This is a genomic window from Azospirillum sp. TSO35-2, assembly GCF_003116095.1.
Taxonomy (GTDB): Bacteria; Pseudomonadota; Alphaproteobacteria; order Azospirillales; family Azospirillaceae; genus Azospirillum.
The window spans coordinates 503,379-546,795 of the sequence record NZ_LGRA01000022.1; the positions used below are offsets into that span (position 1 = coordinate 503,379).

The 43,417-nt window shown below is 69.1% G+C and carries 48 protein-coding genes and 1 tRNA gene; 32 read left to right on the forward strand and 17 right to left on the reverse strand.

Annotated elements, in window-relative coordinates; translation table 11 throughout:
• Window positions 1–148 precede the first annotated feature (148 nt).
• Window positions 149–2,083, reverse strand: a complete 1,935-nt coding sequence (locus TSO352_RS32135) for a nucleoside-diphosphate sugar epimerase/dehydratase (RefSeq protein WP_109111326.1) — start codon at window positions 2,081–2,083, stop codon at window positions 149–151.
• A 65-nt stretch (window positions 2,084–2,148) separates the two neighbouring features.
• Window positions 2,149–3,108 (reverse strand): SDR family oxidoreductase, encoded by a 960-nt coding sequence (locus TSO352_RS32140; protein WP_109111327.1) that lies wholly within the window; start codon window positions 3,106–3,108, stop codon window positions 2,149–2,151.
• A 186-nt stretch (window positions 3,109–3,294) separates the two neighbouring features.
• Here TSO352_RS32140 and TSO352_RS32145 point away from each other — a divergent pair, with 186 nt between their 5' ends.
• Window positions 3,295–4,332 carry a glycosyltransferase family 2 protein gene (locus TSO352_RS32145; protein ID WP_247872589.1) on the forward strand — a complete coding sequence of 346 codons (1,038 nt, stop codon included), beginning with the start codon at window positions 3,295–3,297 and terminating at the stop codon, window positions 4,330–4,332.
• Here the strand turns inward: TSO352_RS32145 and TSO352_RS32150 are convergent.
• The 3 genes from TSO352_RS32150 to TSO352_RS32160 are packed head-to-tail and all read right to left on the reverse strand — an operon-like array spanning window position 4,294 to window position 7,152.
• On the reverse strand, window positions 4,294–5,130 hold the full coding sequence (locus TSO352_RS32150) for a glycosyltransferase family 2 protein (RefSeq protein WP_109111329.1): 837 nt from the start codon (window positions 5,128–5,130) through the stop codon (window positions 4,294–4,296). The two genes, TSO352_RS32145 and TSO352_RS32150, sit on opposite strands and share 39 nt — an antisense overlap.
• Before the next feature lies 1 nt (window position 5,131).
• Window positions 5,132–6,136: a glycosyltransferase family 4 protein gene (locus tag TSO352_RS32155; RefSeq protein WP_109111330.1), complete on the reverse strand. Its 1,005-nt coding sequence runs from the start codon at window positions 6,134–6,136 to the stop codon at window positions 5,132–5,134.
• A gap of 32 nt (window positions 6,137–6,168) precedes the next feature.
• The gene (locus TSO352_RS32160; RefSeq protein WP_109111331.1) at window positions 6,169–7,152 is read right to left on the reverse strand and encodes an NAD-dependent epimerase/dehydratase family protein; all 984 of its coding nucleotides are present in this window, start codon (window positions 7,150–7,152) and stop codon (window positions 6,169–6,171) included.
• Between the two features lie 181 nt (window positions 7,153–7,333).
• Between TSO352_RS32160 and TSO352_RS32165 the strand changes: the two genes are divergently transcribed.
• The gene (locus TSO352_RS32165; RefSeq protein ID WP_109111332.1) at window positions 7,334–7,669 is read left to right on the forward strand and encodes a hypothetical protein; all 336 of its coding nucleotides are present in this window, start codon (window positions 7,334–7,336) and stop codon (window positions 7,667–7,669) included.
• 23 nt (window positions 7,670–7,692) lie between these two features.
• The gene (locus TSO352_RS33705) at window positions 7,693–7,854 is read left to right on the forward strand and encodes a hypothetical protein (protein ID WP_199231808.1); all 162 of its coding nucleotides are present in this window, start codon (window positions 7,693–7,695) and stop codon (window positions 7,852–7,854) included.
• 31 nt (window positions 7,855–7,885) lie between these two features.
• On the opposite strand, the gene TSO352_RS32170 is transcribed toward TSO352_RS33705, so the two are convergent.
• Complete coding sequence (locus TSO352_RS32170; protein ID WP_109111333.1) at window positions 7,886–8,317, reverse strand: GNAT family N-acetyltransferase; 432 nt, start codon at window positions 8,315–8,317, stop codon at window positions 7,886–7,888.
• 164 nt (window positions 8,318–8,481) lie between these two features.
• On the opposite strand from TSO352_RS32170, the gene dcd reads away from it, so the two are divergent.
• From dcd to TSO352_RS32185, 3 genes are all read left to right on the forward strand, one after another.
• Window positions 8,482–9,036, forward strand: coding sequence for a dCTP deaminase (gene dcd / locus TSO352_RS32175; protein WP_109111334.1), 555 nt, complete (start codon window positions 8,482–8,484; stop codon window positions 9,034–9,036).
• A gap of 73 nt (window positions 9,037–9,109) precedes the next feature.
• Window positions 9,110–10,402 (forward strand): UDP-N-acetylglucosamine 1-carboxyvinyltransferase, encoded by a 1,293-nt coding sequence (gene murA / locus TSO352_RS32180; protein ID WP_109111335.1) that lies wholly within the window; start codon window positions 9,110–9,112, stop codon window positions 10,400–10,402.
• 41 nt (window positions 10,403–10,443) lie between these two features.
• Window positions 10,444–10,932, forward strand: a complete 489-nt coding sequence (locus TSO352_RS32185) for a DUF2948 family protein (protein ID WP_109111336.1) — start codon at window positions 10,444–10,446, stop codon at window positions 10,930–10,932.
• Here TSO352_RS32185 and TSO352_RS32190 read toward each other — a convergent pair.
• On the reverse strand, window positions 10,929–11,300 hold the full coding sequence (locus TSO352_RS32190; RefSeq protein WP_109111337.1) for a hypothetical protein: 372 nt from the start codon (window positions 11,298–11,300) through the stop codon (window positions 10,929–10,931). The genes TSO352_RS32185 and TSO352_RS32190 overlap by 4 nt on opposite strands.
• 135 nt (window positions 11,301–11,435) lie before the next feature.
• Between TSO352_RS32190 and TSO352_RS32195 the strand changes: the two genes are divergently transcribed.
• Window positions 11,436–12,008, forward strand: a complete 573-nt coding sequence (locus tag TSO352_RS32195; protein ID WP_109111338.1) for a type 1 glutamine amidotransferase domain-containing protein — start codon at window positions 11,436–11,438, stop codon at window positions 12,006–12,008.
• Between the two features lie 56 nt (window positions 12,009–12,064).
• Here the strand turns inward: TSO352_RS32195 and TSO352_RS32200 are convergent, their stop codons facing one another.
• Complete coding sequence (locus TSO352_RS32200; protein ID WP_109111339.1) at window positions 12,065–12,727, reverse strand: response regulator transcription factor; 663 nt, start codon at window positions 12,725–12,727, stop codon at window positions 12,065–12,067.
• Between the two features lie 441 nt (window positions 12,728–13,168).
• Here TSO352_RS32200 and TSO352_RS32205 point away from each other — a divergent pair, with 441 nt between their 5' ends.
• The gene (locus tag TSO352_RS32205; RefSeq protein WP_247872590.1) at window positions 13,169–13,834 is read left to right on the forward strand and encodes a response regulator transcription factor; all 666 of its coding nucleotides are present in this window, start codon (window positions 13,169–13,171) and stop codon (window positions 13,832–13,834) included.
• 17 nt (window positions 13,835–13,851) lie between these two features.
• Here the strand turns inward: TSO352_RS32205 and TSO352_RS32210 are convergent, their stop codons facing one another.
• Window positions 13,852–14,511 carry a TetR family transcriptional regulator gene (locus tag TSO352_RS32210; protein WP_109111341.1) on the reverse strand — a complete coding sequence of 220 codons (660 nt, stop codon included), beginning with the start codon at window positions 14,509–14,511 and terminating at the stop codon, window positions 13,852–13,854.
• Window positions 14,512–14,608: 97 nt separating this feature from the next.
• On the opposite strand from TSO352_RS32210, the gene TSO352_RS32215 reads away from it, so the two are divergent.
• The 13 genes from TSO352_RS32215 to TSO352_RS32275 all read left to right on the forward strand — a co-directional run bounded on the left by TSO352_RS32215 (window position 14,609) and on the right by TSO352_RS32275 (window position 24,968).
• Window positions 14,609–15,274: a class I SAM-dependent methyltransferase gene (locus tag TSO352_RS32215; RefSeq protein WP_109111342.1), complete on the forward strand. Its 666-nt coding sequence runs from the start codon at window positions 14,609–14,611 to the stop codon at window positions 15,272–15,274.
• A 95-nt stretch (window positions 15,275–15,369) separates the two neighbouring features.
• Window positions 15,370–16,263, forward strand: a complete 894-nt coding sequence (locus tag TSO352_RS32220; RefSeq protein ID WP_247872591.1) for an urease accessory protein UreD — start codon at window positions 15,370–15,372, stop codon at window positions 16,261–16,263.
• A gap of 145 nt (window positions 16,264–16,408) precedes the next feature.
• Window positions 16,409–16,711: an urease subunit gamma gene (locus TSO352_RS32225; protein ID WP_109111343.1), complete on the forward strand. Its 303-nt coding sequence runs from the start codon at window positions 16,409–16,411 to the stop codon at window positions 16,709–16,711.
• A gap of 15 nt (window positions 16,712–16,726) precedes the next feature.
• Window positions 16,727–17,032, forward strand: coding sequence for an urease subunit beta (locus TSO352_RS32230; RefSeq protein ID WP_109111344.1), 306 nt, complete (start codon window positions 16,727–16,729; stop codon window positions 17,030–17,032).
• Between the two features lie 26 nt (window positions 17,033–17,058).
• Complete coding sequence (ureC, locus tag TSO352_RS32235; RefSeq protein ID WP_109111345.1) at window positions 17,059–18,768, forward strand: urease subunit alpha; 1,710 nt, start codon at window positions 17,059–17,061, stop codon at window positions 18,766–18,768.
• 223 nt (window positions 18,769–18,991) lie between these two features.
• Window positions 18,992–19,804 (forward strand): aspartate/glutamate racemase family protein, encoded by an 813-nt coding sequence (locus tag TSO352_RS32240; protein WP_247872603.1) that lies wholly within the window; start codon window positions 18,992–18,994, stop codon window positions 19,802–19,804.
• Window positions 19,805–19,807: 3 nt separating this feature from the next.
• The gene (locus tag TSO352_RS32245; protein WP_109111347.1) at window positions 19,808–20,290 is read left to right on the forward strand and encodes an urease accessory protein UreE; all 483 of its coding nucleotides are present in this window, start codon (window positions 19,808–19,810) and stop codon (window positions 20,288–20,290) included.
• Between the two features lie 166 nt (window positions 20,291–20,456).
• Window positions 20,457–21,146: an urease accessory protein UreF gene (locus TSO352_RS32250; protein ID WP_109111348.1), complete on the forward strand. Its 690-nt coding sequence runs from the start codon at window positions 20,457–20,459 to the stop codon at window positions 21,144–21,146.
• Window positions 21,143–21,787, forward strand: a complete 645-nt coding sequence (ureG, locus tag TSO352_RS32255; protein ID WP_109111349.1) for an urease accessory protein UreG — start codon at window positions 21,143–21,145, stop codon at window positions 21,785–21,787. The genes TSO352_RS32250 and ureG overlap by 4 nt, the downstream gene beginning before the upstream one ends.
• A gap of 89 nt (window positions 21,788–21,876) precedes the next feature.
• Window positions 21,877–22,806: a PRC-barrel domain-containing protein gene (locus TSO352_RS32260; protein ID WP_109111350.1), complete on the forward strand. Its 930-nt coding sequence runs from the start codon at window positions 21,877–21,879 to the stop codon at window positions 22,804–22,806.
• 20 nt (window positions 22,807–22,826) lie between these two features.
• Complete coding sequence (locus TSO352_RS32265; RefSeq protein ID WP_109111351.1) at window positions 22,827–23,264, forward strand: DUF2892 domain-containing protein; 438 nt, start codon at window positions 22,827–22,829, stop codon at window positions 23,262–23,264.
• 284 nt (window positions 23,265–23,548) lie between these two features.
• Entirely contained in the window at window positions 23,549–24,334 is a 786-nt protein-coding gene (fabI, locus tag TSO352_RS32270; RefSeq protein WP_109111352.1) for an enoyl-ACP reductase FabI, read from the forward strand.
• A 223-nt stretch (window positions 24,335–24,557) separates the two neighbouring features.
• Complete coding sequence (locus TSO352_RS32275; protein WP_109111353.1) at window positions 24,558–24,968, forward strand: bacteriohemerythrin; 411 nt, start codon at window positions 24,558–24,560, stop codon at window positions 24,966–24,968.
• Window positions 24,969–24,978: 10 nt separating this feature from the next.
• On the opposite strand, the gene serB is transcribed toward TSO352_RS32275, so the two are convergent.
• Window positions 24,979–25,872 (reverse strand): phosphoserine phosphatase SerB, encoded by an 894-nt coding sequence (gene serB / locus TSO352_RS32280; RefSeq protein ID WP_109111354.1) that lies wholly within the window; start codon window positions 25,870–25,872, stop codon window positions 24,979–24,981.
• Window positions 25,873–26,031: 159 nt separating this feature from the next.
• Between serB and miaA the strand changes: the two genes are divergently transcribed.
• From miaA to ilvC, 7 genes are all read left to right on the forward strand, one after another.
• Window positions 26,032–27,036 carry a tRNA (adenosine(37)-N6)-dimethylallyltransferase MiaA gene (miaA, locus tag TSO352_RS32285; protein WP_247872592.1) on the forward strand — a complete coding sequence of 335 codons (1,005 nt, stop codon included), beginning with the start codon at window positions 26,032–26,034 and terminating at the stop codon, window positions 27,034–27,036.
• Window positions 27,037–27,098: 62 nt separating this feature from the next.
• Window positions 27,099–28,265 (forward strand): PLP-dependent aminotransferase family protein, encoded by a 1,167-nt coding sequence (locus tag TSO352_RS32290; protein ID WP_247872593.1) that lies wholly within the window; start codon window positions 27,099–27,101, stop codon window positions 28,263–28,265.
• Between the two features lie 336 nt (window positions 28,266–28,601).
• Window positions 28,602–30,365, forward strand: coding sequence for an acetolactate synthase 3 large subunit (locus TSO352_RS32295; RefSeq protein ID WP_109111357.1), 1,764 nt, complete (start codon window positions 28,602–28,604; stop codon window positions 30,363–30,365).
• A gap of 40 nt (window positions 30,366–30,405) precedes the next feature.
• Window positions 30,406–30,915, forward strand: coding sequence for an acetolactate synthase small subunit (ilvN, locus tag TSO352_RS32300; protein WP_109111358.1), 510 nt, complete (start codon window positions 30,406–30,408; stop codon window positions 30,913–30,915).
• A 101-nt stretch (window positions 30,916–31,016) separates the two neighbouring features.
• Entirely contained in the window at window positions 31,017–31,271 is a 255-nt protein-coding gene (locus TSO352_RS32305) for a type II toxin-antitoxin system prevent-host-death family antitoxin (protein ID WP_109111359.1), read from the forward strand.
• Complete coding sequence (locus tag TSO352_RS32310; protein WP_109111360.1) at window positions 31,268–31,735, forward strand: PIN domain-containing protein; 468 nt, start codon at window positions 31,268–31,270, stop codon at window positions 31,733–31,735. The genes TSO352_RS32305 and TSO352_RS32310 overlap by 4 nt, the downstream gene beginning before the upstream one ends.
• 63 nt (window positions 31,736–31,798) lie before the next feature.
• The gene (ilvC, locus tag TSO352_RS32315) at window positions 31,799–32,818 is read left to right on the forward strand and encodes a ketol-acid reductoisomerase (RefSeq protein WP_109111361.1); all 1,020 of its coding nucleotides are present in this window, start codon (window positions 31,799–31,801) and stop codon (window positions 32,816–32,818) included.
• A 109-nt stretch (window positions 32,819–32,927) separates the two neighbouring features.
• Here the strand turns inward: ilvC and TSO352_RS32320 are convergent, their stop codons facing one another.
• Window positions 32,928–33,641 (reverse strand): helix-turn-helix transcriptional regulator, encoded by a 714-nt coding sequence (locus TSO352_RS32320; protein WP_109111362.1) that lies wholly within the window; start codon window positions 33,639–33,641, stop codon window positions 32,928–32,930.
• Between the two features lie 129 nt (window positions 33,642–33,770).
• Here TSO352_RS32320 and TSO352_RS32325 point away from each other — a divergent pair, with 129 nt between their 5' ends.
• A complete protein-coding gene (locus TSO352_RS32325) occupies window positions 33,771–34,673 on the forward strand; it encodes an EamA family transporter (RefSeq protein WP_109111363.1) in 903 nt (300 codons plus the stop codon).
• A gap of 11 nt (window positions 34,674–34,684) precedes the next feature.
• On the opposite strand, the gene mrdA is transcribed toward TSO352_RS32325, so the two are convergent.
• From mrdA to TSO352_RS32350, 5 genes are all read right to left on the reverse strand, one after another.
• Window positions 34,685–36,571: a penicillin-binding protein 2 gene (gene mrdA, locus TSO352_RS32330; protein ID WP_109111364.1), complete on the reverse strand. Its 1,887-nt coding sequence runs from the start codon at window positions 36,569–36,571 to the stop codon at window positions 34,685–34,687.
• An 18-nt stretch (window positions 36,572–36,589) separates the two neighbouring features.
• On the reverse strand, window positions 36,590–37,102 hold the full coding sequence (gene mreD / locus TSO352_RS32335) for a rod shape-determining protein MreD (protein ID WP_109111365.1): 513 nt from the start codon (window positions 37,100–37,102) through the stop codon (window positions 36,590–36,592).
• Window positions 37,103–37,160: 58 nt separating this feature from the next.
• A complete protein-coding gene (mreC, locus tag TSO352_RS32340) occupies window positions 37,161–38,030 on the reverse strand; it encodes a rod shape-determining protein MreC (protein WP_109111366.1) in 870 nt (289 codons plus the stop codon).
• A gap of 107 nt (window positions 38,031–38,137) precedes the next feature.
• Window positions 38,138–39,178, reverse strand: a complete 1,041-nt coding sequence (locus TSO352_RS32345) for a rod shape-determining protein (RefSeq protein WP_012974729.1) — start codon at window positions 39,176–39,178, stop codon at window positions 38,138–38,140.
• A gap of 329 nt (window positions 39,179–39,507) precedes the next feature.
• A complete protein-coding gene (locus TSO352_RS32350) occupies window positions 39,508–40,050 on the reverse strand; it encodes a TIGR00645 family protein (RefSeq protein WP_109111367.1) in 543 nt (180 codons plus the stop codon).
• 198 nt (window positions 40,051–40,248) lie between these two features.
• Here TSO352_RS32350 and phoU point away from each other — a divergent pair, with 198 nt between their 5' ends.
• Window positions 40,249–40,959, forward strand: coding sequence for a phosphate signaling complex protein PhoU (gene phoU / locus TSO352_RS32355; protein ID WP_109111368.1), 711 nt, complete (start codon window positions 40,249–40,251; stop codon window positions 40,957–40,959).
• A gap of 177 nt (window positions 40,960–41,136) precedes the next feature.
• Entirely contained in the window at window positions 41,137–41,466 is a 330-nt protein-coding gene (gene hisE / locus TSO352_RS32360) for a phosphoribosyl-ATP diphosphatase (protein WP_109111369.1), read from the forward strand.
• Window positions 41,467–41,487: 21 nt separating this feature from the next.
• Here the strand turns inward: hisE and TSO352_RS32365 are convergent, their stop codons facing one another.
• Complete coding sequence (locus TSO352_RS32365) at window positions 41,488–43,026, reverse strand: class I SAM-dependent methyltransferase (RefSeq protein WP_109111370.1); 1,539 nt, start codon at window positions 43,024–43,026, stop codon at window positions 41,488–41,490.
• A 222-nt stretch (window positions 43,027–43,248) separates the two neighbouring features.
• Here TSO352_RS32365 and TSO352_RS32370 point away from each other — a divergent pair.
• A tRNA-Lys gene (locus TSO352_RS32370) sits at window positions 43,249–43,324 on the forward strand.
• Window positions 43,325–43,417 lie beyond the last annotated feature (93 nt).

Below are 43,417 nucleotides of genomic sequence, written 5' to 3' on the forward strand. Positions count from 1 at the left end.
CCCGATAACCGATCATCGCCGGGGCGATGCGTCCGGGTGAGGCGTCCAGGCTTGGCCGCCCCCCGAAGTGGCGCGGGTTATGCCACAGGCTTTTGGGGGATGCAACGCTTAAACTTACCCCTCGCGCCTCTTTTTTCCGGCCCCGTCCTTACGCCTGGACTCCGGTGGACGGCAGCACCGCTTCGGCGCGGAAGTCGGGCACGATGGTGCCGAGGATGCCGAGCACCCGCTCGCCGTCGCCGGCCCGCGCCGCAGCCTCCAGCTCGGCCACCGCGCGGTTGATCAGCGCGTAGTCGATCAGCCGGGGCGACGCCAGGAAGACGCCGTCGGCCTCGGTGCGCGACGGGGCTTCCGCCGCCGTCAGGATTTCCTCGAACAGCTTCTCGCCGGGGCGCAGGCCGGTGAAGGCGATCTGGATGTCGACGCCGGGGCGGTAGCCGGCCAGCCGGATCATCTGGCGGGCGAGGTCGGCGATCTTCACCGGCTCGCCCATGTCCAGCACCAGGATCTTGCCGCGGTCCTCGGCGCGGGTGGCGCCGTGGGCCGACGCCTGCAGCACCAGCTCCACCGCCTCGCGCACCGTCATGAAATAGCGGCGCATGTCGGGGTGGGTGACGGTCAGCGGCCCGCCCTGCGCCAGCTGCCGCGTGAACAGCGGCACCACCGAGCCCGAGGAGCCCAGCACGTTGCCGAAGCGCACCGTCATGTAGCGGGTCGCCGTCTCGGCGCCGTCGCGCGGCGGCAGCACGTCCAGCGCTTGGCAATAGGTCTCGGCGAAGCGCTTGGCGGCGCCCATCACGCTGGTCGGCCGGATCGCCTTGTCGGTGGAGATCAGCACCATGGCGAGGCAGCCGGCGGCGCGCGCGGCGTCCGCCACGTTGCGGGTGCCGACGACGTTGGTCAGCGCCCCCTCGCACGGGTTGGCCTCGACCAGCGGCACATGCTTCAGCGCCGCGGCGTGGAAGACCAGGGCGGGGCGCTCGTCCTGGAACAGCCGCATGACGCGGTCGCGGTCGCGCACGTCGGCGATCACCGCCCGGGTGTCGAGCGCGGGGAAGCGCTCCCGCACCTCCATCTCGATGCTGTAGAGGTTGAACTCCCCGGCATCGAGCAGGATCAGCCGTGCCGGCCCCAGGGCGGCGATCTGGCGGACCAGCTCGCTGCCGATGGTGCCGCCGGCGCCGGTGACGATGACGCGCCGGCCGCCGACCAGCCCGGCGATGGCGCCGCGGTCCAGCACCGCCTGCGGCCGGCCCAGCAGATCCTCCAGCGCGATCGGCCGCACCTCGATGCCCTTGCCCTCGCCCAGCGCCGACTTGAACTCGGTCAGGCTGGGCAGGCGGGACAGCACCAGCCCCAGCGCCTCCGCCCGGTCGAGCAGGGCGCGCAGGGTCGATCCCTTGATCTCGCTGTCACCCTTGGTGACGATCAGCCGTTGCGGCCGCTCGCCCTTGCGCTCCAGCGCCGCCACCACCGTTTCCAGATCGTCGGGGCCGCCCAGGACCGGCACGCCGCGCACGGCGTGGCCGACGCGGCGGCCCTTGTCGTCCAGGATGCCGACAACGCGGTAGGCCGACTGGCCCGGCTGGTCGACCGAGCGGATGAACAGCTCCGCCGCGTCGCCGACGCCCAGCAGCAGCACCGGGATGCGTGGCACGCCCTCCACCGCCTCGGTCCAGCTGAAGCGGCGGTCCTTGTAGAAGCGGTAGGCGAAGCGCGGGCCGCCCAGCAGCAGCATCTGCACCAGCCACAAGATCGGCGGCAGCGAGCGCGGCAGCAGTTCGGCGCGCGTCAGCAGGAACATCGCCAGCACGAAGCACAGCACCGCCACGGTGACCGCGCGCACCACCTGCATCAGGTCGGGGATCGACGCGTAGCGCCAGATGCCGCGGTACAGCCCGAACAGCACGAACACCGCGGCCGACAGGCCGACCAGCACCGGCAGCGCGATGGTCAGCGCGTCGAAATAGAAACCGAAGGCGGAACCGCCCACCCGCAGGTACAGGGCGACCACCAGGGCAATCCCGGTCATCACCAGATCATGCAGGAACACCAAGGACGCCCGTGCGGACGGGATACGCATGCCGCTCAACCCTGTCGTCGTTCGGCCGCCCGCACGAACGGCGGCGGGCTCAGCCCAGTGTGGCGTTAGCCGCGTGAAGCTTTGAACCATTCCGCCGTGGCACGCAACCCGGACGCAAGGTCATGGGGCGGCTGCCAGCCCAGCCTGCTGCGGATCGGCCGGTCGTCCACCGTCAGCGTTCCGGCGATGCGGTCGAACACCGCGCGCGTGCCGGTCAGCGCCGCGCCCAGCGCCATCAGCCGGCGCGGCACCGGGATCAGCCGGGCCGGCCGGCCCAGCGCCGCGGCGATCGCCCGCACCAGGTCGGCGGTCGACAGCGGCTCGCCATCCTGGACCAGGAAGGTCTGGCCGGCGGCGGCGGGGTGTTCCAGCGCCGTCGCCACCGCGTCGGCGAGGTTGCCGACGTAGATCAGGCTGCGGCGGTTGTCCAGCCCGCCCAGCGGCAGCGGCAGGCCGGTCGCCACCAGCTTCAGCAGGGCGCGCATGTTGCCGGCGGCGCCGGGGCCGTAGACCAGCGGCGGGCGGATCACCACCAGCTCCATCCCGCTGCGGGCGGCGATCGCGGCCAGCGCGCGCTCCGCCTCGAGCTTCGACACGCCGTAGGGGCTGTGCGGGTCGGGCACCGTCGCCGCGTCCAGCGGGGTGGGCCGGCTTTCGTCGACCATCGCCTTGATGCTGCTGAGATAAACGAAGCGCCGCACACCGCTGGCCGCCGCCTGTTCGGCCAGCCGGACGGTGCCGGCGGTGTTGACGCGGCGGAAGGCGGCCAGCGGGTCGGCGGCGCGGTCGCGCATGACGTGGACGCGGGCCGCCATGTGGATCACCGCCTCCATCCCCGCCAGCGCGGCGGTCCAGTCGGTGTCGGGGCCGATGTCGCCGACGATTGCCGGTTCGATGGCTGCCTGCTCCCACGGGCCGTCGATCGGGCGGCGCAGGGCGGCGCGCACCGTATGGCCACGGGCGGCGAGCAGCGGGGCGGTGTGGCGGCCGACGAAGCCGGTGGCGCCGGTCAGAAGAACACGCATGGTGCAGGACCGTCCGAGGCGGTTGGACACGCAGAGGGAACCGGCGGATTTACTATCCCGTTTGACCGGTCTGCGCCATGGCGCAAAGTCCAAGGACCTATTTCCAGCTTTCGGTCGGAAGTGGGAATGGCTATAAGCTCGACAGGGACGCGTGGATAAGGACGCTACCAGGACATGTCTCAAATCATGGGCGACGGAAATGATCGGCACAGCCGTATCATCATCGTCAGCTTTCACTGTGCCGACTTCGTCAACCGCGTCATTGGTTGTCTGCTCGACCAGACCGATCCGGCTTTCGAGGTGGTCATCGTCGACAACGCGTCGAAGGATGTCGACGCCATCGCGCTGCCCGACGACCTGCGATTCCGCATGATCCGGCTCGACAGCAACGTCGGGTTCGCCAAGGCCAACAACATCGGCGCGGCCGGCGCCACCGTTCCCTGGATCGTCACGCTGAACCCCGACGCCTTTCCGCGCCGCGACTGGATGGAGCGGCTGCAGGCCGCCGCCCGTGCGCAGCCGGACGTGGCGATGTTCGGCTCGACCCAGCTCTTTTCCCACGACCCTGCCATGATCGACGGCGAGGGCGACCAGTATTCCATCTTCGGCTTCGCGTGGCGGGTCAACTACCGCCGGGTGATGAAGCCGCCTTATTATTCCGGCCAGGTCTTCTCGCCCTGCGCGGCGGCGGCGATGTACCGGCGCGATTATTACGAGGCGGTCGGCGGCTTCGACGAGGATTTCTTCTGCTACTGCGAGGACGTCGACCTCGGCTTCCGCATCCGTCTCGGCGGCGGCCCGGCGGTGCAGGTCGGCGACGCGGTGGTGGAGCATGTCAGCAGCGGCGTGTCCAAGCAGTACGGCACCTTCGCCCAGTACCATGGCGTGCGCAACCTGGTCTGGACCATGGTGAAGAACATGCCGCTGCCGCTGCTGCCGCTGGCCTTCGCCGGCCATTCGCTGCTGGTCATCTATCTGGTGTTCCGCAGCCTGGGCAGCGGGCGCACCGGCGCCATCGGCCGCGGCATCCGCGACGCCCTGTGCGGGCTGCCGCGGATGATCGCCAAGCGGCACGTCATCCAGCGCGACCGCAAGGTGACGCTGGGGCAGGTGGCGCGCATGATCGCCTGGAACCCGCTGTTGCTGAAGACGCGCGGCCGTCCGGGCTGCCGCCTGTCGCGGTCGTCAGACCAGCCGCCAGCCGTGGGTGTTGAAAAAGCGTAGGGCGGAGCGGGCGAACATCCGGATGTGGCTGCCGCCCTTGCGCGCCGCCTTGCCGCCGAAATGCACCATGCGCACGTCCGGCACATAGGCGATCTCGCCCAGCGCCATCGCCCGGCGTGACAGGTCGAAATCCTCGAAATACAGGAAATAGCCGTCGTCGAAGCCGCCCAGCCGGACCAGCGCGTCGCGGCGGAACAGCATGAAGGCGCCGCTGACCTGCTCCAGCCCGACGACGACGGCGTCGCGGGTGACGTCGCGCATCTCGTAACGGTCGAGACGCTTGGCGAACAGCCGCTTCACCGCGGCGGGGGCGAAGGCGCGCAAGGCGAGGTCCAGCACGGTCGGCCGGCGCTTGCACAGGAACTCCTGCGCGCCCGACGGGCCGAACACCTTGGGTGTCAGCAGCACCGTGCGGGGATGCGCCTCCATATAGCGCCAGCCGGCGAGCAGCGCGTCCGGCTCCAGCAGGATGTCGTAGTTCAGGATCAGGTGGTAGGGGGCGTCGCCCCGGCGGATCGCCAGATTGTGCCCGGCGCCGTAGCCGACGTTGCCATGCCCGGCGATCAGCGTCACCGCCGGCCGGCCGGCGTCGGCGTAGCGGTCGAGCAGCGGGCGGAACGGGTTGGCCCCGGCATCGCTGCCGACCGGCGCGCCGTTGTCGATCACCCACAGGCGGGTCTGCACGCCGGCCGCCGCCGCCAGCCGGTCGGCGGCGGCGCCGATGGTGTCGAGCGAGCGGGCCAGCAACTCCGGATCGGGATGGTAGAGGACGACCGACAGGTCGAGGAAATCGGTCATCTCAAGCCTTCGACATGCGTTTCAGCGTCGCCAGCAGCAGCGCGACCGTCACGGCGCCGGGCGCCAGGGTCCAGGCGCCGAAGCTGGCGGCGGCCAGCGCCGCGGCGACCAGCAGCAGGCTGTAGCCCATGATGGTCAGCACGACGCGGTCGTGCCGCCCGACGCCCTTGGCGGCCTTCTGATAGAAATGCTCGCGGTGGGCCTGCCAGATCTTCTCGCCGCGCAGCAGCCGGCGCAGCAGGGTGATGGTGGCGTCGGTCAGGTAATAGGCGGGCAGGATCAGCGCCGCCGCCCAGTCGCCGCGCGCCGCCAGCGAGGCCAGCAGGAAGGCCAGGATGTGGCCGAGCGGGATGCTGCCGACGTCGCCCATGAACATGCGGGCCGGCCGCCAGTTGTGGGTGAGGAACCCGGCCGCCGCCCCGGCCAGCGCCGCCCCGCCGACCCCGGTCAGCCCGAAATCCCCGATGACGAGCGACACCAGCGCGACGCCGCCGCCGATCAGGATCGTCTCGCTGCCGGCCAGCCCGTCGATCCCGTCCATGAAATTGTAGAGGTTGACGAACCACAGCCACAGGAAGGCGGTCGCGGCGCGGTCGAGCCCCCAGGGCAACCAGCCCTGCCACACCATCTGGTCGGCCGGCAGCGCCAGCAACCCCAGCGCTACCGCCAGCCCCTGGACCGCCAGCCGCAGCAGCGGCGACAGCGTCCGCCGGTCGTCCATCCATGACACCGCCATCAGCGCCACCGTGCCGAGCAGCACCGCCCCGGTCTCCAGCGGCCGGCCGAAGACGATCCCAGCGATCGCGAAGACCGGCACCACCGTCAGCATCACCGCCCAGCCGCCGCCGCGCGGGGTGGGCGCCTGATGGCTCGACCGCTCGTTCGGGATGTCCATGATGCTGCTGGCCAGCAGATAGCGCAGCACCCGCGTCGACAGGTACCAGCCGACGGCCAGACACAGCAGGAAGACGCCGATCAGCGCGGTCGAATAGGCGGTGGGGGTCATGATGGCTCGGCTTGGGAAGGGGGCGGAACGGGCTAGAGCTTGTGGTAGCCCTTGTACCACTCGACGAAGCGCGGGATCCCGACCTCGATCGGGGTCTTCGGTTCGAAGCCCAGCACTTGCCGGCTCAGCTCGATGTCGGCGGCGGTTTCCGGGACGTCGCCGGCCTGCATCGGCTCCATCACCTTGACGGCTTCGCGGCCCAGCGCCTGTTCCAGCACGGCGATGAAGCGCATCAGATCCTCGCAGCGGTTGTTGCCGAGGTTGAACAGGCGGTGCGGCGCGCCGGTCTCCGCATCGACCGGGGCGGGGCGGTCCAGCGCGGCCAGCACCCCGGCGGCGATGTCGTCGACATAGGTGAAGTCGCGCTTCATCCGGCCGCCGTTGAAGACGCGGATCGGCCGGCCGGCGGTGATGGCGTCGGCGAACAGCCAGGTCGCCATGTCGGGGCGGCTCCACGGGCCATAGACGGTGAAGAAGCGCAGGCCCGTCGACGGCATCTGGTAGAGGTGGCTGTAAGTGAAGGCCAGCATCTCCGCCGCCTTCTTGGTGGCGGCGTAGACCGACACCGGGCTGTCCACCCGGTCTTCCACCGAAAACGGCATCTTCCGGTTGGCGCCATAGACCGACGAGGTCGAGGCGTAGACGAAATGCCGCAGGTTCGGCATGCGCCGCGCCGCCTCCAGCAGCGTCACCTGCCCGGTGACGTTGGCGTCGACATAGGCATAGGGGTTCTCGATGGAATAGCGCACGCCCGGCTGCGCGGCCAGATGGACCACGCCGGTCACGTCGGCGAACTGCGGCCACAGCCCCTCGACGGTGGCGCGGTCGGCGATGTCGGCCTTGACGAAGCGGAAGCCGGGCTTGTCCACCAACCGGGCCAGCCGCGCCTCCTTCAACGCCACCGCGTAGTAGTCGTTGAGGTTGTCGAGGCCGAGCACGCTCTCCCCCCGGTCCAGCAGCACCGCGGCGACGTGCGATCCGATGAAGCCGGCGGCGCCGGTGACGAGGATGGTCATGGTCTGGGCCTCTGCTGCTCCACTCCGCCGGTCTTATGCCCCAGCGCCGGCCGGTGCGCCAGACTCCTTCCACGCGGACTCCGTCCACGCGGGTTCCATACGGTTCGCGCGCTTGACAGGCGCTCGGCCGTCCCGGTCTACTGCCCGACCGCGACATTACAGGACTGATGGGACCGTCCCGATGCCCCCGAAGAAGAACCCGCTGAACCTGAACCCGCTGCAACTGCGCACCCTGACCCTGCTTCAGGAGCTCGCCCGGCTGGAGAACAAGCCGGCCGCGGAGGAGGGCGCCTTCCAGATCACCGCGCTGCCGGACCCGCACGGCAACCACTTCCACCTCGGCCACGCGGTCGTCGCCGCCAAGGACGCCACCGGCCTGCGCAACGACGCGGTCTGGACCATCCTGGAGCGCAAGGGCATCGTGAAGCGCGAACCCGGCGCCGCCGTCCTGACCGCCGCCGGCGTCGCCTACGACACCGGCCTGCGCGACCAGATCCTGCACCAGTCCAATCACTGAGGATCGGGGCGGAGTCTCAAGCGATGGATGACACCGCCGACAGCCCCGCCTCTGACAGCCCGGAGGTTCCGCCGGCTCCGGCAACGCCGAAGCCGGCGGCGAAGGGCCGCGACGAGCGGCTCGCCGCCCGCCTGCGCGAGAACCTGCGCAAGCGCAAGGAGCAGGCGCGGCAGCGGGGGGAATAGCCCCTCTCCCCGGGCGGGAGAGGGCGTTCCGCTACACCAACGCCTTCCGGAACCAAATCTGCTTGTGTCCCGGCGGATAGCCCTCCATCTCCGCCCACACCTCGTAGCCTTGCTTCGGGTAGAAGCCCGGCGCCTGGAAGTCGTAGGTGTAGAGCCGCGACCAGCGGCAGCCGCGCGCCCGCGCCTCGTCCTCCGCCGCGCTCAGCAGTTGCCCGCCGAGCCCGGTGCCGCGCGTGGAATCGTCCACCCACAGCAGATCGACGTACAGCCACTCCCAGTTGGTGTAGCCGACCAGCCCGCCCTTCAGCGTGCCGTCCGGCGCGCGGGCGGTCGCCACCAGGTCGCGGCGGTCGTAGGGGCGGCCGAGCGACGCCTCGTTGTAGGCGCGCAGGCCCTCGAAAACTCCGGCCAGGTCGGCCGGGGCGGCGGTGTCCGTCACGGACAGGGTGATGTTCTGGATCATGACGGCAAGCTTAGCCGCGGCGGCGGCAAAGACCAGCGCCGTGATAAAGAACCGTCCATGCGTGCCGAACGGCCTTCGTTTCCTTGAGCCCGGCCGCGTGCTCGGCTACAAACCAGCGTCAACCGACCCTCCACCCAATCGATACGCCAAGGAGTACCCCCGCGATGGGCATCATGCCGGACAGCTGGATCCGCGAGATGGCCGAGACCAAGGGCATGATCGAACCCTTCGTCGAAACCCAGAAGCGCGAAGGCGTGATCTCCTACGGCGTGTCGTCCTACGGCTACGACGCCCGGGTGGCCGACGAGTTCAAGATCTTCACCAACGTCGACAACGCCATCGTCGACCCGAAGCGCTTCGACGACTCGAGCTTCGTCGACCGCAAGACCGACGTCTGCATCATCCCGCCCAACAGCTTCGCGCTGGCGCGCACGGTGGAGTATTTCCGCATCCCGCGCGACGTGCTGGTCATCTGCCTGGGCAAGAGCACCTACGCCCGCTGCGGCCTGATCGTGAACGTCACGCCGCTGGAGCCGGAGTGGGAAGGCCACGTCACCCTGGAAATCTCCAACACCACGCCGCTGCCGGCGAAGGTCTATGCGAACGAGGGCCTGTGCCAGTTCCTGTTCCTGAAGGGGGACAGCGTCTGCGAGGTGTCCTACGCCGACAAGGCCGGCAAATACATGGGGCAGAAGGGCGTCACGCTGCCCCGGCTGTGAGGACCCGGCCCGCCCGGGCCGGCTGTAGAGTAGAGCGCACTCCTTAACGCGTACCCGCGAAAGAAACAGGTCCATGGACAAGATCCGCATCCGCGGCGGTCGCCCGCTGAACGGCGCCATCACCGTTGGTGGTGCCAAGAACGCAGCCCTGCCGCTGATGACGGCGTCGCTCCTCTCCGACGAGACGCTGACGCTGACCAACCTGCCGATCCTGGCCGACATCAACACGCTGTGCAATCTGCTGCTCCAGCATGGTGTCGCCATCCACATGGCGGGGGCGGGCGGCGATTGCGCCGGCCGCGCGGTCGATTTCACCGCGCGCGACATCACCAACACCACCGCCCCCTACGATCTGGTCCGCAAGATGCGCGCCAGCGTGCTGGTGCTGGGCCCGCTGCTGGCCCGCTGCGGCGAGGCCAAGGTGTCGCTGCCCGGCGGCTGCGCCATCGGCGCGCGTCCGGTCGACCTGCACATCAAGGGCCTGGAGGCGATGGGCGCCGACATCCGGATCGAGGGCGGCTACATCATGGCCAAGGCCCCGGCCGGCGGCCTGCGCGGCGCGGAGTACGTCTTCCCCAAGGTGTCGGTCGGCGCGACCGAGAATCTGCTGATGGCGGCGACGCTGGCCCGCGGCACCACCATCCTGGTCAACGCGGCGCGCGAGCCGGAGGTGACCGACCTCGCCGAATGCCTGGTCAAGATGGGGGCGAAGATCACCGGGATCGCTACCGACCGCCTGGTGATCGAGGGCGTCGACCGGTTGCACGGCGCCCGCCACATGGTGGTGGCCGACCGCATCGAGACGGGGACCTACGCCATGGCGGCGGCGATCACCGGCGGCCGTCTTGACATCATGAACACGCGGCTCGATCTGATCAAGGCGGCGGTCAAGGCGCTGGCCCCGGCCGGCGTCGCCTTCGAGGAGATCGAGAACGGAATCCGCGTGTCCCGCGCCAACGGCGAACTGCACGGCGTCGATGTGATGACCGAGCCGTTCCCCGGCTTCCCCACCGACCTTCAGGCCCAGATGATGGCCCTGATGTGCACGGCGACGGGCGCGGCGATGATCACGGAAACCATTTTCGAGAACCGCTTCATGCACGCGCCGGAGCTGACCCGCATGGGCGCCCGGATCACCGTGCATGGGTCGTCGGCGCTGGTGCGCGGCGTGGAACGGCTGACCGGTGCGCCCGTCATGGCGACGGACCTGCGCGCCTCGGTGTCGCTGGTGCTTGCCGGGCTGGCGGCGGAGGGGGAGACGGTGGTCAACCGCGTCTACCACCTCGACCGCGGCTATGAACGGGTGGAAGAGAAGCTGGCCGCCTGCGGTGCCGACATCGAACGCATCCATGGCGGGGAAGACTGACAGGCGGGAGCGTCGAACCTCCCGCGTTTCCGAGAGGTGACATGACCATGACCCCGATCCGCCTGCGCGCGGAAGACGCCGAAGACCTGAAGGTCGTCTCCGCCTGCCTGCAGGACGCCATCCTGCCGATCGGCGACATGTGCTTCCAGCCCGACGAGAAGCGGTTCGTCATGGTCGTCAACCGCTTCCGCTGGGAAAGCGCCGACCAGCCGCGTCCCGGTCCGAGCGCCGACGATGACGACCTCGCCCCCTTCGAGCGCGTCCATTGCGGCGTGCGGGTGGAGGGGGTGACCGGCGCCAAGCTGCGCGGCCTCGACCTCAAGAACCGCGGCCAGATCCTGGAACTGCTGTCGATGGAGATGGTGGAGGGCGGCGGGGTCGACCTGCATTTCGCCGGGGGCGGCTGCGTCCGGCTGGACGGCCCGTCCTGGCGCGTGGTGGTGGAGGATCTGGGCGAGCCCTGGCCCACCGGCTGCAAACCCTGCCACCCGCCCGACCAGCCGGACGAACCGGCGGCGGGCGCCTCCTAGCGTCCGGCGACCTGGGTGCCGTTGCGCAACTGGCGCAGCACGTCGGCGGCGGTCTTCCGATAGGTGACGGTGTCGACGTCCTCGCCGGCGGCCAGTTGCGACCGGCGGACGGTGAAGAAGCGGTGACCGACGTCGAGCATGCCGCTGGCCTCGACCAGGACGCTCGAGTCCCTGCCGTCGGGGGTGGGCGCGACCGAAACGATCTGTCCCAGCTCCTCGCCCAGCAGCCCGGTGACCTCGGTGCCGACCAGATCGTCGCCGGTCTTCGGGTCGGCCGCCCAAGCGGCGCCGGGGCCGCCCGACTCGATGAGGACGAAGGACAGGGTTGCCGCCAGCACAAGGCTGGCCAACGTGTTCTGGAACCGCATGTTTCGGGCTCCCATCGCTGAAGTGTGTCGATTATATCACGTTCAACATGGGAATTGGGGAAGGGTTCCCGCGGAACCATCCAGAGGTAATCCGGTTGCTGGAGGTCGTGACCAACAGCGAAGGAGAGTCTCCTCATGGCTCAGACACTGACCGGCAAGACCGTCGCCGTGCTCGCCACCGATGGATTCGAGCAGGTGGAACTGACCGAGCCGGTGAAGGCGCTGCGCGACGCCGGGGCCACGGTCCAGGTCGTCTCCCCGAAGACCGGGAAAATCCAGGGCTGGAACCACCATGACAAGGGCGAGACGGTGGCGGTGGACGTCGCGCTCGACCGGGCGGACGCCGCCCGCTACGACGCGCTGCTGCTGCCCGGCGGCGTGATCAACCCCGACGCGTTGCGTCTGGAGCCGAAGGCGATCGCGTTCGTGAAGAGCTTCGTGGAGTCCGGCCGGCCGATCGCGGCGATCTGCCACGGCCCCTGGACCCTGATCGACGCCGGCGGCGTGCGCGGCAAGCGCATGACCTCGTGGCCGTCGCTGCAGACCGACCTGCGCAACGCCGGCGCCACCTGGACCGACGAGCCGGTGGTGACCGACCATGGTCTGGTCACCTCGCGCAAGCCCGACGACATCCCGGCCTTCTGCCGCAAGATGATCGAGGAATTCGCCGAAGGCCGCCACGCCGGCCACCGCCACGCGGCGGAGTAGGGGGCTGCCTTCTGCCCGGCCCTTCCCGGAACGTCGGGGAAGGGCTGGGGTGGGGGCTAGGCCGTGACCAGCGGCGACAAGCCGTTCTGGATCGCCCACACCGCCGCCTGGGTGCGGTTCTGGGCGTTGATCTTCCGCATCACGTTCTTGAAATGCATCTTCACGGTCGATTCCGTGATGTGCAGGTTGCGCGCGATCGCCTTGTTCGACTGGCCGGCCAGGAGGCAGCGCAGGATCTGCACCTCGCGCTTCGACAGGTCGCCGCTGGGCGGCACGGCAATCGGCACCGGGGCCGGGCGTTCGTTCACCGCGGCCATCAGCAGGCCGGCGACGTGGGTCGGGTAGACGACCTCGCCCAGCATCACCAGCCGCAGGGCGCGCAGCAGGGATTCGCTGGACATGCTCTTGTTCAGGTAGGCGTCGGCGCCGGCCTTCAGCGACTGCGACAGGCTGCGGTCGGCGATGGTGTCGGCCAGCACGGCGATCCGCGCCGAGGTGCCGTCGCGCAGACGGCGGATGCCAGCGATCTCCTCCGCCATGCCGTCCTGGAGCGCCAGCACGATCAGGTCCGGCTCGTCGCCGTCGGCGATGAGGTCGAGCGCGTCGTCGGCGCTGGCGGCGTGGGCGCTGACCCGGAAGGGGCCGCCGCCGATCAACGTCGCCAAGGCCGCCGAGAACAGGCGGTCATGATCCACCAGCATAACGTTCCATGTTTTCATCGATGTCCCTCCGCAAGGCCACCCGCTGCGGGCGGCGATGCCGCGTGATCCGGTCCCGACAGCCGGGCAAACCGGCACGGCCGGTCCGAGCCGTTTTTTCGAACATAAAAAATTCTATCAATATTGTTCGAAACAGCGGGCTTTACGCTTCGTGCTGGGATGATTTATACGGTTCATTAACGAACGGCGCAAGGTGAGAACAAGAAGGTCACAGGCAATAGATCAGGTTGCGTCGGAAATTGACCGCACCCTCGATCCTTCGATATTTCGGGGTAGTGGCACCTGCCGACGTCGCGAATGAACCGCTTTCATCTGTGGGCTTTTTGGTGTTCTTGGCCCTTCTGAAAAGCGGTCCGCTGACCATAAGGGGACACGATGGAGTTCGAGCTTCAAGCGCGCGGCGGTTCGCGTAGCGCGGGCAATCCCACACGGATTTTTCTGGTGGTCGACGAGCAGCCGATGGTCCGCCACGGCTTTGCCCTGTCCATTGGCGAGATCTGTCCGGATGCCCGCGTGCTGGAGGCCGGAACGCTGGATGAAGCGCTGGCCATCGGCCGCCATACCCCGGAATTGGCCCTGGTCCTGTATGACCCCGGCCCGGCCCGGCCCGACAGCGCGGAGGGTGGGGCGGAGGCCGCGACCGGTCCCTTCGCCGGGCTGCGCCGCCTGAAAGAGACGCTGGGCGCGGTGCCGGTGCTGATCCTGACCAACTCCGACGAGGTGGCGGACATCGTCGACAGCGTCCGGCTGGGTGCCCGCGGCTATGTGCTGAAGACCAGCCCGCCGGAGGTGCTGGAGCACGCCATCTCGCTGGCGCTGAGCGGCGACATCTTCCTGCCGCTGCCACGGGCGGTGCTGAACGGTGCGCTGGCCGAGGCGACGCGGGGCAACGACGACATCCTCGACCGGCTGACCGACCGCCAGCGCGACGTGTTTGAACTTCTGCTGGCCGGCCATTCCAACAAGGAGATCGCCCGCGGGCTGGGCGTGCTGGAAGGCACGGTCAAGGTGCATGTCCGCGCGATCATGCAGAAGCTGGGCGTGCGCAACCGCACCCAGGTCGCGGTGGTCGCCGCGCGCAACGGCTGCTTTTCCGGCGAGGGATGAGCGGAACCGCCCCGGCCTCAACGGAGCCGGTCGTCCCCGCCGGCTCCCTTCCGTGAGAGATCGCGCAGATAGGCGCAGAACATATCCGCCATCGCGTCGGCGTAGGCCTGGATGTCGGCCGCGGTCCGCGGCGTCCCGGAAAATTGCTTCCCGGCCGCGCTCAGGGTGGAGGTGATGAGGGTCCCGGCCATGTCGCGGACCGCATCCGGTGCGCCCGGCAGGGTGTCCCGCATATAATCGTCGATCAGGCGCTTCCCGGCCGCACGCGTCTCCTGCGCTTCGGGAGAGTCGCGGTAGAGGGGCGCGGCGTCGTTCAGCGCCACGCGGACGGCCGCTTCCTCGCACTCGGACCTGATGAAGGCATGGACGAGGGGCCTCATCCGGTCGAGCGGCGGCTGGCCGGGATCGCGAAGGATCCCCTCCATCATCGTGGCCGTCCGTGTCCATTCGTCGCTCTGGAGACGAAACAGGATCGCGGCCTTGTTCGGGAAATACTGGTAGAGCGATCCGACGCTGACCCCGGCCCTCTCCGCCACCCGTGCGGTGGTGAAGCGTTGCGCCCCTTCCTTGGCCAGAACCTGAATGGCGGCCTCCAGAATCGTCTCGACCAGACGGGTCGACCGGTCCTGTTTGGGCTGTTTTCTCGAGGAAATACAAGGGTGTGATCGGTCGCTCATCGACGGTTCCGGCAATGCGATTGGGAAAGGCGACGAATTATTCGTATTCTGTGGTCCGGCACAAGCACGGCTTTCCCAACCGGATCGGAATTTTCCCATGGATACCCTTTGCACGCTTGCCAGCGCCCCGCTCGCGCCGCTGCTGGATCGTCTGTTCAACGAGGCGGATGCCGCGACCAGCCCCGTGCTGACCGCCGTCAGCCATGAGGAGCGGGAGCGGCTGTTGCGCAGCAAGACCGAGTATCTCGACCTCTACGGACGCTTGAAGGACGTGGCGCTTCCGGTGTCGCGCGAAACCGGCAGGCTGCTGTACATGCTGGCGCGAAGCACGCGTGCGCGGACGGTCGTCGAGTTCGGCACTTCGTTCGGCATCTCGACCTTGCATCTTGCCGCGGCGCTTCGGGACAACGGCGGCGGACGGCTCGTCACCAGCGAGTTCGAACCGACCAAGGTGGCACGGGCCCGCACGCATCTGACGCAGGGGGGCTTGATCGACCTCGTCGACATCAGGGAAGGGGACGCGCTGCGGACGCTGGCCGCCGACCTGCCGGACACGGTCGACCTGCTGCTTCTCGACGGCGCGAAGGCGCTCTACTCCGACATCCTCGATCTGGTGGAAGGCCGTCTGCGGCCGGGTGCGCTGGTCGTCGCGGACAACGCGGACCATTGCCCGGAATTTCTGGAACGCGTCCGCTCACCGGCGGGTGGCTATCTGTCGGTCCCGGTCGCCGGGGACGTCGAGGTTTCCATGCGGATCGGCTGACGCGGAAGGCGTCGGGCGCACCCTCCACATTCGTTTGCACCGGCCCGTCCGCTTCCGGCAGACTGCCCGCGGGATCACGGCGAGGGAGCGGGCGGGTGACGGAAACGGTGCTGGCGGACACTCCGGTGGTGGAGGAGAGGCGGGGCGGGGAAAAGAAGGTCGCGGTCCATGGCGCCGCGACCCTGCGGTTCGAGCATCGCCACGGCGAAACCCGTCTGGCGACCCTCTATCACCACGACCCGCTGCGTGTCCTGCTGCCGACCCCGCGCCGCGGCGATCTGCCCATCGGCGTGCTCGCCACCACGTCGGGCGGGATGGTGGGGGGCGACCGGCTGGACATCGCCCTGTCCGCCGGCCCCGGCGCCCGCGCCGTCATCACCACCCAGGCGGCGGAGAAGGTCTATCGCTCCACCGGTGACACCTGCCGCATCGACACGGCGGTGGCGGTGGAGGATGGCGCCTGGCTGGAATGGATGCCGCAGGAGGCCATCGTCTTCGAGGGCGCCCGTCTGCGCCGGCTGACCCGGCTCGACCTGTCCGGCACCGGCCGTGCCATCGCCGGCGAGATGCTGGTCTTCGGCCGTGCCGCCTTCGGCGAGACGGTGTCGCGCGGCCTGATCCGCGACGCCTGGGAGGTCGCCCGCGACGGCCGCCTGATCTGGGCCGACGCGCTGCATCTGGACGACGACATCGCCGAGGCGCTCGCCCACCCCGCCGGCTTGGCCGGTGCCGCTGCCTGCGCCACCCTGCTGCACGCCTCCCCCGACGCCGCCCGCCACCTCGACGCCGTCCGCGCGCTCGCCGAGCCGCTGGTCACTTCGTCGGGAGGCGCCCGCATCGGCGCCACCGCGCTGGACGGCCTGCTGGTCGTCCGCATCCTCGGCGGCGACGCCCGCGCCGTGCGCCGCGCCTACGCGACGCTGTGGTCCGGGCTGCGCAGTGAGGCCGCCGGGCTGCCGACGCGCCTGCCGCGGCTGTGGGAGGTGTGACGCCAAGGCCGCGCTTCCCGCCCAGCGCTTTCAAGCCACTACGTCATACGACGCACTTGGCGCGCCGCAGCATCGTGGCATAATCGCCCCAACGAACCGGTGCCGGATCCGGCGACGAACAGGGCGGCGAAAGGGCAATCCCCCGATGAACCTGACAGGGCGCGAGAAGGACAAGCTGCTCGTCGCGATGGCGGCGATGGTGGCGCGGCGGCGGCTGGAACGCGGCGTCAAGCTGAACCATCCGGAGGCGGTCGCCCTCATCACCGATTTCGTGGTCGAGGGCGCGCGCGACGGCCGCACGGTGGCCGAGTTGATGCGCGACGGCGCCACCGTGCTGACCCGCGATCAGGTGATGGACGGCATCCCGGAGATGATCCACGACATCCAGGTCGAGGCCACCTTCCCGGACGGCACCAAGCTCGTCACCGTCCACCAGCCGATCCGTTGAGGGGGCCGAACGACCATGAAACCCGGTGAACTCTTCCCGGCGGCCGGCGAGATCGTGCTGAACGACGGCCGCGCCACGGTGGAACTCGACGTCGCCAACGCCGGCGACCGGCCGATCCAGGTCGGCTCGCACTTCCATTTCTATGAAACCAACAGCGCGCTGACCTTCGACCGCGAGCAGGCGCGCGGCTTCCGGCTCGACATTCCGGCGGGCACGGCGGTGCGCTTCGAACCGGGGCAGACCCGGCGGGTGACGCTGGTCGCCTATGGCGGCGACCGGGTGGTGATCGGCTTCAACCGCAAGGTCAACGGCGCCCTCTGACGGGCCGGACAGAAGGGCGAACGAGCATGTCCTACCGCATCGACCGGGCCGAATACGCGGCCCTCTACGGCCCGACCACCGGCGACCGCCTCCGGCTGGCCGACACCGACCTGATCGTCGAGGTCGAGCGCGACCACACCGTCTACGGCGAGGAGGTCAAGTTCGGCGGCGGCAAGGTGATCCGCGACGGCATGGGCCAGTCCCAGCGCTCGCGCCACCAGGGGGCGGTCGACACCGTCATCACCAACGCGCTGATCATCGACCATTGGGGCGTCGTCAAGGCCGACATCGGCATCACCGGCGGGCGCATCGCCGCCATCGGCAAGGCCGGCAACCCCGACGTCCAGCCCGGCGTCGACATCATCGTCGGCCCCGGCACCGAGGTGATCGCCGGCGAGGGTAAGATCGTCACCGCCGGCGGCATCGACGCCCACATCCACTTCATCTGCCCGCAGCAGGTCGACGAGGCGCTGAACAGCGGCGTCACCACCATGCTGGGCGGCGGCACCGGCCCGGCCGCCGGCACCTCGGCCACCACCTGCACGCCGGGGCCGTGGCACATGGAGCGGATGCTCCAGGCCGCCGAAGGGCTGCCGATCAACCTCGGCTTCTTCGGCAAGGGCAACACCAGCCGCCCCGATGCGCTGATCGAGCAGGTCGCCGCCGGCGCCTGCGGCCTGAAGCTGCACGAGGATTGGGGCACCACCCCCGACGCCATCGACACCTGCCTGTCGGTCGCCGACCAGCTCGACGTCCAGGTGGCGATCCACACCGACACGCTGAACGAATCGGGCTTCGTCGAGGACACCATCGCGGCGTTCAAGGGCCGCACCATCCACACCTTCCACACCGAAGGGGCGGGCGGCGGCCATGCGCCGGACATCATCCGGGTGGCCGGGCTGCCCAACGTGCTGCCCAGCTCGACCAACCCGACGCGGCCCTTCACCATCAACACGGTGGACGAGCATCTCGACATGCTGATGGTGTGCCACCACCTCAGCGCCCGCATCCCGGAAGACGTCGCCTTCGCCGAAAGCCGCATCCGGCGCGAGACCATCGCGGCGGAGGACATCCTGCACGACCTCGGCGTCTTCTCGATGATTTCGTCGGACAGCCAGGCGATGGGCCGGCTGGGCGAGGTGATCATCCGGACCTGGCAGACCGCGCACAAGATGAAGCTCCAGCGCGGCCGGCTGCCGCAGGAGAACGGCGACAACGACAATGTCCGCGTGAAGCGCTACATCGCCAAATACACCATCAACCCGGCGCTGTCGCACGGCATCGCCCACGCCGTCGGCTCGGTCGAGGTCGGCAAGCTGGCCGATCTGGTGGTGTGGTCGCCGGCCTTCTTCGGGGTGAAGCCGGACATGGTCATCAAGTGCGGCACCATCGCCGCCGCGCTGATGGGCGACCCCAACGCCTCGATCCCGACGCCGCAGCCGGTGCATTACCGGCCGATGTTCGGCGCCTTCGGCCGCTCGCTGCAGGCCAGCAACGTCACCTTCGTCAGCGGCAAGGCGCTGGAGCTGGAGGTCGGCCGGCAACTCGGCCTGCACCGCGAGCTGATCGCGGTCCAGGGCACCCGGACGGTCGGCAAGAAGGACATGATCCACAACGACGCGATGCCCCACATCGAGGTCGACCCGGAAACCTACGAGGTGCGGGCGGACGGGCAGTTGCTGACCTGCGAACCGGCGGACGTCCTGCCGATGGCGCAGCGCTATTTCCTGTTCTGATGATAGGCTCCCTCTCCCGTCCCGGGAGAGGGAAGGGGCCCGCCGCGAAGCGGTGGGAAGGGTGAGGGGTGACCCAAGGATCAAGTCCCTGTTCGGATAGCCCCTCACCCTCCCCATGCTGTCGCATGGGGCCCCTCCCTCTCCCGGGGCGGGAGAGGGCAACGGTTGCGAAGGCTCAAATCAGGTGATCGGTGTATTCGATTCAGGACATGGCGGGTTGACGGTGCTGCGGGCCCTGGTGGACGCGGCGCCCGACCGGCCCTTCGTCTATCTCGGCGACCACGCCGCCGCCCCCTACGGCCCGCGCAGCGAGGATGACATCTACCGGCTGACCGTGGCCGGGATGGACCGGCTGTTCGCCCAGGGCTGCCGGCTGATCGTCATCGCCTGCAACACCGCCGCCGCGGTGGCGCTGCGGCGTCTGCAGCAGGAGTGGCTGCCCTCGGCCCACCCCGGCCGCAACGTGCTGGGCGTGCTGGTGCCGATGGTGGAGGCGATCACCCGCGTGCCGTGGATGATCGACACCGTGCCGCCGGACCATCTGGCGGAGCCCCGCACCGTCGGTATCTTCGCCACCGCGGCCACCGTCAACTCCGGCTCCTTCCCGCGCGAGATCGGCAAGCGGGCACCGTCGGTCCGCGTCGTCCAGCAGGCCTGCCCCGACCTCGTCCCCCTGATCGAGCGCGGCGCCCCCGATGCAGAGATCGAGCCGGCGGTGGCACGCTATGTCCGCGTGCTGCTCGACAAGCTGGGCCACCAGCCGCTGGACGCCGTGGTGCTGGGCTGCACCCATTACCCGCTGGTCCGCCACCTGTTCGCCCGGGCGCTGCCGCCGGGGGTGGAGGTGCTGGACCAGCCGACCCTGACCGCCCGCTCGCTCGACCAGTATCTGGACCGCCATCCCGAATACCAGCCCGGCTCAGCAAAGCAGGGGGCGGAGCGGGGTTTGCGCTTCTTCACCACCGGGGACGCGCCGCTGGTCAGCGAACTGGCCGGCCGCTTCTTCGGCCACCCGACCCCCTTCGAACGGCTTTAGCTGATGACCGACCCGACCCGCCGCGCCACCCGAGTCCACGCCCGCGGCCATTGGCCGGCCGAGCGCGCGGCCGGCACCGTGACGCTGGCCTTCGACGACCGCTTCCGCCGCCGGATGGCGATGACCGACGATGCCGGCGGCGCCTTCCTGCTCGACCTGCCGCGCGCGGTGGCGCTGGACGACGGCGACGGGCTGGAACTGGTTGACGGCGGTATCCTGCGGGTGGTCGCCGCGGCGGAGGACCTGATGGAGGTGCGGGTGCCCGGCCCGGTGGAAGCCTTCGCCCGGGTGGCCTGGCACCTGGGCAACCGTCACCTGCCGGTGCAGATCGTCGGCGACACCATCCGGCTGCGGCGCGACCACGTCATCGAGGACATGCTGCGCGGGCTGGGCGCCGAGGTGCGCGACGTGCATGTGCCGTTCATGCCGGAAGGCGGCGCCTATGGCGGGCATTCGCATGGCGGTGGGCATGGGCACAGTCACTGAGGCGGATGTCCTTCCCTCTCCCGCCCCGGGAGAGGGAGGGGACCCGCCGGAGGCGGGGAGGGTGAGGGGCAATCCGCACATGGAGCCTCCTGATTCTCGATTCACCCCTCACCCTTCCCATGCTGCGCATGGGCCCCTTCCCTCTCCCGGGGCGGGAGAGGGAGGAGTGTCGATTCACGCCCTCACCCGCCTGCTGGCGTGGCTGTCGCCGTCCTTCCCGGTCGGCGGCTTCTCCTACAGCCATGGCATCGAGGCGGCGGTGGAGCAGGGGCTGGTGCGGGACCGCGCCACGCTGATCGTCTGGCTCGACGGCATCCTGCGCCACGGCGCCGGGCGGACCGACGGCATGCAGTTCGCCGCCGTGCACCGCGCCGTGCGCGCCGGTGACGAGGCCGCCTTCGCCTGGGCGGTCGAGCGCGCCGACATCCTGCGCGCCTCCGCCGAAACCGCGCTGGAATCGCGGTCCCAGGGGCAGGCGTTCCTGCTGGCGATCCGCGCGGCGTGGCCGCTCGACGGTCTGCCGCGCTGGGACGCCGTCATCGCCGCCACCGGCCGCCCGCCGGCCTACGCGGTGGCGGTCGCGCTGGTGTCGGCGCTGATCGGCGTGGCGGAGGGGCCGGCGCTGGCCGCCTACCTGCACGCCTTCGCCGCCAACCTCGTCTCCGCCGGGGTGCGGCTGGTGCCGCTCGGCCAGACCGACGGGCAGCGGGCGCTGGCGGCGCTCGACGCGATCACCCACGCGGCGGCCGACGCGGCGCTGAACGCCCCCCTGGAGGATCTCGGCGGCCGGGCGATGGCCGTCGACTGGACCTCGATGATCCACGAAACCCAATACACGAGGCTGTTCCGCTCATGAGCGCTCCCCCCGCTATCGAAAAGAGCCACGCCGGCCCGTTGCGCGTCGGCATCGGCGGCCCCGTCGGGTCCGGCAAGACCGCGCTGACCGACGCGCTGTGCAAGCGCATGCGCGACGATTGGGAGGTCGCGGCGATCACCAACGACATCTACACCAAGGAGGATGCCGAGTTCCTCACCCGCTCCGGCGCGCTGAAGCCGGAACGGATCATGGGGGTGGAGACCGGCGGCTGCCCGCACACCGCGATCCGCGAGGATGCCTCGATCAACCTCGCCGCCGTCGACCAGATGAACGCCAAGTTCCCCAACCTGGACCTGATCTTCATCGAATCGGGCGGCGACAACCTGGCGGCGACCTTCTCGCCGGAGTTGGCGGACATCACCATCTACGTCATCGACGTCTCGGCCGGCGACAAGATCCCGCGCAAGGGCGGGCCGGGCATCACCCGGTCGGACCTGCTGGTGATCAACAAGACCGACCTTGCCCCGATGGTCGGCGCCAGCCTGGAGGTGATGGACCGCGACGCCCGCAAGATGCGCGGCGACCGTCCCTTCGTCTTCAGCAACATCAAGACCGGTCAGGGGCTGGACGCCATCCAGTCCTTCATCGTCCAGCGCGGCGGCCTGCCTCTTCCGGGCTGACCGCCGGCCTTCCGGCCCTGATCACGGAACCTCCGGCTTGACCGTGCTGTTCATGCAGCATGCGACGATCGACGCCGGAGGATGTCCCGATGAAACGCCCGACGCTTGGCGCGGCCCTGTTCCTTGGCCTGCTGGGCTCCCTGTCCGTTGCCGCGCCCGCCCTGGCGGCCTCGACCCCATCCGCAGCCGCAACCCCCGCGCCCCCGGCGTCCGGTGACGGTTGCGCCCAAGGGCTCGACCGTCTGGGCCAGCAGGTCGCGGCGCTGGAGGCCGCCGGCCCCGGCACCCCGGCTCCCGTCACCCCGCAGGAAATCGCCCAGCTCCGCGCCTTGCAGCAGGGGGCGCAGGGCGCCGCGCAGCAGGGCAACGCCCCGGCCTGCCAAGCCATCCTGGGCGAGGCGCTGGCGCTGCAGGATTCCATCGCCCACCCGCGGGCCATCGCCGCCGACGAGCTGGAGGACGCCAAGCTGCGCAGCCCGGACGGCGCCGATCTGGGCAGCGTCTCCGAGTTGATCATCGACCCCAACAGCGGCCGCGTCGCCTACGCGGTGGTCGAGCTGGGCGGCTTCCTCGGCCTCGGCGAGAGCCATTTCCCGGTGCCGTGGGCGCTGTTCACCCCGTCGGGCGACGGCTATGTCCTGAACGTGCCGAAGGACAAGCTGACCAACGCGCCGCGCTTCAGCGAATCGAACCGGCCGAACATGAACGACCGGCAGTGGGCGATGGCCATCCACACCTACTACGGCGTTTCCCCCTACTGGACGCGCGACAGCGCGACGCTGGCCGCCATCGCCGGGGCGACGGGCGGCGGCAACGACGCCGCGCAGCCGCTGCGCCAGGAGGTGCAGCGGCTGTCGCAGGAGGTGGCGCGTCTGAACCGGGAGCTGCAACAGGCGCGCGGCGCCGCCGGGTCGAGCGGGTCGCCTCCACCCGCCGGCACCGGCTCCGCAATCCCCGGCGGCGATTCGGGGAGCAATCCGGGGAACGCTGCCCCCCAACCGCCGGTTTCCCAGCAGTGACCCGTTCCAGGAGGACCGACATGGCACTCTCGACCATCACAGACATCGCGCAACGCGGCGCCCGCAGCGTCGAGGACCGCATCCACGGTCCGGATGGCGGCTACACCATCAACCTCGGCCACAACGAGCGGCTGGCGTCGCTGGCCGGCGGCGGGCTGCTGGCGGTCCTGGGCATGCGGCGGGCCGGATGGGGCGGTGCGGCGCTGGCGCTGACCGGCGGCGTCCTGGTGGCGCGCGGCCTGACCGGCTACTGCCCATTCACCTCGATGGTGGCCGGCTGGTCGCGCCGCGCCCGGGCGGCCATTCCGGCGCAGGACGTCGACGACGGGCAGAACCGGTTCTCCCGCCATCCCGGCGACATCTATGACCCCTGCGACGACAAGGAGATCGTCGACGAGGCGTCGGAGGAGTCCTTCCCGGCCAGCGATCCGCCTTCTTTCACCCCCGGCGTGACCTGATAACAGAAATGTCATCAAGAAACGGCCTTCCGCTCCATCCGCGGCAGGCCGTTTTGATGTGGATCAATGAAGACGCCGCCAGAGGATTTTTTGCTTTTATTGGTCTTGCCCATGGGAATGCTGCGCGATGATTGACAGGGCGGCCGGTTCTGCGCCTGGAACACGTTGCGCGCTTGTGGGAACTGGTTTATGGTGCACTGCACAAGGGGTGCCGTGCGCAACCACCGGCGGACGGCGCCGGCGCGGCCGCTCCTCCCGTCACCTTGACAGCAGGACTGTCCGCCATGACCACGATCATTCCCGCCGCCGCGACGCTCGAAGGCAAGAAGGGCCTCGTCCTGGGCATCGCCAACGACCAGTCGATCGCCTGGGGCTGCGCCCGCGCCTTCCGCGCCATGGGCGCCGACCTCGCGGTCAGCTATCTGAACGAGAAGGCCAAGCGCTTCGTCGAGCCGCTGGCCCAGCAGCTCGAGGCCGAGATCTTCGAGCCGGTGGACGTCACCGGCGAAGGCGAGCTGAAGGCGATGTTCGAAAAGATCGGCGAGAAGTGGGGCAAGCTCGACTTCGCCCTGCACAGCATCGCCTTCGCGCCGAAGGAGGACCTACACGGCCGCGTCGTCGACTGCTCGCGCGAAGGTTTCCAGCAGGCGATGGACGTGTCCTGCCATTCCTTCCTGCGCATGGCGCGCTACGCGGAGCCGCTGATGAAGGATGGCGGGTCGCTGTTCACCATGTCCTACTTCGGCGCCAACCGGGTCATCGACAATTACGGCGTGATGGGTCCGGTCAAGGCGGCGCTGGAGGCCAGCGTGCGCTATCTGGCGGCCGAGCTGGGGCCGAAGGGCATCCGCGTCCACGCCATTTCGCCGGGCCCGATCAAGACCCGCGCCGCCTCGGGCATCGCCCATTTCGACGAGCTGATGAACAAGGCGGCGGAACGCGCGCCGGAAGGCCGGCTGGTGACGATCGAGGAGGTCGGCTACACCACCGCCTTCCTCGCCACCGACGGCGCCAAGGGCATCACCGGCGACACCACCTACGTCGATTGCGGCTATTCCATCGTCGGCTGATTTCGGCGGTTCGTTGGTTTGGACGGGCGGGTGCGGCGACGCGCCCGCCCGTTTCGTTTGGACCTTCCCGTGCTGGTGGTCCATGCCGGGTGCGTCAAATTGCCGTGTGACGACGCCGGCTGTTTTGGCGACGTGGTAACACCAGTCATACTACCGTCGATTGGGGAGCCGGGACCAGCGCGGAACGTCGCCGGACCGTGGGAGGGAAGGAGGCCGGAAGGTCATGGGCGCCATCACATGGCGACGGCAGTTGAGCGTCGGGCAGCCGGCCATCGACGAGGATCACAAGCACCTGATCGAGTATCTGAACGAACTCGACGCCGCGTTGGAAACACCGCGGTTCCAGCCGATCCGCGTCGCCAAGATCCTGGTCAAGCTGCTGGAATACACCAAGGAGCATTTCGCCCGCGAAGAGCGGATCATGCAGATCGTGCATTATCCGAAGTTCGACGAGCACGTCGCCATGCACCGCGAGGCGGTGCGGAAGGTCAGCGAGCTGTCCTCCCGCTTCTCGACCGAACCGACCCACGAGAACGCCGAAAAGCTCTACAAATTCACTGCCGACTGGCTGGTCCGCCACATCATCCTGACCGACACCCAGCTGACCCCCTACGTCCGCGGCGTCTGGGCGTAAGAACGCCCCGTCAGCCCACGAACTCCGACACCCGGTAGCCCTGGGCGTAGAGCAGCGCGGTCAGGTCGCCATGGTCCACCCGGGCGCGGGCTTCCGCCGCGACCACCGGCTTGGCGTGGTAGGCGATGCCCAGCCCGGCGGCGAGCAGCATCGGCAGGTCGTTGGCGCCGTCGCCGACCGCCATCGTCTCGGCCATCGGCACTCGGTGCTCGCCGGCGTAGGCCAGCAGGGCCTGGAGCTTGCTGTCCTTGTCGAGGATCGGCTCGGTCACGCTGCCGGTCATCACGCCGTCGAGGATCTCCAGGTCGTTGCCGCGGTCGTCGTCGAAGCCGATCCAGGCGCGCACCCGGCCGGTGAAGCAGCGGAAGCCGCCCGACACCAGAACGCACACCGCGCCGTTGGCCCGCATGGTGCCGACCAGCTGGGCGGCGCCCGGCATCAGGGTGGCGCGCTGCCACACCTCGTCGATCACCGTCTCCTTCAGGCCCTTCAGCAGGGCGACGCGCTCGCGCACCGCGCCCTTGAAGTCGATCTCGCCGTTCATGGCGCGGGTGGTGATCGCGGCGATGTGGTCCTTCAGCCCGACATAGTCGCCCAGCTCGTCCAGCATCTCCTGCTCGATGATCGTCGATTCCATGTCGGCGACCAGCAGCCGCTTGCGCCGCGTCGCCGCCGGCTGGGCGATGACGTCCAGCGCCGCGTCCTTCAGGGCATGGCGGATCGCCGCCTCGGCTTGTTCGGGGGCGAGGTTGCCGAAGGGCAGGTCGCAGGCGGTGCCCGGCGCCAGCCAATCCGGCGCCCCGGCGTCGGCGCCCAGCCCGACCAGCGCCGCCTTGGCGGTCTGGACGGCGGCCTCGTCGAGCGTGGCGGTGCGGGGGGCGATCAGCGTGGCGACGGCGTTCATCGGCGGGGTATCCCGAGGAAAAGAGGGCCTTTGCGCGCTGCCTAGCACAGGCGGGGAGCCGGGTCCAACGAAGCTTCGGCGTCCATGGCGCGATGGGGGTTGCAAAGCGAGGCGCGGCAAGGCCATGGATGGGGTGGAACAGGGCAGGGGCGAGCGAGCGTGACCAATCTCAAGGCCGACCTTACCGACGTCGTCGTCATCGGCGGGCCGACCGCATCGGGGAAGTCGGGGCTGGCGCTGGCCGTCGCGGAGGCGTTCGGCGGCACCGTCATCAACGCCGACAGCATGCAGCTCTACGCCGACCTGGACGTGCTGACCGCCCGGCCGCCGGCCGAGGATCTGGCGCGGGCGCCGCACCGGCTCTACGGCGTGCTGCCGGCGGCGGAGCGCGGGTCGGCCGCCCGCTGGCGTGACATGGCGCTGGCGGAGATCGCCGCCGCGACCGCGGCCGGCCGGCTGCCCGTGGTGGTCGGCGGCACCGGCCTCTACCTGCGCGCGCTGATGCAGGGGTTGAGCGAGGTGCCGCCGGTCCCCGACGCCGTCCGTGCCGCCGCCCACGCCCGGCTGGCGGCGCTGGGCGGCGATGCGTTCCGCGCCGAACTGGTCGCCCGCGATCCGGCCTCCGCCAAGCTGAATCCCGGCGACACCACCCGCCTGACCCGCGCCTGGGAGGTGCTGGAGGCAACCGGCCAGCCGCTGTCCCATTGGCAGAGCCGCACCGCCCAGGGCGCGCCGGAGGGGTTGCGCTTCCACCGGCTCGTCCTCGACCCGCCGCGCGCCGACCTCTACGCGCTGTGCGACCGGCGTTTCGACCTGATGATGGGGCAGGGCGCGCTGGAGGAGGTGCGGCGGCTCGACCGCCTCGCGCGGGAGCAGGCGCTCGCCGCCGACCTGCCGATCCTCAAGGCGCTGGGCGTGCCGGAGTTGCGCCGCCACCTGCACGGCGCGATCACGCTGGAGGACGCCGTCGCCCTTGCCCAGCAATCGACCCGGCGCTATGCCAAACGGCAGGTCACGTGGTTCCGGCATCAGATAGTTGGCAAAGCGGCTGATTTGCTGGTATCTCCTACAGGACAGCATAGCTGCCATACCATCGATACCCTCTGTTCACCGGCGGTTCGAAATGCAATGCTCGACCGCCTAAAGACGATACTAAATTACTGATCCGAAGGAGAAGCGACGTGTCGGTTGATTGGGGTCATGTGTTCGCGGGCCGCGTGAGCGGCATGACGGCGTCCGAAATCCGGGAGCTGTTGAAGCTGATCGACCGTCCGGAGATCATCTCCTTCGCCGGCGGGATTCCCGACCCGGATCTGTTCCCCAGCGCCGCCATCGCCCGCGCCTACGAGAAGATCTTCCAGTCCAACACCGGTGCCGGCTCGGCCCTGCAATACTCCATCACCGAGGGCTACACGCCGCTGCGGGAATGGATTTGCGATTACATGGGCGGCAAGGGCGTCAATGTCGGGCTGGACGGTGTTCTCATCACCAACGGTTCGCAGCAGGTGCTGGAGTTCGTCGGCAAGCTGCTGATCGGCCCCGGCGACAAGGTGGTGGTGACCCGCCCGACCTATCTCGGCGCCCTCCAGGCCTTCTCGCCCTACGAGCCGACCTACCTCTCCATCCCGATGGACGAGGAAGGGCCGGAGATGGGGGCGCTGAACGAAGCGCTGGCGCAGAAGCCGAAGTTCTTCTACCTCGTCCCCGATTTCCAGAACCCCAACGGCACCACGGTGACGCTGGCCCGCCGCATCGCCATCCTGGACGCCTGCGAGGCCGCCGGCGTGCCGGTGGTGGAGGACACCGCCTATTGCGAGCTGCGCTATGACGGCGAGCAGCTGCCGCTGATGGCGGCGCTCGACTGCCAGCGCAACGGCGGCAAGCTGACCAACGTCATCTTCGGCGGCACCTTCTCCAAGACGATGGTGCCGGCGATGCGGGTCGGCTGGGTCAACGCGGCGCCCGAGGTGGTGAACCGCCTGGTGCTGATGAAGCAGGCCGCCGACCTGCACGCCAGCACGATCAACCAGATCGTCATGCACGACGTCGTCTCGCAGATCTTCGACAGCCACCTGAAGCTGCTGCGGTCCCAGTACAAGGAGCGCCGCGACGCCATGCTGGCGGCGCTGGAGGAGTACGCCCCCCCGGGCGTCACCTGGACCAAGCCGGAAGGCGGCCTGTTCGTCTGGATCGAGGCGCAGGAGGGCGTCGACGGCACCGAGCTGCTGGCCCGCGCCATCAAGGAAGCCAACGTCGCCTTCGTGCCCGGCTCGGCCTTCCACGCCGACCGCTCGGGCAAGAACACGCTGCGGCTGGCCTTCTCGGTCACCAAGCCGGACCGCATCCGCGAGGGCATCCGCCGGCTGTGCGGGCTGCTGAAGGACGCCGCCTGACCCGCGGTTCCCGTCCGACCGTCGCCGACATGAACTGTGGAAACGGTGGCCGCGCTCCGGTGCGGCCGCCGTTTCCGTTTCCGGCCGGCTTGGCCGCCGCCAGTCCATCATTCGAAAAGCAATGCGCAACAATCGGAAAAACTGCGGCAAAAAAACTTTTCGATCATTCGCGAATAGGGTTGACCTGTGACGGAAGAATTGACTAATTTGCCGCTCCCATCGCGCTCCATCGGGGCTAAGCCGTTGTTCTGACGGCAGACCCCGCGGCCGCGATGGCGACAGCCCAAGGAACCGGGCGCCCGCAGGAGAGGCGCCCACATGAGAAGGTCGTGAGCGATGTCCGAACAGAAGCTGACCGGCGCCCAGATCATCATCAAGGCCCTGAAGGACCAGGGCGTTGACATCATCTTCGGCTACCCCGGCGGCGCCGTACTTCCCATCTACGACGCGCTGTTCCAGCAGAACGACCTGAAACATGTCCTTGTACGCCATGAACAGGCCGCGGTTCACGCGGCGGAGGGCTATGCGCGCTCGACCGGCAAGGTCGGCTGCGTGCTGGTGACCTCCGGCCCCGGCGCCACCAACGCGGTGACCGGCCTGCTGGATGCGCTGTGCGACAGCATTCCGATCGTCTGCCTGTCGGGGCAGGTGCCGACGCACCTGATCGGCAACGACGCCTTCCAGGAGGCGGACACCACCGGCATCACCCGTCCCTGCACCAAGCACAATTACCTGGTGAAGGACGTCAACAGCCTGGCCCGCACCCTGCACGAGGCGTTCTACGTCGCGCGCAGCGGCCGTCCCGGCCCGGTGCTGGTCGACATCCCGAAGGACGTGCAGTTCGCCGACGGTGCCTACGTCCCGCCGGCCGAGGTCAAGCACAAGACCTACCGTCCGCAGGTCAAGCCGGAGATCGCCCGCATCGAGGAGGCGGTGGAGCTGATCGCCAACGCCAAGCGCCCGGTGTTCTACACCGGCGGCGGCGTGATCAACGCCGGTCCCTTCGCGGCGCAGCTGCTGACCCAGTTCGTCAAGACCACCGGTTTCCCGATCACCTCCACCCTGATGGGCCTTGGCGCCTTCCCGGCGTCGGAAAGCCAGTGGCTGGGCATGCTGGGCATGCACGGCACGTACGAGGCGAACCTCGCCATGTACGAATGCGACGTCATGATCAACATCGGCGCCCGCTTCGACGACCGCGTGACCGGCAAGCTGTCGGAATTCTCGCCGGGCTCGAAGAAGATCCACGTCGACATCGACCCCAGCTCGATCAACAAGAACGTCGCGGTCGACATCCCGATCGTCGGCGACTGCGGCGCCGTGCTGGAAGACATGCTGCGCATCTGGAAGGCGCGGGCCAAGCGCCCCGACCAGGCGGCGCTGAAGCAGTGGTGGGGCAAGATCGATGGCTGGCGTGCCCGCAACTGCCTGAACTACAACCGCACCGAATCGGTGATCAAGCCGCAGTACGCGCTGGAACGCCTGCGTGAGGCGCTGCGCGGCAAGGACCACTACATCACGACCGAGGTCGGCCAGCACCAGATGTGGGCCGCCCAGTTCCTGCCCTTCGACCAGCCCAACCGCTGGATGACCTCGGGCGGGCTCGGCACCATGGGCTACGGCCTGCCGGCCGCCATCGGCGCCCAGCTGGCCCACCCCGACGCCATCGTCGTCGACGTGTCGGGCGAGGCGTCCTTCCTGATGAACATGCAGGAGATCGGCACCGCCGTGCAGTACCGCGCGCCGGTCAAGATCTTCATCCTGAACAACCAGTACATGGGCATGGTGCGCCAGTGGCAGGAGCTGCTGCACGGATCGCGCTATTCCCAGAGCTACTCGGAGGCGCTGCCCGACTTCGTCAAGCTGGCGGAGGCCTGGGGCTGCGTCGGCCTGCGCGCCACCACGGTGGCCGAGGTCGATCAGGTCATCGAGAAGATGCTGGCCGTCACCGACCGCCCCTGCATCATCGACATCGCCGTCGATCCCAAGGAGAACTGCTTCCCCATGATCCCGGGCGGCAAGGCCCACAACGAAATCCTGTTCGGTCCGGACGACAGCCCGTCCGACGCCACGCCGGAAGACGGCATGGTGCTGGTCTGATCCGCTGCCGATAAAGAACCGGAAGAAGGGAACGGGAATCATGGATCTGAACGCGATCGAAAAGCACACCATCGCGGTGCTGGTGGACAACGAGCCGGGCGTGCTCGCCCGCGTCATCGGCCTGTTCTCCGGCCGCGGCTACAACATCGAAAGCCTGACGGTGGCGGAGGTGAACAACGCCGACCACCTGTCGCGCATCACGCTGGTCACTTCCGGCACCCGGATGATCATCGAGCAGATCAAGGCGCAGCTCGGCCGGCTGGTGCCGGTCCACCGCGTCCACGACCTGACCGACGAAGGCCCGGCGGTGGAACGCGAACTCGCCCTGCTGAAGGTCGTCGGCACCGGCGACAAGCGGATCGAGGCGCTGCGCCTCGCCGACATCTTCAAGGCGAAGGTGGTCGACGCCACGCTGACCAGCTTCGTCTTCGAGCTGACCGGCACGACGCAACAGGTCGACGACTTCGTCGGCCTGATGGCCCAGCTCGGCCTCGTCGAGGCCAGCCGCACCGGCGTCGTCGCCATGTCGAAGGGGCCGGCGGCGTTCTGACGCTCCCCCCGAGGGTTTCTTCGGGCTCCATCGCCGTCCGGCCCGTTCTGGGTTAGGATGATCCGCCGGGATGGGCGGACGGCGAGCAGCGGGGAACGGTTATGAAGATGCTGTCGGTGGACGAGGCGAAGGAGCAGCTCGGCGCGCTGATCGAGGCCGCCAAACGCGGCGAGGAGATCGTGCTGACCGAGAACGGCACGCCGGTGGCGCGGCTTTCGGCCACGGAAACCGTGTCCGACGAGGAGCGTCGCAAGGAAGCTGGGCAAAGGCTGCTCGAGAAGCTGCGCAAGGGTTACGACCTGGGTGGGCGTGACTGGACGCGCGACGATCTGCATGAGCGCGGCTCCCTGCCATGACCAAACCCGTGGTCAGCTTCGACACGAACATCCTGTTCTATGCGGCCGACCGGCGCGATCCCGCCAAACACGAGGTTGCGCTGGCCCTGTTGGAGAGGGCGGCGGCAGCCGGTTCTGCTGTCGTCATCGCCGGACAGGCGCTCTGCGAACTCTATGCCTCGCTGACCCGCAAGCGAATCCTGCCGCCCGCCGAAGCATTGGACCTCGTCCGTGACTATGAGAAGAGCTTTGAGCGTCTCCCGGTCGCCGCCGATGCTTTCAGCCGCGCTTTCGATGCCGTAGCCGCGCACGGATTGCAAATCTGGGATGCGGTCTTGTGGGCAAACGCCGACGCGTTTGGCTGTAAGTACCTTGTGTCCGAAGACTTTCAGGACCGGCGGCGGCTTGGCGGCGTCACTTTCCTCAACCCCTTCAACGCTGACGGGCGGCTTTTGCTTGACGCGGCCTTGCCACCGATGGACTAATCCGCACCGCGCACTAATCGCTTCGTTCAACACCCGGCTAGTGAAATTTAAGGAACCATCTCCATGCGCGTCTATTATGATCGTGATGCCGACGTCAACCTGATCAAGGGCAAGAAGGTCGTCATCGTCGGCTACGGCAGCCAGGGCCACGCCCACGCTCACAACCTGCGTGACAGTGGCGTGAAGGACGTGCGGATTGCGCTGCGTCCCGGTTCGGCCACCATCAAGAAGGCCGAGACCGCCGGCTTCACGGTCATGACCCCGGCCGAAGCCGCCGCCTGGGCCGACGTCGTGATGGTTCTCACCCCCGACGAGCTGCAGGCCGACCTGTACAAGGACGATCTGGCCCCGAACATGAAGCAGGGCGCCGCGCTCGCCTTCGCCCATGGCCTGAACATCCACTTCAACCTGATCGAGCCGCGCGGCGACCTCGACGTGTTCATGATCGCGCCGAAGGGCCCCGGCCACACCGTGCGCAGCGAATACCAGCGTGGCGGCGGCGTGCCGTCGCTGGTCGCCGTGCACCAGAACGCCTCGGGCAACGCGCTGGACATCGCCCTGTCCTACGCCTCGGCCAACGGCGGCGGCCGCGCCGGCATCATCGAGACCACCTTCAAGGAAGAGTGCGAGACCGACCTGTTCGGCGAGCAGGTCGTCCTCTGCGGCGGTCTGACCGAGCTGATCAAGGCCGGCTACGAGACGCTGGTCGAGGGCGGCTACGCCCCCGAGATGGCCTATTTCGAGTGCCTGCACGAAGTGAAGCTGATCGTCGACCTCATCTATGAGGGCGGCATGGCCAACATGCGCTACTCGATCTCCAACACGGCCGAATACGGCGACTACCGCACCGGCCCGCGCATCATCACCGCCGAGACCAAGGCCGAGATGAAGCGCGTGCTGACCGACATCCAGGAAGGCCGTTTCGTCCGCGACTGGATGCAGGAATGCAAGGTCGGCCAGCCGTCCTTCAAGGCGATCCGCCGCCGCAACGCCGAGCACGAGATCGAGAAGGTCGGCGAGAAGCTGCGCGCCATGATGCCGTGGATCGCCGAGCGCCGTCTGGTCGACAAGTCGAAGAACTGATCCGGCGAACGCCGCTCGGTTTTCTGGAAAGCGCGTCCCTTCGGGGGCGCGCTTTTCGTTTGTGCCCGCTGTTTGTGCCCGCTGTTTGTGCTCGCTGTTTGCCGGGGGATCAGCCGCCGGTCCAGCGCTCCGGCGCCAGGTCGAAGCGGTCGGCGAAGCCCTGCACCCCGGCGGGGGTGATCGCCAGGGCGCGGCTGTCGGGGTTGCGGGCGAGCCAGCCCAGCGCCAGCAGGCGATCCAGCAGCCCGGCGCCGAGCCGCCCCGCCAGATGCGGGCGGCGCTCGCTCCAGTCCAGGCAGGTCCGGCAGAGCGGCCGGCCTTTGCCGCGGTCGTGCTCGAGGTCGAGGCCGAACTCCGCCAGGAAGCGCTGCCCGCGCGCCGTCACCGCTCCCCCGCCATCGGCCAGGGCGACGTGGCCGTGCCGGCACAGGGAGTCGGGCAGCGCGGTGCCGAGGCGCCCCGCCAGATGGTCGTAGCAGGTGCGGGCGGTGCGCAGCGCCTCGTCCTTCGGCCCGACCGGGCGATGCCGCTTCGGCCCGGCGACCGCCACCGCCATCAGGATTTCCATCGCCTGGGCGACGTCGGCGGAGGCCAGCCGGTAATAGCGGTGCCGGCCCTGGCGCTCCAGGGTCAGGAGCCCGGCCTCCGTCAGCTTCGCCAGATGGCCGCTGGTGGTCGAGGCGCCGACCCCGGCGTGCCACGCCAGCTCCCCGGCGGTCAGCGCCTGCCCGCCCATCAGCGCCGACAGCATGTTGGCGCGGGCGGGATCCCCGATCAGGGCGGCGACGGCCGCGATGCTGTTGCCGGACAGGATGCTGGACATGGTCCGAGCATAATCCGTCGCGGCGCGGCGGTCAGCCGGCGATGGTTCGGCCGGGAACGAAACGTCGGTCGCGGCCGGCGGCGGCAAGAGCTGGCATGGTGGCGTCCGTCCGCAACCGCCGAGGCGATCATGACCGACACCCGACCGAACCTGAAGGTCGAACTGGCTTTGCTGCTGGCGCTGGCGACCCTGTGGGGGGCGTCCTACAGCTTCATCAAGCTCGGCGTGGCGACCATCCCGCCGCTGACCCTGATCGCCGCGCGCACCCTGATCGCCGGTGGGATTCTCCTGCTGGTGATCCGTTGGCGCGGGCTGGCCCTGCCGCGTGACCGGGCGATCTGGCGCCGCTTCCTGATCCAGGCCGTTCTGAACAGCGTCGCGCCCTTCACCCTCATCGCCTGGGCGGAGCGCAGCGTCGACGCCGGCACCGCCGCGATCCTCAACGCGACCACGCCGATCTTCGCCTTCCTGATGACCAGCCTCGTCACCCGCCACGAAGCGCTGACCGTCCGCAAGGGGGTGGGGGTGCTGGCCGGGATCGGCGGGACCATCCTGGTCATCGGTCCGCAGGCGCTGGCCGGCGGCGGCGATCTTCTGGCGCAATGCGCCATCCTGGCCGCCACCGTCTGCTACGCCGGCGCCGCGATCTTCGGCCGGGTGTTCAAGGGGCTCGACCCGATCATGCCGGCCGCCGGCTCGCTGCTGTGCGGCGCGGTCGTCCTGCTGCCGCTCAGCCTGCTGGTCGATGCGCCGTGGACGCTGGCACCGTCGGGCTCGTCCGTGCTGGCGCTGCTCGGCCTGTCGGTGTTCTCCACCGCGCTGGCCTTCACCCTGTATTTCCGGCTGGTCCACACCATCGGATCGGTCGGCACCACGGCGCAGGCCTATCTGCGGGTGCCGATCGGCGTCGGCATCGGTGCGCTGGCCTTGGGGGAATCGCTCGGTCTCAACGCCTGGGCCGGCTGCGGCTGCGTGATCGTCGGGGTGGCGGCGATGACCATTCCCGCCAAGCCACGGCCGGTGACGGCCTGACCGGCGGAGGGTCAGCCCCGCGGTTCGGCCACGCCGGACGGCGGGGTTTCCGCCACGGTGGCGCGGCCGGGGTCGCGCTTCTGGGTTTCCAGCAGGATGTCGCGGGCAACCGGGGCGGCAACGGTCGAGCCGCCACCGCCGTGCTCGACGAAGACGGCGCAGGCGTAGCGCGGTGACTGGATCGGGGCGAAGGCGACGAACAGGGCGTGGTCGCGCTCGCGCCACGGCAGATCCTCGTTCTTCTTCACGCCGCTGTTGCGTTCCGCCATGGTGATGCGGCGGACCTGGGCCGAGCCGGTCTTGCCGGCCATCTCGTACCCGACCTCGGTGATGCGCGACTTGAAGGCGGTGCCGTTGGCGGCGTTCACCACGTCGGTCATGCCGCGCAGCACGATGTCGAGGTTTTCCTTCTTCACCCCGATGCTGGGCCAGGCGACCTGTTCGCCGCTGACCGACTTGATCTGCTTGGTCAGGTGCGGCTTGACCGCATAGCCGCCGTTGGCCAGCCGGCAGGTCATCACCGCCAACTGCAACGGCGTCGCCAGCACATAGCCCTGGCCGATCGAGGCGACCAGCGTCTCGCCCATGTCCCAGTTCTTGCCCAGCGTCGCCTTCTTCCAGGCGATGGAGGGAATCAGGCCGCCGCGCTCGTGCGGCAGGTCGATGCCGGTGCGGCTGCCCAGACCGAAACGGTTCGCCATCTCGGCGATGCGGTCGATGCCGACGCGGCGCGACACGTCGTAGAAGAACACGTCGCAGGAATGGCGCAGCGCCCCGACGAAATCCACCGTGCCGTGGCCGCCGCGCTTCCAGCAATGGAAGCGATGGTCGCCCAGTTCCAGATAGCCGGGGCAGAACACCGTGTGGTGGTTGCTGACCAGCCCCGATTCGAGCGCCGCCAGCGCCGCCATCATCTTGAAGGTCGAGCCGGGCGGGTACTGGCCGACCACCGCCTTGTTGTTCAGCGGGGTCGCCGGGTTGGCCAGCAGCTCTTCCCACAGCTCGGCGCTGATGCCCATGGTGAACTGGTTGGGGTCGAAGCTGGGGTGGGAGCACAGGGCGTAGATGCCGCCGGTGTGGACGTCCATCACCACCGCCGCGGCGCTGACGTCCTGCGCCAGCCGTTCCTGCACGAAGCGTTGCAGCCCCATGTCGATGGTCAGCTGGACCTCGCGGCCCGACTGCCCTTCGTCGCGCGACAGCTCGCGGATGACACGGCCGACGGCGTTGACCTCCAGCTGGCTGGTGCCGGCGGTGCCGCGCAGCACCTTTTCATGGAACTTCTCGATGCCGGCCTTGCCGATGCGGAAGCCGGGCAGCGACAGCACGGGATCGCTGTTGCCGCTGAGTTCGGCCTCCGACACCGCACCGACATAGCCCATGATGTGGGCGGTGGCGTCGGCCTGCGGGTAGTGGCGCAACTCGCCCACCTCGATCGCCACGCCGGGCAGGTCGGGGGTGTTGGTCTCGATCGTCGCGACCTGCTCCCAGGTCAGGTTCTCGCGCACGGTGACGGGGACGAAGCGGCGCTTGCGGTGCAGCTCGCGCAACACCCGGCGGCGGTCGCCTTCGGTCAGCGGCACGATGCGGGAGATCTTGTCCAGCGTTTCCTGGATATTGCGGGTCCGCTCCGACACGACGACGACGCGGTAGTTCTGCTCGTTCACCGCCAGCGGCGTGCCGAACCGGTCGACGATGTTGCCGCGCGAGGGGGCGATCAGCCGCAGGCTGATGCGGTTTTCTTCCGCCAGCATGGTGTAGCGGGCCGACTCGACCACCTGCAGGTAATAGAGCCGCCCGACCAGCGCGGACAGCCCCGCCAGCTTGATGCCGCCCAGCACCAGCGCGCGGCGGGCCAGCAGGCGGGAACGGTCGGTGTCGCGTTCGATGGAACTCATGAGACCCGTCGGGAGCCTTTACCCGTTCAGAAACGCGCGGTGGACGCGGATCAGCAGCCAACCCACCGCAGGGAAGGTGGCCACCGTCAGCAACCCCTGGAACAGCGCCGGCAGGATCGACAGCGCGGCGGAGTCCAGCATCGAGAAGGCCAGCCATTGCAGCACCACCGCGCCGGCCATCACCAGGGTGAAGCCGAACCACAGCAGCGCGAAGGTGCTGGCCAGGAACACCCGGCGCTGGTTCAGCACCGCCCATTGCGCCACCACCAGCAGCAGGGCGTTGACGCCCAGCGGGCCACCGATCAGAAAATCCTGCAGCAGCCCGATCATGAAGGCCACCCCCGGCCGCATGAGGTCGGGGCGATGGATGGTCCAGTAATAGACCGAGATCAGCGTCAGGTTCGGCGCCACCGGGGCGTAGCCCGGCACCGGCGCCGGCACCATGCCGACCAGCACCATCATCACGGTGACGGCGAAGGGCGCCAGATTGCGCCCGGCCTTGTCCAGCCTCTGCCAGAATGTGGCGGTCATCCCAACCGCTTTCCAGTCCCGGCGCACGCGTGCAACGGCCTTGCGTTCCTTCCGGCGCTTACTTCCATTCGGGCGACAGGTCCAGATCCGTGCCGGGAAGTCCGAAATCGACCAGACGCAGATGTTCGATGCGCGACAGGTCGGCGCTGGGCAGCACGCGCACGCCGCGTTCGCTGACCGCGGTCACCACGCCGACCGGCAGGCCGGGCGGGAACAGGCCGCCGTCGCCGGAGGTCACCACGCGCTCGCCCGCCTGCACCGGCGAGTCCGGCGGCAGGTACAGCAGCTTGGCCTGGTCGGAATTGTCGCCGGCCAGGATCGCGCGCTGCCGCGAATTCCCCAGAACCACCGGCACGCGGGCGTTGATGTCGGTCAGCAGCAGGACGCGGGACGACCATTCGCCGACCTCGATCACCCGGCCGACCAGCCCGGCCCCGGCCAGCGCCGCCTGGCCCTTGCGCACCCCGTCGCGCTTGCCGGCGGTCACCACCAGCGTGCGGACGAAGGAGCTGCCGGGCGTGGCGATGACGCGGGCGGCGATGTAGTTCACCGAAGGTTCCGGCCGCACCCGCAGCAGGCTGCGCAGGCTGCTGTTCTCCGACTCCAGGCGCAGGGCGGCCTGCTTCCATTGCAGCAGCCGGGCGTTCTCCGCCTTCAGCCGCTGGTTCTCGTCGAAGGCGTTCTCAAGCTCGACCACGGACTCGACGACGCGCGCCGCGGTCGCGGCGGGCCGTGAAATGGCGTCGAGGATCGGGGCGAAGGCGTCGGTCACGCGTGCGCGCGCGGTGTCCACCGACACCGACTCGATCTTGCCCACCATCATCAGGGCGATCGAGGCCAGGACCAGCAGAAGGAAGGAGAAACGCTGCGCAAGAGCCCGCAAGGGGGCGGCAAGGCGGATGACGGAGCCGGATGAGCGTGGCTTCACAGGAAATTCCCGTCCAGATACGCGGTCCGTCTCCGGTCCTTGATGCCCGGGAACTAACGCCCGGAGGCATGGCGGACCGGAGGCCTTCCAACCAAGGGATACACCAATCAGTAAGCGCTGACCAAGACGTTTCGCAGCGTCTTCATCTCCTCCAGCGCGCGGCCGGTGCCGAGCGCCACGCAGGAGAGGGGATCGTCGGCGATCGACACCGGCAGGCCGGTGGCGTGGCGCAGGACGAAGTCCAGGTTGCCCAGCAGGGCGCCGCCGCCGGTCAGCACGATGCCCTTGTCGACGATGTCGGCGGCCAGCTCGGGCGCGGTGTGTTCCAGCGCCACCTTCACCGCCTCGACGATGGCCGACACGGGTTCGGCCAGCGACTCGGCGATCTGCCGTTCGGAGATGATCAGCTCCTTCGGCACGCCGTTCATCAGGTCGCGGCCCTTGATCTCGAGGATGCGGCCTTCGCCGTCCTCGGGCGGGCAGGCGGAGCCGATTTCCTTCTTGATCCGCTCGGCGGAGCCTTCGCCGACCAGCAGATTGTGGCTGCGCCGGATGTAGCCGATGATGGCCTCGTCCATCTTGTCGCCGCCGACGCGGACCGACCGCGAATAGACGATGCCGCCCAGCGACAGCACGGCCACCTCGGTGGTGCCGCCGCCGATGTCGACGACCATCGAGCCGGTCGGTTCCGTCACCGGAAGCCCGGCGCCGATCGCGGCGGCCATCGGCTCCTCGATCAGGAAGACGCGGCGGGCGCCGGCGGCCTCCGCCGATTCCTGGATCGCCCGGCGTTCCACCGCGGTCGAGCCCGACGGCACGCAGATGATGACCTGCGGGCTGGCGAAGCTGCGGCGGTTGTGAACCTTGCGGATGAAATGCTTGATCATTTCCTCCGCGACTTCGAAATCGGCGATGACGCCGTCGCGAAGCGGCCGGATGGCCTGGATGTTTCCGGGCGTACGGCCAAGCATCATCTTCGCCTCGTCACCGACGGCGAGAACCTGCTTTTTGCCGCGCACGTTGGCGATGGCGACGACGGACGGTTCGTTCAGGACGATGCCGCGGCCCTTGACATAGACCAGGGTGTTGGCCGTCCCCAGATCGATCGCCATGTCGGCTGACAGAACGCCGAGCAGTTTGGAGAGCATGGAGCTGTCGAACTCTATCAAAGCGGTTGAGACGGCCGAGCCGGCGGATTGGCATAGCACGTCCGCCGACGGTTCCATAGTCGAATGAGTCCGGGCGCTCAAGCGGAGAGTGCGCCCGGCGCCCGATGAAGGCAAACTGGCGGAGTAGGGTTAATTTTCCGTCAACAGCACAAGCCATTGCGGTCAACGTCGCCCGAAACCACCCGATCGCCCGGCCGTCGGTCAGGACGGTACGGTGTCTAACCGTCTTGCCGCCGCACCGCAACGGGCTTTTGACCCCGGCCGAAGCGGAACGCCCGTCCGGCCTAACCGTCCGGCGTCATGGCGGCTCAGTGGTGCGCGTCCGCGGCCTTGGCGCGGTCCAGCGGGGCGGGCGCGTGGCGGTGCCCCTCCAGCCGGTCCATGCAGGCCAGCAACACGCCCGAAACGACGAAGGTCATGTGGATGATGACCAGCCACATCAGCTCGTCGCGCGAGGTATCGGCGAGATTCATGAACGCCTTCAGCAGGTGAATGCCCGAAATCGCGACGATGGAGGCGATCAGCTTCAGCTTCAGCCCGCCGAAATCGACCTTGCCCATCCAGTCCGGCCGGTCCTCGTGATTGGCGACATCGATCTTCGACACGAAGTTCTCGTAGCCCGCAAAGATCACCATCAGCAGAAGGTTGCCGGCGAAGGACAGGTCGATCAGCGTCAGCACGGCCAGAAGCACGTCCTTTTCGGTCATGTCCAGCACATGGGGAAGGATGTGCAGGACCTCCTGACAGAACTTCACCAGCAAGGCGCCCAGCGACACCACCAGCCCGAGATAGAAGGGGGCGAGCAGCCAGCGGCTGGCGAAGATGATCTGTTCAAAACGGCGTTCGATCATGGCGTGTTCGTCGGTTGGGGGAGGGGAGGGCAGCGGCCACAGCGGCGGCGCGCTCTCCGGTGTCGCAATGCTGCGCTGCAAAATCAACTGGGGAAATCGCTCGGGACTCCGGCGCGGACGCCGGTGTCATCGTTCCGTAACGTCCACGCGCTATGGTCGCCGCCTTGCATGGCTCCCGCCGGGAAAGGTTTGGCGACGATGAAGACCTCCGCTCCGCACATCGTGTCCGCGTTCGAGGACGCGCTGAAGCGGCTGAAATCCGCCATCGTGCAGATGGCCGGCGCCGCGGAGACGCAGATCGACCAGGCGCTGACCTGCCTGGCCCAGCGCAATCCCGATCTGGCGCGCGAGATCGTGCTGTCCGACGCCCGACTCGACTCGTTCGAGCGTGATATCGAGGCGCACTGCATGCGCCTGCTGGCTCTGCGCCAGCCGGTGGCCGACGACCTGCGCGAGGTGGTGGCGGCGCTGAAGATCGCCGGCAACCTGGAGCGCATCGGCGACCACGCCGCCAACACCGCCAAGCGGGCGGTCGCCATCTTCAGCCTGCCCGAGTCGGCGCCGCTGGCCGGCCTGCCGCAGCTGGGCCGCCTGGTGCGCGAACGGCTGGCCGCGGTGATCGACGCCTATGTCGACGGCGACGGCGACGCCGCGCTGCGCATCTGGCGCACCGACGACGAGGTCGACGCGCTCTACACCAGCCTGGTGGCGGAGGTCGAGCGCTCGGCCGCCGCGGTGCCCGACCAGTTCACCGCGCACATGCACCTGATGATGATCGCCAAGAACCTGGAGCGCATCGGCGACCACGCGACCAACATCGCCGAGGTCGTCCATTTCGTCAGCACCGGCGAGCCGCTGCTGGACGAACGGCCCAAGGCCGACCATTCCTGCGACCCGGCGCAGGCGTGACCGCGCAGGCGTGACGCCGCCGTTGGGGCGGGAAGGCGACGCCTGATGGCATAAGGCGATGGTGCGGCGCGGGGCCGGCCGATGGGGGATGGCAATTTGGCCTTGGAACGGCCACGTTATCGAAACGATGCTTGTCCATCGCCCCGCCGCCCCGCACACGAGGTCACGCACCCCTTCATGACCGACGACCTGATCCGCCTGTACGACGCCATCCTCGACCGCCAGGGCATGGACCCGGCGGAGTCCAAGACCGCCCGCCTGTTCGCCGCCGGTCCGAAGAAGATCGCCAAGAAGGTCGGTGAGGAAGCGGTCGAGGTCGCCCTCGACGCCATGAACGAGGACCGCCAGGGCGTCGTCAACGAAAGCGCCGACCTGCTCTACAACCTGTCGGTCCTGTGGGTGACGCTGAACATCCACCCCGACGACGTCTTCGCCGAAATCCGCCGGCGCGAGGCGCTCTACGGCATCGCCGAGAAGCTGCCGAAGCCGCCCGCCGGCGCGCGCTGACGCGCCGCTCCACCTCCCCCGTCAGCGGACCCCCAGCCCGGCCAGCAGCGGCCGGCGCCCTTCGCCGAAGCGCGCGTGGCGCCGGGCGAGTTCGGCACGGTTGGCCTCGTCCCCCTCGCAGCGCTCGCCGTCGCGCCCCAGCGTGATGCCGTCGGCCGACAGGTGACGCCAGGCAAAGGCCGCCGGCTCCTCCCCCAGCCGGTCGGCCAGCAGGAACAACGCCTCGATCCGCGACACCGCCACCCCGGCGCCCAGCAGCGGCGACGCCAGCTGGCCCGGGGTGTCGCCGTAGCGGTGGCGCTCCAGCACCGCGCCGTTGAAACGGTCCGCCTGTGCCTGCCGGTCGGTCCTTCCCGCCTCGGGCATGGCCGGGGCCGCCAGCGCGAGGCTGGTCAGCAGCACCAGGGCGCGCAGCACCGCCTCCTCCCCCTGCGCCGCCAGCTCCGGGCGGGCGAGCAGGGCGTCGAGGCTCTGCGGCCCCTCCGCCAGCGCCTCGCCCAGCGGCCGGTAGAGCGCGGACGCGAAGGACAGGCGGCCGACCGGGGTCGAGGCGACCTCCGGCAGGTCGTCGGGCGCCACCAGCAGGACGAAGCGGCTGGCGCCCAGCAGCGCCCGCCGCTCCGCCGCGGACAGCCGCTCGCCGCCCTTGACGAACAGGTCGCGGCGGAAGCTGCGGTTGGTCATCACGTCGCGCAGCGTCTCGGCCTGGGCGGGGTCGCGCGCCTCGGCCGCCAGCGCCCGCTGGGCGGCGGAGAGGGTGAGGTCGTCCAACTGCTCCATCGGCACCGCGGCGCCGGCGAACTCCAGCTTGGCGCCCGCCAGCTCGCGCACCACGTCGGCGTGGTAGAAGGCGGTCCAGTCGCCGTTCAGATATTCGTGCGCGATGTAGTTCGCCGACTTGTGGCGCAGCTGCTCGATGCGCTCGGCCACGCCGTCGGTGTTGGCGAACCAGCCGCCGCCCTGGGCCGCCATCCGCGCGGCGAAGGCCACCGCCCGCTCGATCCGCTCCGGCAGGGGGCCGTCGCCCTCGGCGCAACGCTCCACCAGGATGCGGCGCAGCGGCATGTGGGCCAGCGTGCCGGGCAGGGCGTTGTAGCTGACGAAGACCACGCCGCCCGGCTTCAGCCGGCGGCGCAGCGTGTCGAGCAGGATCGCCCGGTTGGCGGCGCTGACCCAGGACCAGACGCCGTGCAGCGCCACGACGTCCAGCATTGGCGCCGGCGCGCCCTGCCGCCGCGCCTCGTCGGCGAAGCTTTCCTCCAGGAAGACGGCGTTGGTCAGGCCGGCGTCGTCGGCCAGCCGCCGGGCGCCGGCGATGTGCGAGGGGTTGAAGTCGGTCGCCTCGAACCGCGCCGCCGGGTGGGCGCCGGCCAGCAGCGCCGTGGTCAGCCCATGGCCGCAGCCCGGCTCCGCCATGGTGAAGCGGCCGTCGGTCAGGGCGGCGGGCGGGCGCCAGCCGCGCAGGGTCAGCGCGAAGCGCAGCAGCGCCGGCGACCAGTCGCGGTAGACGGCGCGGATGTAGTCGATCCCGCCGACATAGCCCTCGGTCCAGCCGCTCATCCTGCCCCTCCCGCACCCGATCCGGTCGTCGCGGTGGTGTAGCCGGAGCCCGTCGCCGGGGCCATCGAAATGCACGCCGAGGAAAATGCACGGGCCTGCGTTTTTCCTATCGACAGGCCAAAAGCCCTTCGCTATAAACCGCGCCACACCGGCCGGGACACACGGCCTGACCGGGGCGATGAACAGTCGGCTGCGTTTGCAGCGTTCGTCGCGTCAAGAGATGGGCGCATAGCTCAGTTGGTAGAGCAGCTGACTCTTAATCAGCGGGCCCAAGGTTCGAGTCCTTGTGCGCCCACCATCTCTTGAAGTGCCCGACATGGATGGGCGCATAGCTCAGTTGGTAGAGCAGCTGACTCTTAATCAGCGGGCCCAAGGTTCGAGTCCTTGTGCG

Bases quoted from the DNA above. Each gene is read 5' to 3' on its own strand.
- TSO352_RS32215 (WP_109111342.1), top strand. From the start codon at position 14,609: ATGGATACCCTTTGCACGCTTGCCAGCGCCCCGCTCGCGCCGCTGCTG.
- TSO352_RS32350 (WP_109111367.1), bottom strand. From the start codon at position 40,050: ATGATCGAACGCCGTTTTGAACAGATCATCTTCGCCAGCCGCTGGCTG.
- ilvN (WP_109111358.1), top strand. From the start codon at position 30,406: ATGGATCTGAACGCGATCGAAAAGCACACCATCGCGGTGCTGGTGGAC.
- TSO352_RS32260 (WP_109111350.1), top strand. From the start codon at position 21,877: ATGAAACGCCCGACGCTTGGCGCGGCCCTGTTCCTTGGCCTGCTGGGC.
- TSO352_RS32190 (WP_109111337.1), bottom strand. From the start codon at position 11,300: ATGCGGTTCCAGAACACGTTGGCCAGCCTTGTGCTGGCGGCAACCCTG.
- phoU (WP_109111368.1), top strand. From the start codon at position 40,249: ATGAAGACCTCCGCTCCGCACATCGTGTCCGCGTTCGAGGACGCGCTG.
- serB (WP_109111354.1), bottom strand. From the start codon at position 25,872: ATGAACGCCGTCGCCACGCTGATCGCCCCCCGCACCGCCACGCTCGAC.
- ureG (WP_109111349.1), top strand. From the start codon at position 21,143: ATGAGCGCTCCCCCCGCTATCGAAAAGAGCCACGCCGGCCCGTTGCGC.
- TSO352_RS32305 (WP_109111359.1), top strand. From the start codon at position 31,017: ATGAAGATGCTGTCGGTGGACGAGGCGAAGGAGCAGCTCGGCGCGCTG.
- TSO352_RS33705 (WP_199231808.1), top strand. From the start codon at position 7,693: ATGGATGACACCGCCGACAGCCCCGCCTCTGACAGCCCGGAGGTTCCG.
- TSO352_RS32225 (WP_109111343.1), top strand. From the start codon at position 16,409: ATGAACCTGACAGGGCGCGAGAAGGACAAGCTGCTCGTCGCGATGGCG.
- murA (WP_109111335.1), top strand. From the start codon at position 9,110: ATGGACAAGATCCGCATCCGCGGCGGTCGCCCGCTGAACGGCGCCATC.
- TSO352_RS32245 (WP_109111347.1), top strand. From the start codon at position 19,808: ATGACCGACCCGACCCGCCGCGCCACCCGAGTCCACGCCCGCGGCCAT.
- TSO352_RS32310 (WP_109111360.1), top strand. From the start codon at position 31,268: ATGACCAAACCCGTGGTCAGCTTCGACACGAACATCCTGTTCTATGCG.
- TSO352_RS32160 (WP_109111331.1), bottom strand. From the start codon at position 7,152: ATGACCATCCTCGTCACCGGCGCCGCCGGCTTCATCGGATCGCACGTC.
- TSO352_RS32150 (WP_109111329.1), bottom strand. From the start codon at position 5,130: ATGACCGATTTCCTCGACCTGTCGGTCGTCCTCTACCATCCCGATCCG.
- TSO352_RS32265 (WP_109111351.1), top strand. From the start codon at position 22,827: ATGGCACTCTCGACCATCACAGACATCGCGCAACGCGGCGCCCGCAGC.
- TSO352_RS32185 (WP_109111336.1), top strand. From the start codon at position 10,444: ATGACCATGACCCCGATCCGCCTGCGCGCGGAAGACGCCGAAGACCTG.
- TSO352_RS32135 (WP_109111326.1), bottom strand. From the start codon at position 2,083: ATGCGTATCCCGTCCGCACGGGCGTCCTTGGTGTTCCTGCATGATCTG.
- TSO352_RS32295 (WP_109111357.1), top strand. From the start codon at position 28,602: ATGTCCGAACAGAAGCTGACCGGCGCCCAGATCATCATCAAGGCCCTG.
- ilvC (WP_109111361.1), top strand. From the start codon at position 31,799: ATGCGCGTCTATTATGATCGTGATGCCGACGTCAACCTGATCAAGGGC.
- mrdA (WP_109111364.1), bottom strand. From the start codon at position 36,571: ATGAGTTCCATCGAACGCGACACCGACCGTTCCCGCCTGCTGGCCCGC.
- dcd (WP_109111334.1), top strand. From the start codon at position 8,482: ATGGGCATCATGCCGGACAGCTGGATCCGCGAGATGGCCGAGACCAAG.
- TSO352_RS32170 (WP_109111333.1), bottom strand. From the start codon at position 8,317: ATGATCCAGAACATCACCCTGTCCGTGACGGACACCGCCGCCCCGGCC.
- TSO352_RS32230 (WP_109111344.1), top strand. From the start codon at position 16,727: ATGAAACCCGGTGAACTCTTCCCGGCGGCCGGCGAGATCGTGCTGAAC.
- TSO352_RS32275 (WP_109111353.1), top strand. From the start codon at position 24,558: ATGGGCGCCATCACATGGCGACGGCAGTTGAGCGTCGGGCAGCCGGCC.
- mreD (WP_109111365.1), bottom strand. From the start codon at position 37,102: ATGACCGCCACATTCTGGCAGAGGCTGGACAAGGCCGGGCGCAATCTG.
- TSO352_RS32165 (WP_109111332.1), top strand. From the start codon at position 7,334: ATGCCCCCGAAGAAGAACCCGCTGAACCTGAACCCGCTGCAACTGCGC.
- TSO352_RS32325 (WP_109111363.1), top strand. From the start codon at position 33,771: ATGACCGACACCCGACCGAACCTGAAGGTCGAACTGGCTTTGCTGCTG.
- ureC (WP_109111345.1), top strand. From the start codon at position 17,059: ATGTCCTACCGCATCGACCGGGCCGAATACGCGGCCCTCTACGGCCCG.
- TSO352_RS32320 (WP_109111362.1), bottom strand. From the start codon at position 33,641: ATGTCCAGCATCCTGTCCGGCAACAGCATCGCGGCCGTCGCCGCCCTG.
- TSO352_RS32145 (WP_247872589.1), top strand. From the start codon at position 3,295: ATGGGCGACGGAAATGATCGGCACAGCCGTATCATCATCGTCAGCTTT.
- TSO352_RS32345 (WP_012974729.1), bottom strand. From the start codon at position 39,178: ATGCTCTCCAAACTGCTCGGCGTTCTGTCAGCCGACATGGCGATCGAT.
- TSO352_RS32365 (WP_109111370.1), bottom strand. From the start codon at position 43,026: ATGAGCGGCTGGACCGAGGGCTATGTCGGCGGGATCGACTACATCCGC.
- TSO352_RS32195 (WP_109111338.1), top strand. From the start codon at position 11,436: ATGGCTCAGACACTGACCGGCAAGACCGTCGCCGTGCTCGCCACCGAT.
- fabI (WP_109111352.1), top strand. From the start codon at position 23,549: ATGACCACGATCATTCCCGCCGCCGCGACGCTCGAAGGCAAGAAGGGC.
- TSO352_RS32200 (WP_109111339.1), bottom strand. From the start codon at position 12,727: ATGAAAACATGGAACGTTATGCTGGTGGATCATGACCGCCTGTTCTCG.
- TSO352_RS32210 (WP_109111341.1), bottom strand. From the start codon at position 14,511: ATGAGCGACCGATCACACCCTTGTATTTCCTCGAGAAAACAGCCCAAA.
- TSO352_RS32155 (WP_109111330.1), bottom strand. From the start codon at position 6,136: ATGACCCCCACCGCCTATTCGACCGCGCTGATCGGCGTCTTCCTGCTG.
- TSO352_RS32140 (WP_109111327.1), bottom strand. From the start codon at position 3,108: ATGCGTGTTCTTCTGACCGGCGCCACCGGCTTCGTCGGCCGCCACACC.
- TSO352_RS32290 (WP_247872593.1), top strand. From the start codon at position 27,099: ATGACGGCGTCCGAAATCCGGGAGCTGTTGAAGCTGATCGACCGTCCG.
- hisE (WP_109111369.1), top strand. From the start codon at position 41,137: ATGACCGACGACCTGATCCGCCTGTACGACGCCATCCTCGACCGCCAG.